Origin of the sequence: Synechococcus sp. CS-205, from assembly GCF_025128255.1 — a bacterium.
Taxonomy (GTDB): domain Bacteria; phylum Cyanobacteriota; class Cyanobacteriia; order PCC-6307; family Cyanobiaceae; genus Regnicoccus_A.
Window position 1 is genome coordinate 1 of sequence record NZ_JAHLZB010000022.1, and the last position, 55279, is coordinate 55279.

The window sequence follows — 55279 nt, forward strand, 5'->3', positions numbered from 1 at the left end:
CCCCCCCCCCCCCCCCCCCCCCCCCCCCCCCCCCCTCGAGCGGGCCGCCCAGGTGGCCGCCGCCGATGTGGTGCTCAGCCATGAGCCGGTCACCACCGAGCTTGCCCTGCTCTGCGGCACGCCTCTGGTGGCCCTGGGTCGCAGCAGCGACAGCCTGCCATCAAGGGCTGGGGTACAAGGGCTGGGTCAGGCAACCACGCTTCACGAGCTCGATGTTCCTGAGGTGTTGCAGGCCCTCGGCATGGGCTGAGCGTCCTTTCTCGAACCACGGCGCCATCGATGCCTCCACCCACCAGGCGTCGACGCCCCAGACCTCCCACAACCCGGATCCGGCAACCCTGGCGATCCCCTCTGATCGCCCTGGTTGCCCTGGTGAATCTCTCGGCGGCGGGCTACCGCTTCACCGAGGGCTGGGACTGGGGCGACTGCTACTGGATGGTGCTGGTGATCCTCACCACCCTGGGCTGGAGCGACGGCACCTCCGAACCACTCTCGGGTGCCGGTCGGGTGGTCACCACACTCTCGATCGCCGGGGGGTTGGTGGTGGTCCAGATGACCATTCAGGGCCTGCTTGGGCTCACCGAATCCGGCTACTTCCGCCGGATGCGCGAACTCCGATTCCGCCGCTGGCTTCTGACCATGCATGACCATGTGATTCTCTGCGGCTATGGCCGCATCGGCCGCGAGATCGCCGATCAGATCACCGCCGAGGGCGTGCCGCTGCTGGTGGTGGAGATGGATCAGGGCCGCAAGGGGGCCGCGGAGGAACGGGGCCTTCCCGTGCTTCAGGCCGATGCCACCCTTGATGAAACCCTGATGGAAGCCGGCATTCACAACTGCCGCAGCCTGGTGGCCGCCCTGCCCAGCAACGCCGCCAATCTCTATGTGGTGCTCAGTGCCCGGGGCATCGCCCCCCGTTGCCGGCTGATTGCCAGATCCGACAGCGATGAGGCCGCCCGCAAACTGCGACTGGCCGGTGCCGATCAGGTGGTGAGCCCCTATGTGGCCGGAGGCCGCAGCATGGCCGCCACCGCTCTGCGCCCGCTGGCCGTGCAGTTCATGGACCTGCTGGCGGGATCGGATTGCGAGGTGGAGGAGTTTCAGATCAGCAGCAACGGCCAGCTGCTTGGGGATCTCAATGGGCGCACCCTGGCCGAGCTGGAACTGCGCCGCCGCACCGGTGCCCTGGTGCTGGCCGTGCGCATGCCCGTCCCGAAGGCGACCAACCCCTCGGTCTACCGCGGGATCACCAGCGCTCCCCTACCCCCGAAACTGATCACCAACCCCAATGGCGATGTGAGGCTGCTGCCAGGCCAGTTGCTGGTGGTGATGGGCAGCAAGGAGGAACTGCAACGCTTCGCGGCGCTGCTGGGCGCTGCCGTGGAGGGGATGGAGCTGATGACCAACTGAGGGCGGGTGGGAGCCGCATACGATCGCCCTCTCCCTGCTTCTGCGCCAATGACCGGATCCGCTGTTGCCCCACTCACGGGCCAGGTGGCTCTGGTCACTGGAGCCAGCCGGGGCATCGGCCGGGCCATCGCCCTGGAGCTCGCCTCCAGCGGAGCCGAGGTGGTTGTGAACTACGCCGCTTCCGCCGAGGCCGCCGAGGCGGTGGTGGCAGCCATCACTGCGGGCGGTGGCCGGGCCTGGAGTCACCGGGCCGACGTCTCCCGGGAGGAGGAGGTGGAGGGGATGGTGAAGCAGGTGCTCGAGCGCAGTGGTCGCCTGGACGTGCTGGTCAACAACGCCGGCATCACCCGCGACGGGCTGCTGATGCGCATGAAGACCGCCGACTGGCAGAGCGTGATCGACCTCAACCTCACCGGGGTCTTCCTCTGCAGCCGTGCCGTCTGTCGCTCGATGCTGAAGGCCCGCAGCGGACGGATCATCAACATCACCTCCGTGGTGGGGCTGATGGGCAACCCTGGCCAGGCCAACTACAGCGCCGCCAAGGCCGGTGTGATCGGCCTCACCCGCAGCACCGCGGCCGAGCTCGCCAGCCGCGGGGTCACCGTCAACGCCGTGGCCCCGGGCTTCATCGCCTCCGACATGACCAAGGATCTGGAGGTGGAGCGCATCCAGGCGGCCATTCCCCTCGGCCGTCTCGGTCAGCCCGAGGACGTGGCCGGGGTGGTGCGTTTTCTGGCCGCCGATCCTGCCGCCGCCTACATGACCGGCCAGGTGCTGCAGGTGGATGGTGGCCTTGTGATGCGCTGAGGCCCGATCAGGACTGGATCGGTTGCCCCAGCTCCTCGCGCAGGCGCCGGATCCGTTGCAGCAGCCTCAACCGCCGGCTGCGGGCCGTGATCGTGAGGAAGAGCCTCAGGGGCACGTAGATCAGCGCCATGGCCAGCCCGAGTCCGGCAATGACCAGAAACACCATCAGGCTGGCACCCGAGACCGTGTCGATCGCCGGATCGGTGAGCGCATCGGCCACCGACGCCGAGAGGCTGGCGCGCAGGTTGTCCTCCATCCCCGGACCTTATCGGCAGATGGCCCCAGGCGCAGGTGCCCTGGGGGGGACCGATTCGGCTTTCCCCACCGTCCTGGCCATGACTGCGCCCCAGCCGCTGTGGGACGCTGAAAACCATCGGGTGCAGCGACCCGTGCCCACCCACGTCCCACACCTTCTCCACACCCTCGACAACCGATGGCCAAACTGATCAGTTTTTCCGACGCCTCCCGGGGCTCGCTTGAGCGGGGGGTGAATGCCCTGGCGGATGCCGTGCGGGTCACGATCGGGCCGAAGGGCCGCAATGTCGTGCTGGAGAAGTCCTTTGGGGCTCCCGACATCGTCAATGACGGGGTAACGATCGCCAAGGAGATCTCCCTGGAGGATCCATTCGAGAACGTGGGCGCCAGGCTGATCCAGCAGGTGGCCTCCAAGACCAAGGACCAGGCCGGAGACGGCACCACCACGGCCACCGTGCTGGCCCAGGCTTTGGTGCACGAGGGACTGCGCAACGTGGCAGCCGGCGCCAATCCGGTGGGACTGCGCCGGGGCATGGAGCGGGCAGCGGCCCGGGTGGTTGAGGGGATAGCCGCGCGCGCCCAGAGCGTGGCCGGGGATGCCATCCGTCAGGTGGCCACCGTGAGCTCCGGGGGTGATGAGGAAGTGGGCCGGATGGTGGCTGAAGCGATGGCCACGGTGAGCACCGACGGGGTGATCACCGTTGAGGAATCCCGCTCCCTCTCCACCGAGCTCGAAGTCACCGAAGGCATGGCCTTCGACCGGGGATACTCCTCCCCCTATTTCGTCACCGATGGCGACCGCCAGGTGTGTGAGTACGACAACGCCCTGCTGCTCGTCACCGACCGCAAGATCAGCAGCATCAATGATCTGGTGCCTGTGCTGGAGGCCGTGTCGCGGGCTGGTTCTCCCCTGGTGATTCTCGCCGAGGAAGTTGACGGCGAAGCCCTGGCGACCCTCGTGGTGAACAAGAACCGGGGGGTGCTGCAGGTGGCGGCCGTGCGCGCCCCTGGCTTCGGCGACCGCCGCAAAGCCATGCTGCAGGACATCGCCATCCTCACCGGCGCCACAGTGATCAGTGAAGACCGGGCCATGACCCTGGAGAAGGTGAGCCTGAGCGATCTCGGTCGCATGCGCAAGATCACAATCAGCAAGGATTCCACCACGATTGTGGGAACTGAAGACCACAGCGACGCCGTGGCCGACCGGGTGGCGTCGATCCGGCGCGAACTGGAGTCCACCGAGTCTGAATACGACCGCGAAAAGCTGAATGAGCGGCTGGCCAAGCTGGCCGGCGGTGTGGCCGTGATCAAGGTGGGAGCCCCCACCGAAACCGAACTGCGCAACCGCAAGCTGCGCATCGAGGATGCCCTCAATGCCACCCGGGCCGCCGTGGAAGAGGGAATCGTTGCCGGAGGTGGTTCCACGCTGTTGCAGCTGGCCGCTGAACTCGACACGCTGATCGCGGTTCTCACCCAGGATGAGCGCACCGGCGCCGAGATCGTGCAGCGGGCCCTGGCAGCTCCAGCCCGTCAGATCGCCGAGAATGCCGGAGCCAACGGCTCGGTTGTGGTGGCCGAAGCCCAGCGCCAGGGCAAGGGGTTCAACGCCATCACCGGCACCTACGACGACATGGTGGCCGTCGGGATCCTGGACGCTGCCAAGGTGGTGCGCCTGGCCCTCCAGGACGCGGTGTCGATCGCCGCGATGCTGATCACCACTGAAGTGGTGATCACCGACAAACCTGAACCGCCCGCACCCGCTGGACCCGGTGGCGGCATGGACGGAATGGGTGGCATGGGAGGTATGGGCGGCATGGGCGGCATGGGCATGCCCGGAATGATGTGAGAAAGGCCCGCGGGCCGCTCCATCAGCAGCCCGCGGCCATCCGGTCCACATAAGAGGCCACCTGCAGATCCACCCCCGTGATCGCGGTACCGACAACCACCGCGTCGGCTCCCGCCGCCAGAGCTCGGGCCGCCTGATCCGCTGAAGCGATGCCTCCCTCACAGATCAGGGAGGTTTCTTCCGGCAGCCGCTGGCGAAGCTGCGGCAGGAGATCCCAGGCCGGAGGCCGTAGCTCAGCGGTGGCTTCGGTGTAACCGAACAGGGTGGTGCCGACCCACCGGCAGCCGAGATAGGCTGCTTGTAGACCATTGTCGACACTGTCGACATCAGCCATCAGCGGGGCACCGAGATCCAGCTGGGCACGGCCGATGAGTCCGGCGAGATCTTCGCCGCCGGGGCGGACCCTGGAGGTGGCATCCATGGCCACGATGTCAGCACCTGCGGCCCACACCGCTCTGATCTCTTCCCATCCGGGGGTGATGTAGACAGAACTGTCGGAGTGAACCCGCTTCCAGAGGCCCACGATCAGGGCCTCTGGGCAGCGCCGCCGCACCGCACCGATGTGCTCAGGACTCTCCAGCCGAACCCCGATGGCACCATTGGCCAGGCTGGCCTCCGCCATGGCGGCGATCACGGAAGGATCACGCAGCGGGGATCCCTGGGGCGCCTGGACCGACACGATCAGGTGACCCTCCAGGGCCATACGGTCGAGGCGTGGATTGGAACGCACCGGTTCAGGACGCCTGGCGATGGTCGTCGCGCTCGAGGCTGTCGGGCAGCCAGGAGCGCAGGGAGTCGAGGGCTGGATGGCTGGGAGCCGGCGCTGGGGGGCCTCCAGCCGCTCGCCGGTTCGCCGCCGGACTGCCCTGACCATCAGGGCTGCCCGTTTCGCCCCGCCGACGTCGCTGCTGGGCCGCTCGGGCGGGCTGCAGAGGTTGCTGCAGCGCAAATGGCGGCGGAGCGATCGAGCTTGAGCTGCCAGAGGCAGGCGACTGGACCGGGAAAGGAGCCACCTGAGGCGGAGACTGCAGGACCGGGGTGGACACCGGATCCTGGGCCTGGCCGAGGGGAGAGTCCGCTGCTGGAGGCACTGCCGGCTCCGGAGATTCGAAGCTGTCCTCCTCGTGTTCGTCGTAGCTGAAGCTGCTGGCCACCTCCTCGACGCAATCCTTGACCAGACTGCGCAGACGGGAGAAGGGATTGCGCTTGGATCCGATGGCTTTGACGGGAGCCTCCTCAGCAGGAGCGACCGCTTCAGGCAGGGCCGCGGTCTGCTCTCCAGATCCCTCGACCGGGGAGAAAGCCTCCAGTTCAAGCTGCTTCGGAGGGGACATCACCGGCGGAACAACCGGCGGTGCCAGGGGCGTTTCGGCCAACTCCGACTGCATCGCAAAGATGGCCTGAACATTAAAACTGGGCAGGGGCTCCAGGTCTGAAATGGGCCCAAAGGCCTCTGCCAGGGGCGGAAGTGACTCGGTGGCCTCAGGCAGAGACTCCGTCACAGGGGTGATGGGCTCTTGGGGCGCTGAGGACACCTCTGCTTCAACGGCGGGCTGAGAGGCGGCGATGAGTTCAGCCTTCTCCTGCTGCTGGAGATCGCCAGGAACCAGCCACTCGGCGGGGAGAGGAACGGCATCCTGCTGGGTCGGCAACTCGAGCACGGGCTCGGGCGCCGGGAGTGGATCGGAGGCTGGAACAGCGGCCGTGGGGGGCGGCGGGGGTGCCGAGCTGACCACAGACGAGCTGACCACCGCCGAGCTGACCACCGGAAAGGAGAAGGAGCGCTGCAATTGCTCTCGCCACCAGAGGCGTGCGGTTTCATCAAGAGCCGGGTCCCCGATCTGCCTCTCCAGAGCTTCCACCCCATGGCGGTGGGCCCAGCGCAGGGATTGGGTCACCAACAGGGGCCCGTCCCTGCTCTCCAGGGCCTGGTGCAGGTCCTGGAGCGACAACCGGGGACTGCCTACGGGCATGGCATCGACGAAAGCAGGGAGTGGTTGGGTGGTGGACACGGGGTGACTCAACTGAGTTTGCGATCCAAAACAGGCCGGATCAGGAGAAAGAGGCCGAGGGCGAGGGCGGCGAGCACCCCCAGACAGGTCAGAGCGGTGAGATCTCCGTAGGGAGCTTCCAGCACGACGGCCTGAAGGGAAAAGCTGCCGGCGTAGGCGGCGCGGATGGGTTCTATGGCGAAGGTAAGAGGATTCAGGGCCGCAAGCCAGCCCAGCCAGGCGGGCATGAAGGAAATCGGTGCCAGGGCGGTGCTGGCAAACAGCAGGGGCAGGTTGGCCACGAAGATCACCGCGATCAGCTCGATGTGCCCAGGCAGGGCGAAGGCCAGCCCCAGGCTGAGGGCGGTCACGGCGAACACCAGCAGCAGCAGGGTCACCAGCACCAGCAGCAGTCCTGCGCCTCCAGGCCAGCCGTAACCCAGCAGGGCCGCGGTGGCCATGATCGCCAGGCTCTGGATCAGGCTGAGGCTGGTGATGTAGAGCACCGAAGCCAGCACGATGGAGCTGCGGGAGCGCAAGGGGGCCACCAGCAGCCGGTTGAGGAAGCCGAATTCACGGTCGAACATCACCGGCAGGCCAGCATTGAGAGCAGCGCTGAACGCGGTGAACACGATCACCCCCGCCCCCAGGAAGCGTCCGTAGCTCATGCCATCGGGCAGCAGGCCCTCCGGGGCCTTGGCGAAGAGTGCCCCGAACAGCACCAGCCAGATCAGTGGCTGCAGCACGCCCGCCACCAGGGTGGACGGACGACGGGCCAACTGGAGGAACAGGCGGCGGGTGAGCGCCAGGGTCTCCTGGCTGAGGTCGGCGAAAGCAGAACGCTGGGCTGGCCCCTGGTCGGGCGTTGCAGCAGAGAGTGTCAGGGGTGAGGCGCTGGTCATGGCCGGGGACAGGAGGAGCGGAAGAGCAGGAGATCGATCGGAGAGGAGCGACAGGAGGCTCAACGCATGGCCTGCTTGCGCTCGGCCTTGGGATCACGGATGCCCGCCACCTCCAGTTCGGCATCCCTCAACGTACGGCCGGTGGCCTGGAGATAGACGTCATCAAGGCTGGGGCGGCTCTGGGAGAGGGAGAACACCGGCAGCTGGGCTTCACTGAGCTGACGGCGCAACTGCTCGATCACCGCCTCTCCATCGACCACCAGGTTGAGGGAATGGCCCTGGGCACGGTTCACCACCACCTGGCGCACCCCCGGGCAGGCCTGCAAGACCTGCTGGACCCGCTCCGACTCAGGCGCATCACTGAATTCGCGCACCCGCAGGGTGACGCGGTCACCGCCGAGGGCGCGCTTGAGATCCTCAGGGTTGCCCTCGGCGATCACCCGGCCCCCATCGATGATGGCCAGCCGGTCGGCGAGGGCATCGATCTCCTCGAGGTAATGGCTGCTGAGCAGCACCGTGGTGCCGGAATCGCGCAGTTGCCGCAGCACCTGCCAGATCACCGCCCGGCTTTCGATGTCAAGCCCCACGGTGGGTTCATCCAGCACCAGGACCGAAGGCTGATGCAGCAGGCCACTGGCCAGATCAAGACGACGGCGCATGCCACCGGAGTAGGTGCCGCAACGGCGGTCGATCCAGTCGTCCATCCCCAGGAGCTGGATCAGGTCGTCGATCCGCTGGCGCAGGTGGGGGGCACCCAGGTGGTACAGGGCTCCCTGCAGACGCAACATCTCCCGGCCGGTGAGGATCTTGTCGATGGCCACCTCCTGGGCCACATAGCCCAGGTGCTCCCGCACCTGACGGGGGTGCTGGAGGGCATCGAGGCCAGCCACCCGGACGGACCCGGCATCCGGGGCCAGCAGGGTGCAGAGAATGCGCAGGGCAGTGGTCTTGCCGGCCCCGTTTGGTCCCAGCAGGCCATAGAGACTGCCAGCCGGGACATGCAGGCTGAAGCCATCAAGGGCCGTGACCGGCCCGAACGACTTGCTGAGCTGATCCAGCTGGATCATCCCTTCTGGCAGCGCTTCTGACACTTCGGCCCGGCCGATGGAAGCTTGCAATCTAGAAAGCTGACGAAGGGAGCCTGAGCGTCGCCAGCAATTCGCTGGCCTGAAAGCTGAAGGTCTCGGCCCCGGGCAGGCGGGCCATCAGCAGCAGCAGACAGATGCCGAAGAGATAGAGGATGGACCAACGGAACAGACCCCTGGCCGGGGCCGCCTCATCGGGATTCAGGCCGAGGGTGTGGGCCATCTGCAGCAACCGGCCATTAAAGGGAATCACCAGCAGTCCATAGAGCCATCCACCGCTGGGGAGCGCCAGCACGCCCAGCAGGCTCACCAGCACGGTGGCACGCGCGTAGTGGCCGATTGCCGCGGCGGTCACTTCGGTGCCTTTGACCACCGGCAGCATCGGAATGCCGACGGAACGGTAATCCTCCTTGAGCAGCAGGGCGAGGGCCCAGAAGTGGGCGGGGGTCCAGAGCATCACCAGACCGAACAGCCACCAGCCACCAAGGCCCACATGCCCGGTGGCCGCGGCGGCACCCACCAGGGGTGGAATCGCACCGGCCACTCCACCGATGACGATGTTCTGCGTGGTGCGGGGCTTGAGCAGGGCGGTGTACAGCAGCACGTAGCTGCAAAGGCCCAGCAGGGAGAGCCCCGCAGCGAGGCAGTTCACCCCGCTCACCAGCAGCAGGGCGGCGGCACAGGTGAGCGATACGGCGACGGTGAAGGCTGTCCCCGCCGAAAGACGGCCGGAGGGGAGTGCACGGCCACTGGTGCGCACCATGCGCCCATCGAGCTCCTGCTCCCAGAGGCAGTTGAGCACCCCGGCAGCCGCTGAGGCCAGGGCACCGCCGCCGAGGGTGCAGGCCAGGCGAGGTGCTGTCATCGGCCAGCCTTCGGAGAGGGCCATGCCCCCCAGGGTGGTGGCCAGGAGCAGGGGAATCAGTCGGGGCTTGGCGATCTCGAGCCAGGGGGGGAGCCGCACCTTGGAGCGCGAAGGAACCACCTGGTCGCGACTGCTGAGCTGAGGGCTGAGGCTGGTGGCACTAACCATGGCAGGACTCGAGGCAGGAGGGCTGGGGCTTGACGGTGTCGATCGGAGCGGGGGCAGGACGAGGTCGATTGCGCATGGCCAGGGCGCTGAGCACAGCCACCAGCAGAGCCGCGGTGAGCTGGTGAGACACGGTGACGAGAGGAACCTCCAGAGCGAGGCGCAGGGTGAGCACCCCGAGAACGATCTGCAGGATCACCAACAGAAGAGCGGCGAGGGCGTAAGAGCCCTGCATCACTCGTCGCTCACGCACCAGCAGATGGGCGGCCGCCACAGCAAGAACGGTGATCGCCACCGGGGTGGCCATCTGACGGTGAAGAGCCAGCCAGCCGCAGGCCACCCCTGCCGTCAGGCAGCTGCCTGAAGCCCACTGGGTGGCCATCAGGGCGCCACTGACCGCCTGGACGAAGACCCCCAAACCAGCGGCGGCGGAGGCCAGCCACCAGCCCTGCTGTCGCAGCCAGGCCAAACTGGAAACAGGAGGTTCAGCCAGGGTCGGTGAGCGGAGGGTCCGTGACTGCAGGTCCTCAGGGGCCAGTCCCTGGTGGATGGCGCTCACCAGGGCCACCAGCAGCAGAGCGGTGGACAGGTGGGCGGTGACCACATCGAAGCGGAGCAGCTGGGTGACGGTGAGGGCACCCAGACCGCCCTGCACAGCCACCAGACCAAGGGCTGCAGCGCTGGCCGCGATCAGCCAGGGGGGACGCAGGGCGGCAGGCCGCCTGAGAACCACCACCTGCAGGGCCACCAGAGCCAGGCCGACGAGAAAGGCATCCAGCCGGTGAAACCACTCCAGAAACACCTGAAGATTCATCTGGCGGCCAGGCAGCAGGGTGCCGTAGCAGAGGGGCCAGTCGGGACAGGCCAGTCCTGCTTCCATGACCCGGGTGGCGCCACCGATGCCCACAAGGGCGATGAGAGCGACCACCAGATGGGACGTCAGCAGTGAGGTGAGGCGTCCGGATTGCATGGGCGACAAATTAGCGATCACAGTTGGTGTCGCCGCCAGGTTGTGGGGAAGCACGCACGTGTGCGAGCGGGAGAACGGCGAAATGAGCCCCCTCCATGTCCTGAGTTCCGCACAGGATTTCGGAACACCCGTAAGGCCCGGCGCGGCCGCGAGCACTCAGCCGGTGATCCCCATAAGGTGGAGAGAGCTTTGACTCAGTCGTGCCGATCCCATCTGCCGTCCTCACCCTCGTCGTGGGGATGGCCCTTGTGCTCAGCGGGCTATGGATTGGCCAGAACGTCAATCTTCTGCCAGCCGCAGCCAGCTTGAATGCCCCGATCTACGACCAACTCTTCAAGGTTCTCTTCAGCATCGGCACGATCCTCTTCATCGGGATTTTCGGCCTGCTGCTGTTCAGTCTGATCCGATTTCGCCGGCGCGATGGCGAGACCGGCGACGGAGTGGCAGTGGAGGGCAATCTTCAGCTGGAAATCTTCTGGACCGCCATACCGGCCGTGGTGGTGCTGTTCGTTGGCATCTACAGCTACGACATCTATGACCGCATGGGTGGGATGGTTCCCCTCAGCGATCCCCACGCCATGCACGGTGGAATGGTTGCAAGCTCAGAAAGCGGCACCGCTGACAGCGACAGCGCCGTGATCCAGGCTTCCGTGCTTGGAACGCCCTCTCCAACATCCGAGCGGATCTGGGGTGGAATCGGTTCTCCCATGGCCGGTGGGGCGACGGCCTTACCTGTGGAGGTCACCGCTCTTCAGTTTGCCTTCCTGTTCCACTACCCACAGGGCGACATCACCAGTGGCGAACTGCACGTGCAGAAAGGACAACCTGTGGAGTTGCGCATGGAAGCACGAGATGTGATCCATGCCTTCTGGGTTCCAGAGTTTCGCCTCAAGCAGGACGTGATTCCCGGACAACCCACCGTGCTGACCTTCACACCGATCAAAGCAGGAAGCTATCCAATCATCTGCGCCGAGCTCTGCGGTCCTTACCACGGGGGCATGCGCTCCACAGTCGTGGTGCACGAACCCGATGAATTTTCTGCCTGGTTCGAGAAGAACACCACCACCACCGTCGCCAGCGCCCTGAGCAGCTCCTCCACCGGTTGAGCAAGCGCCCCTCGCCTCGTCTTGTCCCCCGGTTCATCGTCCCTCCTCCATGACCATCGCCCTGACGCCCCAGACCAGCTCGTCCCCACCCGGGCTCCAGCCAGAAGGTTGGCTGCGCTATCTCAGCTTCAGCCTCGATCACAAGGTGATTGGCCTGCAATACATGGTGGCCGGTTTCTTCTTCTATCTGGTCGGGGGAGCACTCGCCGGGATGATCCGCGCCGAACTTGTTAGCCCGATCTCTGATTTCATCAGCCGGGAAACCTACAATGAGGTGCTCACCCTCCACGGCACGGTGATGATTTTCCTTTGGATCGTGCCGGTTGTGAACGGTGCCTTCGGGAACTACCTGATTCCTTTCTATGTCGGCGCTCGCGACATGGCTTTCCCGCGGCTGAATGCCGTGGCCTTCTGGCTGATACCTCCAGCAGGATTCCTGCTGATCGCCAGTTACTTCATCGCAGGGGCGGCCCAATCAGGCTGGACCGCCTATCCGCCCCTCAGCCTGACCACGCCGGCGGCCGGACAGGTGGTCTGGATTCTGAGCGTGCTGCTGCTGGGGGGCAGCTCCATCTTCGGGGGCATCAACTTCATCGCCACGATTCTGAAGATGCGGCGGCCTGGCCTGAAGATGATGCAGTTGCCGATGTACTGCTGGGCGATGCTCGGCACCAGCATCCTGGTGGTGCTCTCCACCCCGGTGCTGGCCGGCACCCTGGTGCTGCTCAGCTTCGACATCATTGCGCACACCGGATTCTTCAACCCTTCCCTGGGGGGCAATGCGGTGGTGTATCAGCACCTGTTCTGGTTCTACTCCCACCCAGCGGTCTACATCATGGTGCTGCCGGCTTTCGGGCTGGTGAGTGAGATCCTGCCGGTGCATGCTCGCAAGCCCCTGTTCGGTTACACCACAATGGTGTATTCGATTCTGGGCATTGTGTTCCTGGGTCTGATCGTGTGGGCGCACCACATGTTCACCAGCGCCACACCCCCTTGGATGCGCCTGTTCTTCACGATCGCCACGGCCTTCATCGCCGTGCCAACAGGCATCAAGTTCTTCAACTGGTTGGCCACCCTCTGGGGCGGGAAAATCGCCCTCAACAGCGCCATGCTCTTTTCCTGTGCCTTCATCGTGCACTTCGTGTTCGGTGGAATCACAGGGGTGGCGCTGGCCCAGGTTCCCTTCGACATCCATGTTCACGACACTTATTTCGTTGTGGGGCACTTTCACTACGTTGTCTATGGGGGCACGGTGTTTGTGATCTTCGGCTCGATCTATCACTGGTTCCCGAAATTCACAGGCAGAATGCTCAATGAGGACCTCGGGCGTTTCCACTTCCTGATCACCTTCATCGGCTTCAATCTCTGCTTTGCTCCCCAGCACTGGCTGGGCCTTAATGGCATGCCCCGCCGGGTCGCCGAATACGATCCCCAGTTCACCCTGGTGAACCAGATCAGCAGCGTTGGAGCCCTGCTCATGGCGCTGAGCACCCTTCCATTCCTGATCAATGTGTTCTGGAGTGCTTTCTCCGGACGCGTGGCCGGCGACAACCCCTGGAAGGCCCTCACACCGGAATGGCTCACCAGTTCACCCCCGCCGGTGGAGAACTGGAAGGGGGAGCCCCCCCTGGTGCAGCACCCCTACGGCTACGGGATTCCTCCGGGTCAGATCGACCTCGGGGCGGCCACCGGTCGCGAGCTCTGGTCCAGCGGTCAATGACCAGGCCAACGGCAGCTTGGCCCGATGACACAACGCTCAGCCTGGTCCACCAACTGGTCCGCCACCTGCTCCACCACCGTCTCTGATTTCCTCCGCCATCGCCAGGAGTCGCCATGACAGCCTTCTACCCCAGCTCGGATCCATCACCACCCTCCGACGTCCTTGCCCCCCCGCTGCCCCAGGGATCAGAGCCCCTGGTCCACGATGCGGTCCAGGAGGGCCATCCCGACCACCGCATGTTCGGCCTGGCCACTTTTCTTGTGGCCGATGGCATGACGTTTGCGGGCTTCTTCGCCGCCTACCTCACCTTCCGGGCGGTGAACCCCCTGCCGGCCGATGCGATCTATGAGCTGGAACTGATCCTGCCCACGATCAACACGGTGCTGCTGGTGCTGAGCAGCTTCACCTTTCATCGCGCCGCCAAGGAGCTTCGCCACGACCAGCTCGGCCCATGTCGGCTCTGGTTGCTGATCACCGCAGGGCTTGGCCTGGCTTTCCTCGCCGGCCAGATGGTTGAGTATTTCTCTCTGCCCTTCGGTCTCACCGACAACCTCTACGCCAGCACCTTCTACGCTCTGACCGGATTCCATGGGCTGCACGTTTCTCTGGGCGCCCTGATGATCCTGATCGTCTGGTGGCAGGCACGCACACCAGGGCGCTTCACGGCCGACCACCACTTCGGGGTGGAAGCCGCTGAGCTCTACTGGCACTTCGTCGATGGAATCTGGTTGGTTCTCTACGGCATTCTCTACCTGCTCTGAGAGACCCTTGCCGAAACTGCATCGTCCTGGCCACAATCGGGGACAGGAGACCGATGCGTGGTCAACCCTTCCGTCGATCACATCCGCAACCATGTCGAATGCCGCGCCGTCAGTCGGCAGAACCATGCTCCAGGGCAAGGAGTTGCTGGACAAGGCCCGTTCCCTGAGCAACTGCTCGGAAGATGACATTGCCCGGGGATGCGGCTACGTGAGCCCCGGAGGGCGGCTGCTCAAGAAAAGCTTCTACAAGGCCCTGGTGGAAGCCAAGGGGTACCGGCTGGGGGGAGCCGCGGCCAGCTCCGGTGCCGGTAAAGGCCGACAGGCGGAGTTCCGCACTCGCGTGCATGGCAACGGCAACCTGCTGGTCGGTCATGCCTACACCCGTCGCATGGGGCTGGAGCCCGGCCAGGAGTTCCACATTCAGATCCACCACGAAACGGGCTCAATCTGGCTTCTGCCCGTCGAGGGCGATCAGGACAGCGACCCCGCTGGCACTGGCGGCAGCATCGGCAGTCCTGACGAGGCCTGCCCAGAGCTGGCGTCTGAGGGCCGAAACCCAGCAGACTGAACGGGCCCGGGACTCAGTTCTCCTCGGCGTGGAAGCCGGCACCGAAGGCCAGCAGGTCGACCCCGCTGAACAGGAAACTCACCCCCACAAGAATCCCCAGCACAGAGAGCTGACCACCCAGTTTCATCGACAGGATCAGGGCTCCCAGCACCAGCGTGACCAGGCCGTTGAGCAGGCCCCAGACCCAGCCCGGCGCACCCCGGTGGCTGATCGCCACCAGCATCGCCACCAGCCCTTCCACCAGAAAAACAACCCCCACGGCGAGCGAGAGGGCTGCCACCTGGTCGGCCGCCTGCAGCGGCCCACCCCGGAACTGGGCGATCATCCAGCCGCCGGTCACCAGAAACAGTGTCGAGACCACCAGGCGCCAGAAGGTGTGGCGGCGGCTGAGCTGACGGGAGCGGATCAGGTTGTCGATCCAGCCCACCAGCCCCCCCACGAGGAACGCGAGGGCCACCACCGCGGTGATCCAGAAGGAGGCCACCACAGGGAACACCAGCGCGAGCACCCCCAGCACCAGCATCAACACCCCCTCGGCGATGGTGAAGGTGCGCAGGGCGGCCACCTGCTGACGCTCAAGCGGACGCAGGGGCGGGAACGGTGAGGTCATGGCGGCCCTGTCAGCGGAGACAACAGTCAGGCTAGGGCGCGTCTTCAGGCTGACCAGTTCCGGAAATCGCCAGAGCCGAGCCCGTTCCTGGCTCGACCCCTCAGCCCCAGCCATGCTCGGCCATCCAGGCCTGATCCAGCGGCTGCTCAGAAGCCCGGGGGGGCGCGTCCTGGCGCAGCAACCGCTCGGTGTATTTCGCCAGCAGATCAGCTTCCAGGTTGACCCGGTCGCCCACCCGTCGCTCGAGCAAGGTGGTGCTCTGCCAGGTGTGGGGGATCACGGCGATCCAGAAGTGCTCCCCGGCCGCGCTGCTGCCCGCCACCGTGAGGCTGATGCCGTCGACCGCCACGCTGGCCTTGTCGCACACATAGCGGCCATAGGCGGCGTCCTGCCAGGCCAGCTCCAGCCGCCAGGATCCGGCTTCCCGCGTCACCGCCAGCACCTCACCGAGCCCATCCACATGGCCGCTGACCAGGTGGCCCCCCAGGCGGTCCGAGAGCCGCAGGGCCGGCTCCAGATTCACGGCCGCACCGGCCTCCGCCTTGGCGGCCAGGGTGCTGCGTCGCAACGTCTCCTCGCTGACATCGGCGCGAAAGGCATCCGTCATCAGCCCACTGACCGTGAGACAGACCCCATCCACCGCCACGCTGTCGCCGAGGGCCAGGGGATCCAGGCCGCTCAGCCCGCTGATCGTCACGCCATGGGCATGGCGCCGCAGGCGACCCACCGCCTGAACCAGACCGGTAAACATGGGGGAGGGCGGCGTTGCTGGCCATAATCGGACAAAGGGCCAGCGCTGCAGGACCATGGTGGAGATGCGCGTCGCCGGGATCGCCCTGGATGCGGCCAACCGCAGCCCGATCGTGCTGCTGAGGGATCCCTCCGGCCGCCGACAGGTGCCGATCTGGATCGACCAGGCCCAGGCCCAGAACATCCTGGCGGGCCTGGGGGGAACAACACCCCCGCGGCCACTCAGCCACGACCTGATGGCCGGGCTGATGGCCGTGGGCGGCGTCAGCCTGGAGCGGGTGATCATTCACACGATCGAGGACGCCACGTTCCGGGCCGTGCTCAAGCTGAGTGATTCCGAGGGCGAGACCAGTGAGCTCGACTGCCGCCCCAGCGATGCGATCGCCCTGGCCCTGCGCACCGGCAGCGGGATCTGGATGCTGGAGGAGGTGGTGGCCGACGCCTCGATCCCGGTGGATTCCGAGGCCGATGCCGAGGAGAAGGCCGATTTCCGGCGCTTCATCGACCAGGTGAGCCCCGCCGAGCTGATCCGCAACCTGAGCCGTGCCCAGCGCCAGGACAATCCTGAGGGCGGTGAAGACGACTCCGGCCCCGGTCCGGCCGATTCCGGTCCCGCCACGGGGCCGATGGATGAACCGCCGGCCCCGTCCTCCAGCAACTCCTGAAAGCGGCGTGAGATCATCCCGGCGCCCATTCGGCACCGGCCCGGCCGTCTCCCTGTTCACCCTCGGCACGATGCGGGCCCTCGGCAGCCCCGACCAGATGATGGAGGTGCTGGAAGCCGCGATCGACGCCGGCATCAACCACCTCGAGACAGCCCCGTCCTACGGGCCGGCCGAGGCCTACCTGGGCCAGGCCCTGAGCCGGATCAGCGGGAGTCGCCGAGGGGCACGCGCCGATCTGGTGCTCACCAGCAAGATCCTGCCTGGTGGATCCCTGCAGAGCGGCCAGGAGCAGCTGCGCGCCAGCCTGGGGCGACTGGGGGTATCCCGCCTCGACAACCTGGCCGTGCATGGTCTCAACCGTCATGAGCACCTGGAGTGGGCCCTTCGCGGCGAAGGTGCCCGCCTGCTGGAGTGGGCCCTGGCAACGGGGCTGGTGGGTCAGCTGGGCTTCAGCAGCCACGGTTCAAGGCCCCTGATCGCGCAGGCCCTGGCCAGCGGGCGGTTCAGCTTCTGCAGCCTGCATCTGCATCTGTTCGATCCGGAGCGGCTGCCGCTGGCGCATCAGGCTCTCGCCGGGGGCCTGGGCGTTCTGGCCATCTCCCCAGCCGACAAGGGCGGGCGCCTCTACGACCCATCCCCCGAGCTGATCGCCGACTGCGCGCCCCTGGAGCCCCTGCGCCTGGCCTACCGCTTCCTGCTGGCCCAGGGCATCAGCAGCCTGACCCTCGGGGCCGAGCGCAGGAAAGATCTGGAGCTGGCCAAGGAGCTCAGGGCCAGCGACAGCCCCCTGGATGCGCAGGAACTGAGTGCCCTCAGCCACCTGGAGGCCAACGGCCGAGCTCGCCTCGGCGCTGAGCGCTGCGGCCAATGCCGGGCCTGCCTGCCCTGCCCGAGCGGGGTGCCGATCCCGGAGCTGCTGCGCCTGCGCAATCTGGCCCTGGGCCACGGCATGGAGGTCTTTGCCGCCGAGCGCTACAACCTGATCGGCCGGGCCGGGCACTGGTGGGAAGCCCTTGATGCCAGCGCCTGCCGCGGCTGCGGTGCCTGCCTGCCCCGCTGTCCCCACGGGTTGGAGATCCCTGCCCTGCTGGACGACACCCACCGGCGCCTGGCGGCCGCGCCCCGCCGCCGGCTCTGGGGTTAGGACCCGCTGCGGTCCCAGAGTGACTGAAGCCAATCACGCTGCTCTGGCTGGAGTGGCGGCAGGGAGGTGCAGCGTGCAAGAACCGCCGGCTCTGGATACAGCAGGGAGGCCACAGCGGACGGCCAGCGGGCCAGCGCAGCGGCCAGGAGCTCCCGGCGCAGCGGCGGCACCCAGCCCGCCGCCAGCAGACGATTGAGCAGGGGGGCTTCCCTGGCCTGCAGCAGCCAACGGAGCGGCGGCACCTCCCGGGTCCGGGCCGGACGCAACAGCAGGTTCCACCAGAGGGCAGAGCCGCTGGCAGGGAGCAGGGCCGTCAGGCGGGTGTCACTGCGCAACAGCGGCAGGACCCGCTGGCTGGGCAAAACGGCGGCCTCCACTGTGCCGGAGAGCAGGAGATTCAGGCCATCACGATCATCGAGGGCAGCCGCCTGAGCGCGCAGCCCCACGAGCTGATCGCCCAGGCGGGGATCCCTGAGGCTGGCGGGATCACCGGGGGGAAGCCCCAGCTGACGCAGGGCCAGATCGATCACCAGCCGTGGGGAAGCGGGCAGCACCAGCTGGCCGCGCAGGCTGGGGTCCATCAGCAGCATCCAGCCCTCTGCCGAGCGGGACACCAGATCGCGGCGGTTGCGCAACACCAGCATCCAGGTGCCGAAGGCCCAGGGGTAGGCCAGGGGCGGGGCCGGTTCAGGCCGAAACAGGCGGGTGAGCAGCTGGGCCTCGGGCGCCAGCCCCTCCCAGAGTTCAGAGGCGGCAGGGGTTCCAGGCGGAACGAACGACTGCCAGTCCATGGCCTCCGCTGACCCCAGCCAACCATCCCCCAGCTGCATCAGGGCCGCACCCCGCGCCGAGAGCACCGCCTCTGGGCCCTCCAAGGGCTGGGCCCGCCAGGGATCGGGCAGGCGCTTCGCCCAGGCGGAGGGGAACTCGCCGCGGCCATAGACCAGCTGCACGGTGGAGCCGCGGCCACAGGCCCCCAGTAGCCCCATCCCCCCCAGGGCGGAGAGCTGCAGCAGCCTGCGGCGGCTCAGGGAGAGGCTGAGCTGGTGGGGATCGGCCTGCATCGCTGGACCCTAGGAGGTGATCAGGTGCCGTCCTGCAGCCGCTCCATGGCGCGATCACAGGCGGTAGCCAGGGTGTCGCAGGAGCGGCCGGCCAACTCCCAGAGCAGGGCCAGACCACCGGCCCCCACGCCTTCCTTGACATAGCCCCGCTCGTAGTCCTGCAGGGCGGGGTTGCGGCAGTCGCCGAAGCGCAGGGAGCTGGCGAAGGCGATCGGGCTGATCCCCCAGCGCTCTCCAAGGCGCTCGAGCAACAGTGCGAGGTTGCTGCCGGGCTCCTGGGCCACCCAGGCGGTGGTGCCGAGAGCTGCCTGCTCCGCAAGGCAGGGGCGCTGGTGGGGCGGGGCCAGGGCCAGGGCCAGGGCCAGCACCGCCGCCATCTGGCTGCCACCGGCCAGCAGCACCGGCACCCGCCGGCCAGCGGTCCCCAGCAGCACCCCCGCCGCCAGGGCCTGCATGGGATCGCCCACGGCGGCCAGCACCGCCATGGGATCGACAACCCCCGCCAGCCCCAGTCCCGCCTGAGCCAGCCCACGGCCGGTGAGCTCGCTCTTGAGAGCATGGGCAGGCTGGCGCAGGCTGCCGCTCACCAGTCCCGCCACCTCCACCCCCAGGCCGGTGAGCACCGCCTGGGCTGTGCTGGTGCCTCCGGGCACGCATTCGGCGATCAGCACCGGGGCCGGCTCGCCCGTGGTGGTGTGATGCCGGGCCGCCCCCCAGCGCTCTCCCCAGCGCAGGCCGAGACGCACCAACCGCTCCACCCGTTGCCGCGGCATGGCGGCCCCGCTGCTGAGGCAACGGGCTGGGGCGCTTCCCAGGCGCAGATGGGGCACCGCGGGGGCCACGGGACAACCCAGGTCCGTCACCAGCGGCACCAGGGCCAGCTCCCGGCAGACCACATGGGAGATCAGGGCCGGGCTGACCCCGGCAGGGAGGGGCGGCAGAGCATGGGGTCGTGTCCCCCCAGGACCGAGCAGCAGCAGTTCAGCGTCGGCGGCCGCCGTACGCCGACGCACCTCAGGGGTGGCTCCGGCTGCGGAGATGCCCGGCACCGCGGCGGTGTCGGTGCCGGCGAGCAGCAGCAGAACCTGAGTGGCTGACCAGTCACGGGCCAGGCGCTCGCACCAGCGGCGGGCCTGACCTGGGTCACCGCAGAGGGTGATCAATGGAGATCAGAGGGGATCAAGCGCCACCAGGGAGCGCAACTGGGGGGGCGGCTCACTGATCGGAGCCTGCAGCCGCGGAAAGATCCAGTAAGCCACCGCATGCAGGGCCAGCACGTAGACCAGGTTCTGGACCAGCACAAGGCCCAGGGCCATCAGCTGGACCTGGAGCAGGTCAGGCCCGACCCCCAGGTTGAGCAGGGAACTGAGGCGCTCGAGCACGCCGGCGGCAGCAGCGGTGATCAGCACCCAGAGGTTCTCCCCCACCAGCAAGGAGAGCACCGCCACCCGCACCAGAAAGCCACCACTGCCGATCAGCAGGCCCACGCCCCAGGTGAGCCACCAGCTGCGGCGCGCCGCCCATCCCCAGCCCAGCCACAGAGCCAGCAGTCCATAGGGGAACAGCACCAGGGGACCTCGGATCGGTCCCATCAACGCCACCAGCAGCAGAGAGGCCACCACCGCCCCCTCCCAACCGGGCCGCCAACCCTGCCGCACCTGCAGCAGGGCCAGGGGCAGAGGCAGGGCCAGGCGAAACAGAGCTCCCCCCACGGGCAGGTAATAGAGCCCCGCCCAGAGGAGGGCCGTGGCGGAGGCCAGGTAGGCGGTTTCCACCAGCTGGCGGGCCTGACGGCGGCTGAGGCTGGTGGGAGGAGACGACGGAGGCATCGCAGCGGGGCTCAGCGGGGGGCCGGGGCAGGGCTGGAAGCCGGAGCGGCGGGTGTACCGGAAGCAGCAGCGGCAGAGGGAGTGCTTCCGGATGGCGTGCGCTCAATCGTCTCCACTTCGAAACTCACTCCGGCGGCCCGCAGGGCTTCGGTGACCACCTCAGCCGGAGCGGAGGGATCAGCGGTGGGCAGTTTGATGGTGATCCGGTAGGAGGCAGAACCGGCAGGTGCCTTGGCGGGCTTGACGGGTTTGGCAGGGTTGGCGGCTGTGCTGGCCTCAGTCTTGGCTGGTGGGACAGAGGGCGAAGCGGAAGAGGAGGCGGAGGGAGAGGTCGCCACGGGCTTCGCTGCCGGAGTCCCGGAGGATGCTGCTTCTGGAGCAGCCGTGGACGGGGTGCCTGCAGCGGAAGCACCTGGGGTGGTGGTGGTGGTCGGCGTGGCCGGTGCACTGAAGCTGCCGGAGAGGCGCTCACCCAGGGGTGTGCCGCTGCAGGCGGCCAGGGAAACGGCCAGAGAGGTGGCCAAACCCGCCAGGCTCAGGCCACGGGGCAGGGGGCGGATCATCAGCCCTGGCCAGCCTGGATGATCCTGACCGCGCTGGCCCTGGGACGTCCGGTCTTGGTGGTGGAGGGGATCTTGGGCTTGCCGGCGCCCTCGACCTTGGGCTTGGCTTTGGGCTTGGCCTTTGCCTTGGCCTTGGTCGTGGTCGCGCTGGCCTTGGTGGTGCCTGTCTTGGCTGTCTTGCCCTTGCCCTTGCCGCTGGCGGCCTTGGCGGCCAGCAACTCCTGAGCCTGCTCCAGGGTGATGGCCTCCGCGCCGGTCCCTTCGGGAAGGGAGGCGTTGACCTTGCCCTGCTTCACATAAAGGCCGTAGGGACCATCGAACACCCCGATGGACTCGCTTTCCCCCTCCGGGATGCCCAGATCCCGAAGCGCCGTGCGCCCTCCCCGCCCACGCTTGGGCATGGCCAGCAGCTCAAGGGCCCGGGTGAGGCCCACCAGCAGCACGTCGTCCTCGGCCTTGAGTGAACGGTAATCCTTCTCACCCTTGCCCTTGTCGTGCACCACATAGGGGCCGAAGCGGCCAAGACCGGCCTGCACCTTGCCGCCATCGGGATGCTCACCCAGCAGCCTCGGCAGCCGCAGCAGCCCCAGAGCGTCCTCGAGGCTGAGCTCATCCGGCTTGACGCCTTTGGGCAGGGATGCCCGCTTCGGTTTGGGAGTCTCATCGCTCACCTGTCCCCGCTGCAGGTAAGGCCCGTACTGGCCGAACAGCAGATAGATGGCATCGCCGGTTTCGGGGTCGACGCCGATGGATTCAGGGCCTTCGCTCTTCTGGCGCAGGATCAGCTCGGCCTGTTCGCCGTCGAGCTCGGCGGGGGTGATCTCCTGGGGCAGGGTGGCCTTGATCAACTCCTCGTTGCCGTCGTCCCCCACCCGCTTGGCCTCCAGGTAGGCCCCGAAGCGACCAATCCGGACCACGCAGGGGAGGCCCTCCAGCTCGATCGTGCGCGAGGCAGTGGGGTCGATGTCGTCCTCCCGCTGCTGCACCTGGGTTTCCAGGCCCTTCTCCCCCTTGTAGAACTGGGTGAGGTAGGGAAGCCACTGCAGCTTGCCGGTGGAGATCTCATCCAGGCTCGACTCCATCCGAGCGGTGAAGCTCGTGTCCACCAGGTCGGGGAAATGGCCCTCCAGCAGGGCAGTCACGGCGAAGGCCGTGAAGCTGGGGGTGAGGGCGTTGCCGGCGAGGGTGGCGTAACCCCTGTCGACGATCGTGCCGATGATGCTGGCGTAGGTGGACGGGCGGCCGATCCCTTCCTTCTCCAGCATCTTCACCAGGGCGGCCTCGCTATAGCGCGCGGGTGGCTGGGTCTGGTGGCCGAGGGCTTCCACTCCGGCGCAGCTGGGCCGGTCATCGACCGCCAGAGAGGGCAGGAGCACCTCCTGTCCTTCGAGGGCGGCATCGGGATCATCGCTGCCCTCGACATAGGCCCGGAAGAACCCGGGGAAATCGATTCGCTTGCCGCTGGCACGGAAGGTGGCCTGCGCCACCTGCAGCTCCACGCTCAGCATCGTCAGCCGTGCATCGGCCATCTGCGAGGCCACGGTGCGCTTCCAGATCAGCTCGTAGAGAGCCAGATCCTTGCCATCAAGGCCGGTGTCCTTCGGGGTGCGAAAGGCCTCGCCTGAGGGGCGAATCGCTTCGTGGGCTTCCTGGGCGTTGCGCGATTTGGTGCTGAATTGCCGCGGTGCGGGGCTGAGATAGTCGGGTCCGTATTTCTCCTTGACGCAGGAGCGGGCGGCGTTGATGGCCTGATCGGAGAGATGCACCGAGTCGGTGCGCATGTAGGTGATGAAGCCGCGCTCGTAGAGGCCCTGCGCGGTGCGCATGGTGTCGCGGGCTGACAGGCGCAGCTTGCGATTGGCCTCCTGCTGCAGGGTGCTGGTGGTGAAGGGCGGAACCGGCCGGCGGGTGGTGGGCTTGGCCTCCACCTCGGCCACCCGCCAGGGTTGGCTGAGCACCGTTTCGCGCAGGCTGCGAGCTTCGGATTCCTCCAGCAGGCGCACCTTGCTTCCGGCCTTGAGCGCCCCGGTGGTCTCGTCAAAATCAGAGCCGCCCGCGATCTTCTCGCCACCGACATGGGTGAGCCTGGCCTCAAAGCCACTGCTGTCGTGCTCCAGACGGGCCTTGAGATCCCAGTAGGAGCCACTGCGGAAGGCCCGGCGGGCCCGCTCCCGCTGCACCAGCAGCCGCACCGCCACCGATTGAACCCGGCCGGCGGAAAGTCCCCAGGCCACCTTCTTCCAGAGCAGGGGCGAAAGGGTGTACCCCACCAGCCGATCCAGGATGCGGCGGGTTTCCTGGGCATGGACCAGCTCCATGTCCAGATCACGGGTCTGATCGAGGGCTCGGCCGATGGCGTCCTTGGTGATCTCGTGGAACACCATCCGCTTGACGGGCACCTTGGGGTTGAGCAGCTGCTGCAGGTGCCAGCTGATGCTCTCCCCCTCCCGGTCCTCATCGGTGGCCAGCAGCAGCTGATCGGCACCCTTGAGGGCCTCCTTCAGCTCCTTGACCACCTTTTTCTTGTCTTTGGGAACCACATAAAGCGGTTCAAACTGCTCGGCGGTGTTGACGCCGAGATTGGCCCACTTCTCCCCTTTGTGGGCGGCCGGAATCTCGCTGGCGTTGTTGGGCAGGTCACGCACATGGCCCATCGACGCCTCGACACGGAAATCCTTCGGCAGGTAGCCGCGGATGGTGCGGGCCTTTGTGGGGCTCTCGACGATGACCAGCGTGTGCGCCACAGGCAGGCGTAAAACCGGTTCCCTCTTTATCGCATCGAGGGGCCAGGCTGCCAAACATGTCCTGCCAACGCGGCTACAGTCCGCAGCATCACGCCCTGCCGTAGACCAGTGATGACGGTGTTTTGCGCCCTTGCCGGTGGAGGAGCGCCGGCGATCACGGCCCTGCAGCTCAACGCCGGCGCCATCGCCCCTGAAAGCGCCGTGCTGGTGGCTCTACTGGCCTGCCTGCTGGTGGATCTGGCCGGGGAGGAGGCGGCCAGCCGCTGGGTGCCACCGATCTGTTACGGCGGCCTGGGCACCGCCCTGGTACTGCTGGCTCTGCAGTGGGACGCCCCTCTGGAGCCCTCCTTCCTCGGCTCCTTCCTGGCCGATAACCTGGCCATCGCCTTCCGCGGCGTCGTGGCCGCCTCCACCCTGCTCTCGCTGCTGATCAGCTGGCGCTATGTGGAGCGCAGCGGTACGCCCGTGGGCGAATACGCCGCCATCCTGCTGGCGGCAACCCTCGGAGCGATGTTCCTCTGTGGTGCCACCGATCTGGTGAGCATCTTCATCTCCCTGGAAACCCTCTCCGTCTCCAGCTACCTGCTTTCCGGCTACATGAAGCGGGATGCCCGCTCCGGTGAGGCGGCGCTCAAATACCTGCTGGTGGGTTCGGCGGCGGCGGCGGTGTTCCTCTACGGCGCCTCCCTCCTCTACGGCCTCACCGGCGGTGAAACCAGCCTCGAGGCAGTGGGTGTGGCCCTGCAGACCAGCGCCACCCCCGTCACGGCCCTGGCCCTGGTGTTCGTGCTGGCCACGGTGGCCTTCAAGATCGCGGCGGTGCCTTTCCACCAGTGGACGCCGGATGTCTACGAGGGCTCCCCGACGCCGGTGGTGGCTTTCCTCTCGGTGGGTTCCAAGGCGGCGGGTTTCGCCCTGGCCCTGCGCCTGCTGGTGGGTTGTTTCGAGAGTTTCGATGCCCAGTGGAAAGTGCTCTTCACCGTGCTGGCGGTGCTGAGCATGACCCTGGGCAACGTGGTGGCCCTGGCCCAGACCTCAATGAAGCGGATGCTGGCCTACAGCTCCATCGGCCAGGCGGGCTTCGTGATGATCGGTCTGGTCTGCGGCACCGAGGACGGCTACGCGGCGATGGTGCTCTACATGGCCGCCTACCTGTTCATGAACCTGGGCGCCTTCGCCTGCATCATTCTCTTCTCGCTGCGCACAGGAAGCGACCGGATCTCCGACTACGCCGGTCTGTACCAGAAAGATCCCCTGATCACCCTTGGCCTCAGCCTCTGCCTGCTCTCCCTGGGTGGTATCCCCCCCATGCTGGGATTCTTCGGCAAGATCTACCTCTTCTTCGCCGGCTGGGCCGATCAGCAATACCTGCTGGTGGTTGTCGGTCTGATCACCTCGGTGGTCTCCATCTATTACTACATCTCAGTGATCAAGATGATGGTGGTCAAAGAACCTCAGGAGGCCTCCGACGTGGTCAAGGCCTACCCCGAGATCAGCTGGAGCCTGACGGGAATGCAACCCCTGCGGGCCGCCCTCGTGGGTTGCGTGCTGGTCACCGCCATCGGAGGCATTCTCTCGAATCCGCTGTTCACCTGGGCCAATTCCGCCGTGGCCGGCACGCCGATGCTTCAGCACGCCATCGCAGCCAGTGAGTCCGCCGTGGCCGCCCTGGGATGAGCAGCCTGAGCCTGCTCCAGGAGACGTCCAACCGTCCGCCAGAGGCCTACCCAGGTCCGGTGGCCCGTCTCGATCACATCAGCAAGATCTACGGCGCCGGTGACACGGAGGTGCGCGCCCTCGACGACCTCTGCCTCACCGTGCAGCCGGGTGACTACCTGGCGGTGATGGGCACCTCGGGCTCCGGCAAGAGCACGGCGATGAACATTCTCGGCTGCCTGGATCGTCCCACCTCCGGCAGCTACCTGCTCCGAGGAATCCCCGTCGAACACCTCGATGACGATGCCCTGGCGGACCTGCGCAACCGCAGCCTCGGCTTCGTGTTCCAGCAGTTCCACCTGCTGCCGCACCTGAGCGCCCTCGACAATGTGATCCTGCCGATGGTCTACGCGGGGGTACCAGCGAAGGAACGCCGGGAGCGGGCCGCCGCCGCCCTGGGGCGGGTCGGCCTGGCCCAGCGCCTGCGCAACAAACCCAACGAACTCTCAGGAGGCCAGCAACAACGGGTGGCTGTGGCCAGGGCGATCATCAACCAGCCAGCACTGCTGCTGGCCGATGAGCCCACCGGAGCCCTCGATTCCCATACCACCCAGGAGGTGCTGGAGATCTTCGACGACCTCCATCGTCAGGGGATGACGGTGGTGCTGGTGACCCACGAAGACGACGTGGCCGCACGGGCCGAGAGGGTCGTTCACTTCCGCGACGGCCACATCGCCGACTGAGGCAGCCCACAGGATTCAGCCGGCAGCCGGGACCGCGGGCCGCTCCAGGCTCTGCAACAGCTGGCCCATCAGCAGGGCAATGGCATCAGGGCCACCCAGCGCCGTTCCGCCGGGATCGAGCATGCCGGGATCGATCGCCACCCAGCCGCCGCTATCGGGCAGGCGCAGCTCGAAATGGAGGTGCGGGCCAGTGCTCAGACCCGTGCTGCCCACGCGTCCGACCACGGTCCCCTGCTTCACCAATTCACCCTCTTTGACATAGAGCTCCGAAAGATGGCCGTAGAGGGTGCGACGCAGGGGATTCGTGTGCTCGATCTCCACCGCCAGCCCATAGCCCCCCGCCACGCCGCTGCTCACCACCCGCCCGGAAAGCGCTGCCACCACGGGGGTGCCCTCCGGAGCGGCCAGGTCCTTGCCGGCATGCATCAGCCAACTGCCCAGAACAGGATGGAGCCGCCAACCGAAGCTGCTGGTGGTGACGGCAGAGCCGATCAGGGGAAAAAGCAGGCGGCGGTTGCCATTGCCGGCCAGGGGCGCCGGCCTGGGGGTCACTCTGAAGACATCACTGAGACGGAAGCTGCCGCCGGCGCCGGAGAGCAGGGCCGACACGGGCACGGTGATCGGAGGAAGGGGCAGGCCATTGCTGCCGAGGCGGCCCATACCCGCCATCAGTGCTCCGGAGGGCTGGCCGTTGACGAGACGCTCCGCAGCCAGAGGATTGCGGCCGCGCCAGCGCACGGACACACCGGTGCGGCACTCCTGCTCAGAGAGGGCTCCACTGCTGCAGGCCTGCCGGTGGGCAGGCAGTTCGCCGGGTTGCAGGGCCCCTGCGGATTCAACCCGGTTGCGCTCCGCGGGGGTGACGACCCCCTGACGCACCAGATCATCGAGGGACTGGTCGAAGCGACGGGGACGGGCCTGGGGCACCTGATCGAAGCTTGGCTTCAGTGGCGCGGGGGTGTCATTCGCCAGGCGGGGTGACGCCAGGGCGCGCGGAGGCGGCGACTGGGGTGGTGCGGCCGGCACAGGCGGTTCAGCAGGGACCCCCAGCTCGGACGGGGGCTGCAGCTGGGCCAGGCCCAGGGGCGTTGATGCCATCACCAGGGAGCCCAGCAACAGGCGGGTGTGCCAGGAGTAGCGACGCAAACCGAGAACCGTGCGAAACAGAAGGAGCTTAGAAAAGTCTGGCGGTGGGCAGCCACGGAACTGTCTCGCGCTCCAGCGGCCGATCAGAAGCTGCGCCAGAGCAGGGTCCGCTCTCCCGGTCGGCTCAGCAGCAGACCGCCGTCCACGCTCAAGCCCTCCACCTGCCAGCGCGCCTGGCGGTGCACCACCCCGTCGGGGGGCACCAGCAAACGGTGCTCCGCCAGGGCCCGCACCAATTCGGGACTGGGGCTCCGGAACACGGCCCACTCCAGCGCGGCCAGCACCCGGGCCGTCAGGGCAGGCACTCCGCTGGCCAGGGTGCGCCGCCCCAGGGCCTCGCGCAGGCTGATGGCCCCGACCGGCACCCGGTTGCGGCCATTGAGACCGATACCCACCCTGGCCAGGCGAATCGTGGTTCCGCGCAGGCTGAGTCGCGGCAGCAGGCCCGCCAGCTTGCGACCGTCCACCAGCAGATCGTTGGGCCACTTGAGCTGAACGCTCACTCCGAGCGCTTCGAGCTGCAGGGCCAGACCCACCGCCACCGCCAGTCCCAGCGCAGCAGCGGTGGCGGACTCCGGCGGCCAGGGCAGGGCCGCGCTGATCCAGACGCCACCCGGCGGAGAGACCCAGGGCCTGCCCCTCTGGCCATGACCGAAGCGCTGGCGACCGGCCAGCACCGCCAGCGGTGGCCGCTCGCCCACTGCCAACCGCTGCTCGAGCTGTTGTTCGGTGCTGCCGCAACAGGGCAGCCAGATCAACCGCCAGGGCAGCGCCGGTGGCCGTGAGGTCTGGGGAGATTCCGGGGAGCTCAGCTGCAGCCGGGCCGCCTGAATCCTGCCGATCATGACCCCTTCAAAGTTGAGTGCTCAGTCAGCATCGAGGGAGCGCAGCCAGGTGCCGATCCTGCCGGCGCCCGCCTCCAGCTGCTCCACCGGGTGCACCAGCGCCAACCGCATCCAGCCCTCCCCGCTGGGGCCGAAGCCGTTGCCGGGGGTCAGAGCCACGCCGGTGCCCTCGAGCAGGGCTGCGCAGAACGACTCTGAATCCAGCCCCCGGGCCCGGGCTGGCTCAGGCAGGCTCAGCCAGAGGTAGAGCGCCATCGAGGGCCGCTGCACCGGCCACCCCTGGGCCTCGAGGGCCGCGGCCATCCGGTCGCGGCGGAGCCGGTACACCTCCCGCAGCTGCGCCGGCCACTGGGGGGCCTGCTCCAGGGAAGCGATCGCCCCGGCCTGCAGCGCCAGCGACTGGTTGAAATCCACCACCCCCTTGAGCTGACGCAGGGCGGTGATCAGGGGCTCGGCGCCGATGGCGAAAGCCAGGCGAAAGCCACCGAGGCACCAGCTCTTCGAGAAGGAGAAGAACTCGATGCCGCAGCTGCGCCAGTGGGGATTGCGCAGCAACGCAGGGGCCTCACCTTCGAGGGCAAGGTCCACGTAGGGGTTGTCGTGCGCCAGGACGAAGCCATGGCGCTGGGCCCGCTCGACGGCCTGATCCAACCACCCCTGCTCCCCCACCGTGGCGGTGGGGTTGTGGGGAAAGCCCAGCACCATCAGTCGCAGCTGATCCCAGGTGGCCAGGGGGATCGTCTCGAAGCGGGGCCGCCAGCCCTGATCGGCGTGCAGGGGCAGCAACGTGGTCTGGGCCGAGGCCAGGTGAAGCCCACCCCGGTGCGAGGGGTAGTAGGGATCCAGCAGCAGTGCCGACTCGCCGGGGTTGAGGACCGCCAGGGGCAGGTGGGCCGTGCCCTCCTGGGAGCCCACCAGCAGCAGCACCTCACGTTTGGGATCAACGGCCACGCCGAAGCGACGCTGCGCCCAGGCCGCCACCGCCTCGCGGAACGGCAGGGTGGCGCCATGGAGGCAGTACGAGGCACTGCTGGGTCGGCTCAGGGCCGCAACCATGGCCTCGAGCGCCACGGGCGGTGGAGCCAGATCGGTGGAGCCGAGAGAAAGATCGAGCAGCGGCGCCAGCCCCCGGGCCAGTTCCGGGTTCAGCAGACCCTGGGCGTAGGCGATCTTGCGGCGGTCGTTGCGAGCGAAGACCCCCTGCCCCAGCCGGGTGACCCGCTCAGAGATGGGCATCCAGGAAGGCCTTGAGCTGGGGTTTGGCCATGGCGCCTTCATGGCGAGCCAGTTCCTTGCCGTCCCGGAAGAGGATCAGGGTGGGAAGACCCTGGATCTTCTGGCTGTCGCGGACGACGGGATTGGGATCGGCCTCGAGCTTGCCCACCGCCAGTCGGCCGCTGTACTCGGCAGCGGCCCAGTCCATCAGGGGAGCCATCAGACGGCAGGGGCCGCACCAGGAGGCCCACACGTCCACAAGAACGGTGCCGGAGGCAGAAAGCACGTCGGCCTCGAAGTTGGCATCAGTGAAAACGGCAACGGCCACGGACCCGGATCAGCTGCAGGGATTGTATGGAGGTGAGCAGCGAGCACCGGGGGAGAATCCGCTCCCAGGGCTCAGAGCTTGTCGATCGAGCGCTTGAGCTCCTCGAGTTCCGCGTCCACCTGGGCCGCCTGGACAGGCTCCAGCTTGGGCGTTTCCGCGTTTACGGGAAGCAGCGGTTCGGAGGCGGCTCCCCCCTCGAGGCGGTTGCGCAGCGCGGCGAGTTCATCATCCACATCGCTGCCTCCCTCAAGAGCAGCGAACTGGCTCTCGAGATCGGCGCCAGCCAGTTCCGCTGCAGCCTGACTGCGGGCCTCGAGAGCCTGCACCTTCTCCTCCATCTGCTCGAAGGCCGCCATCGAGGAGTTGGTGCCGAGGTTGCCGACGGCGCTCTGGAGCTGCTCCTGGGCCTGGGCCGCCTGGGCGCGGGCCTTGAGCATGTCTTTTTTGGTCTTGGCTTCGGCGATCTTGCCCTCGAGCGCCGTGAGGCTGCGCTTGAGGGTGTCGACCTGGCCAACCTGACTGCTGAGCTGGTTGTTGAGAGCGGTGGCCGTCTCCTGGTAGGTCTTGCGGCGGCTGAGGGCCTCGCGGGCGAGATCTTCCTCACCTTTCTTCAGGGCCAGCTCGGCCCGCTCATACCAGGTCCGGCTCTGGGATTCGGCCTGCTCGGCCTGGTTCTGGATCCGCTTCTGGCTGGCGATGGCGGTGGCCACGGCCTGGCGGAGCTTCACCAGGTCGGACTGCATGTCCGCCACGGACTGATCGAGAATCTTGGCGGGATCCTCGGCCTTGCTGACCAGATCGTTGAGATTGGCCCGCAGCAGGCGGCTGAGCCGGTCGAAGAAGCCCATGGGTCGAGGCGGGAGCAATTCGGAGGGTAGCCGCTGTGGACCGTGAGACCACGGACGGTTGCCCGCACCCTTGCTGCCTAACCTCGGTTGATGGGCAGGGCTCCACGGGATCAGGTGCGCCTGATCGGCAACGTTCAGGTACTGAGGCCAGCGCCGCCGGCGCCGATCGTCCCCGTGGCGTCGTGCCTGGAGGAGTTACAGCATGAGTGGCGGCGGGCGGGCAGCCTGGCGGCCCTCTGGCAGGCCTGGCCTCGGATTGCCGGAAACCAGCTTGCCCCCCACTGCCGCCCTCTCAGCCTCCATGGCGGCGTGCTCACCGTGGGCGCCCAGCACCCCCAGTGGTTACAGGCCCTGCGATACAACCGCCACCAACTGCTCGGAGCCCTGAGGGGATCCGGGTTTCCGGTCCGTGATCTGCGCTTCCGCCAGCATCAGGCCAGCACAACCGGTCTGCCGGGCAGTGAAGACACCGCCAGGGTCTGGGCCAGCCATCCCAGTCGCGTGGACGTGCATGGGCTGGGGGTCTGTCCGGCCTGCCACAGCCCCGCCCCAGCTGGCGAACTGGCCCGCTGGGGACACTGCGGCCTCTGTCGCCGCAACCCCGGTGACGCTGGAATTCAGTAGCGCTCAGGCACCGGACGCTGCCAGATCGGCGCCAGTCCCCGGGCCCGCAGCTCAGCCGCCCGCCGCTCCAGCCTGGTCCGATCGAGCCGCCAGAGCCGGTAGAGCCCGGAGCGGCCCAGCTCGATGGGGGCCAGGCCCTGCCAATGGGCCCGCCGGGCCGTGCCCTCGTCGATCACCACGAGCACCGTGGGCTGATCCTGTGCAGAGCTGGGGCTGAATCCCTGGCGGTGTTCCCGCTTCAGTCGATCGGCCAGGTTCACCAGGGCCGTTGGGGAAATGCCCTCGTAGAGCACCACCTGGCGCGTGTAGTAATGCAGGGAGGGCTTGAGGATGCCCACCATCGCCAGGGGTTCGGAGCCCCGGCGCTGGAGCCGCACCTGCTCGGCCACCGTCCGGACAGGCAGGCCCCGAACCCCGTCACCGAGGCTCCACATCGGCAGGACCGCCACCAGCTGGAACAGCACGATGGCCAGCTGAGCGGGGACCAGCCCCCAGGGCCGGGGCTTCCAGCAGAGCCAGAAGCCGGCCAGGGTGGCCAGGCCGAAACAGAGCGCCGCCCGCAGCACCAGGCCGCTGGCCAGCAACTCCGCCGGCAGGGTCGGCATCTCCGGATCGTTGATCAGAGGAATCCATCGGGGAGAGAGCGCCAGCACCAAGGTGAGCAGCCCCATCAGTGCCACCGAGGCCCCCAGCGCCCAGCGGCTGGCCCGCCCCCCCTCGGCGGCGGCCAGGGCGATCAACAGACCTGCAGCCGGCGTAGCGGGCAACCAGTAACTGGGCAGTTTCGTGGCGGCCAGCGTGAAAAAGATCAGCACCGCCAGCAGCCAGCAGGCGGCATAGCTGGCCAGGGAGCCCGCCCCAGGGAGCCGGGAGGCCCCTGGCGCGTCGGGCTCGCTCCAGGATCGGCGCCACCGACCCGGGGTCCTCAGCAATCCCAGCAGCAACAGGGGGGTGAACGGAAGGCTGGCCACCAGCAGCACCGGCACGAAGTACCACCAGGGCTGCAGGTGCTGGTTCACCACCGAAGTGAAGCGCTGCAGGTTGTGGTAGCCGAAGAAACTGTTCCAGAACGCCTCCCCCTCCACCGCCAGCGCCGCCACGTACCAGGGCAGAGCCACCAGGGCGGTGAGCGCAAGCCCCGGGAGCGGCCGCAGGCGCCGCCAGAGCGCCCCGAGGCGACGCTGGCTCAGGCCGAACAGCAGCAGGGTCAGACCCGCCAGAGCCAGGGCCACCGGTCCCTTGGCCAGGACCCCCAGACCGAGCACGATCCAACCCGCCCAGACCGGGCGGCGGGGTTCCGCCCAGCACTGCCAGAACAGCAGCAGGGCCACAGCCAGGCAGCCTGTGAGCAGGGCATCGCTCACCGCGATCCGTCCCCAGAGCAGGATCAGAGGTGAGAGGGCAAAGGCCAGGGCCGCCCCCAGGGCGGTGCAGGCCGAGCGCAGCCCGTTGCCGGACTGGGGCCAGCGCAGCAGGGTGTGCCCAAGGCTGAGCATCACTGCGATCATCGCCAGGGCCGACGGCAGACGGGCGGCCCAGGTCCCCAGCGGATTCCACTGATCCTGGAGCGGAATCCCATAGCCCAGCCCCATCAGCCAGTAGATCAGCGGCGGCTTGTCGTAGCGGGGAAGCCCGTTGACATGGGGGATCAGCCACTGACCGCTTTCGGCCATGGCCCGGGCGGAGGCGGCGAAGAGCGGAGGCGTTTCATCCACCAGCCCTGTGGCGCCGAGCTGCCAGAGGAACAGGGCGATGCCCAGCACCAGGATCAGACCCAGCACGAACCAGTGGCCAGGAGCAGGTCGGCCCCCATCCGGGGAACGGGAAGGGGACACGGATGGCGCGTGAGTGGCTGCGAACTTAGGCCGGGCGCAGACCTCCCTGGACCCAGTCCTCGATCCGGCGGGCGAAGGCCTCCCGGGAGGCGTGGCGCTCCACCCAGCGGCGGCAGGCGGAGCGGTCCAGCCCGGCGGCGCCCCGGGCCGCCAATGTCAGCGCGGCCACGTCGTCGGGGGGGACCAGCAGCCCGGTGACCCCCGGCACGATCAGCTCGCCGGGGCCACCCCGGGCGTAGGCGACCACCGGCACACCGCAGGCCATGGCCTCGACCACCACATTGCCGTAGGCCTCGTTCCACTTGGGCGTGTTCAGCAACAGCCGACAGCCGCCGAGCTCCCGCTGCAGCTCGGCCGTGGGCAGGAAGCCACGCCAATCGAGCGTTCCAGGGGGTACCGAGGCCTCAACGGCGGCGGCATAGGCCGGGTCCTCACGCACTCCCCAGACCAGCAACCGTTCTCCCAGGTTGGCGGCCACCGCAGCCGCATCCTCCAGCCCCTTCTCCGGCGCAATCCGGCCCGCCCAGCCCAGCAGGGGCTGGGGATCGGAGCGCTCGCGGAAGCTGTAGGCCTCCAGGTCGAAGCCATTGCCCACCACCAGCGGCGGGGTGGGCAGATCGAAATCGCAGGCCTGGGCCCTGGTGTGGAAAGCCAGCCGACGTTGATCCTCTCGGGCGACCGCCTCGATCACCTCATCCATCACCGTGGCGACCGACCCCATGCTCACCAGGTGAAAGAGCGGGGTACCCAGCAGGGGGGTGAGCCAGAACGGCAGCCAGTCGTAGGCCAGGTTCAGCACCGCATCGAACTCCCCCTGATGGGCCTGGACCTGGCGCCAGAAGGCGGGCAACAGCCCGGCAGCCGGAATCTGGACGGGGGCATCACGCCGCTGGTGCTGCCAGCTGGGTTGATCGACTCCCGCAACTGTCCAGAGCCGGGCAGCCCGGCAGGCGCTGGAGAGCCGCGATCCTTCGGCCGCGAGCACCGTGAGCTGGTGTCCACGGCCGATCAGGCCGGCCACCAGGCTCTCGAGGGTGCGCTCGACGCCGCCACCGCCGCCTGAGCCGAGCGCCCCCACTGGTGTGCTCACCACCAGCAGGCGCCAGGGGGCCGTCATGGCTGCAACCCCGGATCGGGCACGACCCGGCGCCAGAACCGCTGGCGCTGGTTGATCAGCAGCACCGAGCCCAGCGCCAGCACCGAGCCGAACCACTGCAGTGGCCGCAGGCGCTCATCCAGCAGAAGCAGGCCGCAGAGCAGAGCGAACACGGGCGTGAGGAAGGTGAGTGCCGTGAACCCGGTCAGATCGCCGCGGCTGGCGAACCAGAAGAACAGTCCGTAGGCCAGGGCACTCCCCAGCAGACTGGCGTAGGCCATCAACCCCCACTGGAGGGCACTCCAGGTGGGCCAGAAGGGAGTCGCGGCGGCATCGAGGCTTGTGATCCCAAGGGAACCCAGAAGCAGGGGCACCCCGCCGATCAGCATGTGCCAGCCGGTGACGGCCACCGGATCGCTGCCGCGGCTGGCGTAGCGGCAGAGCACGGTGCCGAAGGCCATGGCCACCGCCGCCCCCAGCATCCAGGTTTCGCCATGGCTCCAGGGATGCAGCCCAAGAGCCTCCGGTCCATCCAGCCACCAGTGGCGCAGCAGTGGCGCCGGCAGCCCCAGACAGGCGATGCCGGCCAGGCCCAGCAGCAGGCCCGACCAGCCCACCGGATTGATGGCTTCGCCGAAGAGGCTGCGGGCCAGCAGGGCCACCAGCAGGGGCTGGGAATCAATCAGGACCGAGCCCAGCCCGGCCCCGGTGCTCTCCAGACCACGGGCCAGAAGGCCCTGGAACAGGGTGCCGTCCACCAGGGCGAAGGCCAGCAACCAGGGTCGGTCGGAGACGGCCACCCCCAGGGAACGCTTCTGCAGTCGCGCCACAGCCAGAACCGCCAGGCCAGCGGGCAGCAACCTCATCCAGGCGATCGTGAGCGGACCGGCGCTCTCGAGCAGGGGCTTCATCGCCGCCATCGCCGTGCCCCAGAGGGCAAAGGGCAACAGCATCAACAGCCAGCGCAGCGGGGGTGTCATCGAAGCGGCCGACGGTGACCTTTTTAAGATCCAGCCATTCCGATCTGCATCGCATGCCCTGGCCCTGGCGCCGCAAGTCCCGCAAGAGCATGGCGAGGATCGTGATCGAGGGGGCGATCGCTGGCCCGACCCGGGAGCGGGTGGTCAAGGCCCTCCGGCAAGTGGAGGAGAGGGAATTCCCGGCTTTGCTGCTGCGTATCGACAGCCCCGGCGGCACCGTCGGCGACAGCCAGGAGATCCATGCGGCCATCGGCCGCCTGCGCAGCAAAGGGTGCCGCGTGGTGGCCAGCTTCGGCAACATCTCCGCGTCCGGAGGGGTGTACGTGGGGGTGGCCGCGGAGAAGATCGTGGCCAACCCGGGCACGATCACCGGCTCGATCGGCGTGATCCTGCGCGGCAACAACATCTCGAAGCTGCTGGAGCGCATCGGCATCAGCTTCGAGACCGTCAAGAGCGGCCTCTACAAGGACATCCTCTCGCCGGACCGGGCCCTCACGGCCGATGAGCGGCTGCTGCTGCAGGGGTTGATCGACTCCAGCTACGGGCAGTTCGTCGCAGCGGTGGCCAGTGGCCGTGGGCTGAGCGAAAGCGAGGTGCGTGGCTTCGCCGACGGGCGGGTGTTCAGCGGCGCCCAGGCCATGGAGCTGGGTCTGATCGACGAACTCGGTGATGAGGAACATGCCCGCCGACTGGTGGCGCAGCTCGCCGGCCTGGATGAGGAGAAAACTCAGCCCGTGCTGTTCGGCAAGCCCCAGAGACGTCTGGCGGGCCTGATTCCTGGCCGCAACCTGCTGGGGGGGCTGCAGCAGGCCCTCAGCCTGGAGCTGGCCTGGTGCGGCCAACCGCTCTGGCTCTGGCGGCCATGACGGAGGCCCTGGAGTTACGGGCGCTGCGGGGCGCCACCACCGCAATTGCCAACACCACCGCAGCCATCGAGGAGGCGGTGAGCGAACTGCTGGCCAGTCTGATCGCCGGCAATGGCCTGAGCGGGAGCCAGATGCTGTCCGTGACCTTTTCGGTGACCGCCGATCTCGATGCCGGCTTTCCAGCCGCGGTCGCCCGCCGGCAGCCGGGCTGGGACGGGGTCGCCCTGCTCGACTGTCAGCAGATGGCCGTGGCCGGCGATCTGCCCCGCTGCATCCGACTGCTGGCCCACGCCTGGATGGAGCCCGGACGTCCCCCGCTGCACCCCTACCTGAGGGAGGCGGCGCGGCTGCGGCCAGACAGATCCGGTCACAACTGACAGCTGCGCCGCTGCACCCCCGAGGGACATGCCCCGATGGCGCGGGCCGACAATCCAGAGAACACCGGGCCCGCTTCGCGCTTCCCGCCCCTTGCCTTTCCTTCATGACCCGACAGAACCTGCAACAACGGCTGCGCCGACTGAGGAGCACCTGGCCGAGCCGCGCCGGCCTGCTGATGGCTGCCGCGGGCATGGGTCTGGGAGCGGCGCTGGCCGGCGCGGGAGCCTGGATCGCTCCCACCTCTGTCCTGGCTCAGGGCACCCCCAGTCTGCTGGAGTTCCGCTGGGACAACAACAAGGACTATCGCCGGCTCTACTACTTCGTCACCGACACCTCCCGCCTGAAGCGGTCGGAGTATTACCTGATCCTGAGGCCAAAGGATCGCAAGACGGCCATGCTCAAACTCACCGTTTCCGTCCCCGATAACTTCGACTCAAAAATCGACCCCGATAAAGTCAAGCTCTGTGTGATGCAGGAAGGTGGGATGCTCTCGCGCACCCGTTGCAAGGAAACGATTCCTGCCGTCATCGAAGTGAATGGCAACGGCAAATCGATCGAGATCTTCCCCGAACGTCCGGTCCCAGTTGATGGCACCATCGGCGTCTACATGTCGCTGTTCAATCCCTTCAACATCGGCATGTACCAGTTCAACGCCCTCGCCCAGGCCCCTGGTGATGTGCCCTTCGGTGGCTACCTGGGCAGCTGGCTGATCCAGATCGACCCGGGGATCGACTGACCCTGGCTGTTAAGTTGATTGATCGACAACAGGCCAGCCGCCGAGACGCACCATGACCAAGCGCACCCTGGAAGGAACAAGCCGTAAGCGCAAGCGGGTGTCGGGTTTCCGCGTCCGGATGCGGTCCCACACCGGCCGCCGCGTGATCCGCACCCGCCGCCGCCGCGGTCGGGCTCGCCTGGCCGTCTGAGGCTGAAGCGACGGGGATCGCCCCATGGCCCTGCCCAGGGAACAGCGCCTGCGGGGCGAGAAGGCTTTCGATCACCTCTACCGAAAAGGCCGCCGCGTTCACGGCACCTACCTGGTCCTGCGCTCCGTGGTCGGCGAGCCTTCCCTGCTGCGTCCTCCACTGGGGAAAGCTCCCCTGCAGGGTTGCCGCTGTGCCGTGGTGGTGAGCACCAAGGTGAGCAAACGGGCGGTGCGGCGCAACCGGCTGAGGCGCTTGATGCACGGCTGGCTGAGCCAGCGCTGCGCCCACTGGCCCTGCAGCCCCAAGGGCCTCTGGCTGCTGATCAGCCTCAAGCCCGGCTGCCTCGACGTCAGTCCCGAGGCCTTGCTGGGAGAATGTTCGGAGCTGTTCCACAAGGCAGGACTGAGTCCATGACCGTTGAGGTGACTGAGACCACGTTCTACGAAGGCGGCCCGGCCCGCGGAGATCTGCTCCTCAACCTGCTGTTCGGCCTCACCCTGATCGGCATCCCCTTCGCTGTCGGCGCCATCGTGCGGGCCCTGTGGCTGCGCTTCCGCATCACCAGTCGGCGGATCTCCGTCAGCGGTGGCTGGCTGGGACGGGATCGGACCCAGGTGGTCTACAGCCAGGTGCGTGAAGTGCGCTCGGTGCCACGGGGCTTCGGCGCCTGGGGCGACATGGTCCTGGTGCTCAACGACGGCTCCAAGCTTGAGATGCGCTCACTCCCTCGCTTCCGCGAAACCGAGGCCTACATCCTTGAGCGGATGGCCGTCAGGGGCGGTGGCAAAGCAGCCGCTGACAACAGGGGATTCGCTGACCCGCAGGCGGCCAGTGCCTGACCCCCGCCTCCAGATCGCCCGCCCAGCGCCTTCCGAGCGGATTCCACCGCATGTCGGACGCGCCAACCAGTTGCTCGGGCACACTGTGCCAACCCCTCACCCTTCCGCCGCCTCCCCGCTGTGATCGGTTACATCTCCGACAACCTGCTGCTTCCAATCCTCGACTTTTTCTATGGGCTGGTGCCGAGTTACGGGCTGGCGATCATCGCCCTCACCGTGGTGATCCGGCTGGCCCTGTTCCCCCTGAGCGCGGGTTCCATCCGCAGCGCCCGTCGCATGCGCATCGCCCAGCCCGTGATGCAGAAGCGCCAGGCGGAAATCAAGAGCCGCTACGCCAGCAACCCCCAGAAGCAACAGGAGGAGCTGGGCAAGCTGATGAAGGAATTCGGCAGCCCCCTCTCCGGTTGTCTCCCTCTGCTGGTGCAGATGCCGATCCTCTTCGCCCTGTTCGCCACCCTGCGCGGCTCACCCTTCGCCGATGTGCCCTACACCCTCAATCTGAAGGTGTTGCCAGCCGACCAGATCGCCGCGGTGGAGATCAAACCCTTCAACAGCGCCAGCCATTCGATCTTCATCACCGAGACCAGCCACGTGCCGGTGATCGCCAGCCTCGAGGCCGGCACCAAACTGGGGATCGGAGACAAGGTCCAGGTCAACCTGCACACCAAGGACGGGCAGCCCTTCGCCAACGCGCTCGAGGGTGTCGAGGACGGAGCCAAGTTTGTTCCGGCCTGGAGTGTGAGCAAGGGTGAAGGGGTGGTGCGCGTCAGCGAGTCAGGGCTGATCGAGGCCCTCGCCCCTGGTGACGCCACCGTGGAGGCCACCGTGCCTGGCCTGGCCGCCCGCAGCGGGTTCCTGTTCATCAAGGCTCTGGGCCAGGTGGGCTTCTACACCGATGGGGCCGTCAACTGGGACATCGCCATCCTGGTGGGAGCCTTCGGCGCCAGCCTGTTCATCTCCCAGATTCTCTCGGGAGCTGGCATGCCGCCGAACCCGCAGCAGTCGACGGCCAACAAGATCACCCCGGTGATGATCACCGGCATGTTCCTGTTCTTCCCCCTGCCTGCAGGTGTGCTGCTCTACATGGTGGTGGCCAACATCTTCCAGGCCCTGCAGACATTTCTTCTCAGCCGGGAAGCTCTGCCTGAAAACCTCCAGGACATCCTTGATCAGCAGCTCACCCAGCAGACCGTGGCAGTGGCCGCAAGCAGCGGTGGCGGGGAGCGACTCCCCTTCGAGCCCAAGGCCAAGAAGTGATGAGGCGGCGTCCCTCGCCGTTGCCTGAACCATCCCGGCTGCGGCCTGTGCCGCTTCAGGAACTCCGCGTGCAGCAGGCCCCCCGGCTGTGGAGCGTCGATCAGCGGCTCGAGGATCTCGAGAGCCTCACTCCGGTGCGGGGCTGGCTGAGCGCCCACCATGCCGACCCCGTGCTGGAGGTGGAGGGGGAGGCCGAAACCGTTGTCACCCTCTGCTGCGACCGCTGCCTGAGCAACTACAACCACGCTCTCCGCTTCAGCGGGGAGGAGCGGCTCTGGCTGGGCGAGGCCGATCAGCTGGGGGATGACGCCGCCAATGACGAACTGATCGAGAGCCTGGACCCCCTCGGCACTTTCGATCCGGCCCGCTGGCTGTTCGAGCAACTCAGCCTGCGGTTGCCCCTGCAGAACCGCTGTGGCCCCGATTGCCCCGGTCCGGCCATGCCGCCAGATCCCAGCGAGCCTGCGGGCTCAGCCTCCAGCGGGCCCAGCGCGGCGGAGGCCATCGATCCGCGCTGGTCGGCCCTGCGCCAGTGGCGATGAGCGAGTCGTGGGCTGACCAGCTTGATCTGCTGATCCGGGCCCGGGCGCCGATCCTCTGGATCCGCAGCCCCGAAGAGGAGCGCATCGCCGCCCTGCTGCAACGCGCCGCCCAGCGCCTTGGCCAGCGCACACTCCTGCGCTGGGATTTCGTCGAGGGGCTCCAGGGTCTGCCGAACCGCGAGGGCGAGGCCAGCCGCAATCCGATGGGAGCACTGGAGGCGATCGAGAGCCTGCCCCCGGATCAGGCGGCGATCCTGCTGCTGCTCGATTTCCACCGCTACTGCGACGACCCCGGCATCGGCCGCCGTCTGCGCAACCTGGCCGCCAGCCTGCGCCAGAAACCACGCACGCTGGTGATCACCGCGCCGGAATGGCAGGTGCCGCGGGAACTGGAGGAGTGCCTGACCATCCTCGACCTTCCCCTCCCCAATGCCGGTGAGATCCGCTCCCTGCTCGAGAGCATCGGCCAGGCCTGCGGCCACCCCCTCAGCTCCGATGTGCTCGAGCAGCTCACCCACTGCTGCAGTGGCCTCAGCGAACAGCGCATCCGCCAGGTGGCAGCGCGCGCCCTGGCCAGGCGCGGCCAGCTGGGGGAACCGGACCTGGCGGAGGTGCTGGAGGAGAAACGCCAGGCCATCGCCCGCAGTGAACTGCTGGAGTACTGCCCCACCGAAGCCAGCCCCGCTGACATCGGTGGCCTGGAAGCGCTCAAGCAGTGGCTGGAGCAGCGGCGGCAGGCCTTCAGCGACGAAGCCGCCGCCTATGGCCTGCCCTTGCCCCGGGGGGTGCTGCTGGTGGGCCCCCAGGGCACAGGAAAATCACTGACGGCCAAGGCCATCGCCCACAGCTGGGCCATGCCCCTCCTGCGCCTGGATGTGGGGCGGCTGTTCGCGGGGCTGGTGGGCGCCAGCGAAGCCCGCACCCGCGACATGATCCGCAGAGCTGAGGCCATGGCCCCCTGCGTGCTCTGGATCGACGAGATCGACAAGGGCTTCGGTGGCGACAGCCGCAGCGACGGAGGCACCAGCCAGCGGGTGCTCGCCAGCCTGCTCACCTGGATGGCGGAGAAGCGCTCGGCCGTGTTCGTGGTGGCCACCGCCAACGGAGTGGAGAGCCTGCCGCCTGAGCTGGTGCGCAAGGGGCGCTTCGATGAGATCTTTCTGCTCGATCTGCCCGACGCCTCCGAACGACGCACCATTCTCGATCTGCAGTTGCGCCGCCGCCGCCCCGATCACAGGATTCCCCTGGATGTGCTGGTGGATCGCACCGCGGGCTTCTCCGGCGCAGAACTGGAGCAGACCGTGGTGGAGGCCATGCACCTGGCCTTTGCGGGGCATCGCGAGTTCGGCGAAGCTGACCTGATAGCGGCCGCCAGTGACCTCGTCCCCCTCTCGCGCACGGCCCGCGAGCAGCTGGAGGCCCTGAAGCAGTGGGCCAGCAGCGGACGGGCCCGTCCCGCCTCTCGCCTGCTGCGCTGAGGGGCGCTCAGAGGTTCGCCTCGCCTGCAGCCTTGTGGGCCGCAAGGCAGCGGCGGGCAATCAGCCCTTCCTCATCCGCCGGCACCCGCACCAGCTCGAAGGTCCCGAGCCAGCCCAGGGAGGCCTCCAGATCCAGGCGCAGCGCCTCGTCGTGCTCGCCGATGCCGCCGGTCAGGGCGATCACATCCACACCCCCGAGATTCGCCGCCATCGCTCCGATGCCCTCCAGCAGGCTGTGGCGGAACACAGCGATGGCCAGGCGCGCGCCGTCATGGCCGGCCGCTGCCGCCTGGCGCAGCTGGCGCATGTCGGCACTGAGGCCTGAGAGCCCCAGCAGACCGCTCTCCCCCTGCAGCCCTGCCTCCACTTGCTCGGGCGTCAGACCCTCCCGCAGCAGATGCAGGAGCAGCCCCGGATCGATCGAGCCGCTGCGCGTAGCCATCACCAGGCCCTCCAGTGGCGTGTAGCCCATGGTGGTGGCCACACTGCGGCCGCCTTTGATCGCACAGAGGGAGCAGCCGGCACCGAGATGGCAGCTGATCAGGCGCAACGGTCCGGTCGGCTTGCCCGAGGCAGCCGCCCAGCGACGGCTGATGGTTTCACTCACATGCTCATGGTTGAGACCATGGAAACCGAAGCGGCGCAGTCCCCTGGCCCTCCAGGCCAGGGGCAGGGCATAGGTGCTGGCCTCCGGCGGCAGGGTGCGGTGAAACCCGGTGTCGAAACAGGCCCACTGAGGCAGCTGGGGCCGCCAGTGACTCAGCCAGCGCATCAGAGTCAGGGCCGGACCGTTGTGCAGCGGCGCCAGGCTGATCAGCTCCTCGAGGGTGTCGAGCACCGCGGGAGTCAAGGGCGTGGGAGTGGTGAAGTGTTCGCCGCCATGGACAACCCGGTGGGCCGCCAGCAGCGGATCCCCATCCCACGCGCGCAGGGCGGCGGGCAACCAGGCGTCGAGCACCGGCTCCATGGCTCCGGAGGACGGTTGCCAGCTGCGCTGTTCCCTCCACAGGCAGTGGCCATCAGCGGCAAACAGCCCCGCCTTGAGGGTGGAACTGCCCGCGTTCAGCACCAGCACCGACCCCGCAGTGGACACGGGGGAAGCCAGATCATCCATTTCTAGAGCGGGCTGGGCAACGACCAGCGCCAGTCGGTCACATCAGGGGAATCCATCCCGTGGGTGTGGGCGTAGTTGCGGTGGCCGAGGATCGCCTCCTTCATTCGCTCCTTGACGTGGGCGGAGCGGGAGCCGAGGCCTGGCACCCGGTCGATCACATCGATCACCAGGTTGAAGCGATCGATCTGGTTGTTCATCGCCAGCTCCAGCGGGGTGTTGATGTTGCCTTTCTCCTTGTAGCCGCGCACGTGGATGTTGTGGTGGTTGGTGCGGCGGTAGGTGAGCCGGTGAATCAGCCACGGGTAACCGTGAAAGTTGAAGATCACAGGCTTTTCAGTGGTGAACAGGCTGTCGAAATCCCGATCCGAGAGACCATGGGGATGCTCCCTCGGCTGGGTGAGGGCAAACAGCTTGACCACATTGATCACCCGGATGCGCAGCTTGGGAACCTCGCGGTGGAGGATCTCCACCGCCGCCAGCACTTCCTTGGTGGGGATATCACCGGCACAGGCCATCACTACGTCGGGTTCATCGGGTTCATCGCCACGGTGATCGCTGCTGGCCCAGCTCCAGAGGCCGATGCCCTTGGCCACGTGGCTGCGGGCCTCCTCCAGAGTGAGATATTGGAGATGTTTCTGCTTGTCGGAAACGATGATGTTGCACACATTCGTTTCCACCAGGGCCTCCTCAGCCACCGCCAGCAGGCAGTTGGCATCGGCCGGCAGGTAGACCCGAACCACATCGCCGCTCTTGTTGCCGGCCAGGTCGATGAAGCCGGGGTCCTGGTGGGTGAAGCCGTTGTGATCCTGCCGCCAGACGGTGGAGGAGATCAGGCAGTTCCAGGGCGCGATCGGCGCTCGCCAGGTGGCATGCAGGTTGCAGGATTCCAACCACTTGGCGTGCTGGTTGAACATCGAGGCGATCACGTGGGCGAAGGCCTCGTAGGTGTGGAAGAAGCCGTAGCGACCGGTGAGCAGATAACCCTCCATCATTCCCACCAGGGTGTGCTCGGAGAGCATCTCCACCACCCGGCCTTCGCGGGCCAGTTCGCTGCCATTGAGGTCTTCGGGGAGGAACTCCTCCATCCAGACCTTCTTGCTCACCTCATAGATGGCCTGCAGCCGGTTGGAGGCCGTTTCATCGGGGCCGAACACCCGCAGGGAGTCGGGATTGCGCAGGATTGTGTCGCGCAGCAGCGCTCCGAGGGGTGCGGTGTTCTCATGCTCACTCTGGCCTGGCCGCTCGACATGAACGGCATGGGCCTCGATCGGCGCCAGCCGGAGGCTTCGACGCAGCCTGCCGCCATTGGCATGGGGGCTGGAGCCCATCCGTCGCGAGCCGGTGGGTGAGAGGGCCTGCAACTCGGGCCTGAGGGTACCCCCGGCGTCGAAGAGCTCCTCCGGGCGGTAGCTGCGCAGCCAGGCCTCGAGCATGATCAGTTGCTCGGGATCCTTGTTCGGCGCCGGCAGCGGCACCTGGTGGGAGCGCCAGAAGTTCTCCAGTTTCTTGCCGTTCAGCTCCTTGGGGCCGGTCCAGCCCTTGGGGGAGCGCAGCACGATCATCGGCCAGGCAGGCCGCACGGCCTCACCGCTCTCTCTGCACTCCCGGCGCACCCGCTGGATGGCACTGACCGCCTGGTCCATGGCCTCGGACATGGCGCGGTGCATCGCCATCGGCTCACTCCCCTCCACCAGGATCGGATCCCAGCCATAGCCACGCATCAGGCTCACCAGCTCCTCGGAGGGGATGCGGGCCAGCAGGGTGGGGTTGGCGATCTTGTAGCCGTTGAGATGCAGCACCGGCAGCACCGCACCGTCGCTGATCGGATTGAGGAACTTGTTGATGTGCCAGGAGGTGGCCAGGGGGCCGGTTTCGGCCTCGCCATCGCCCACGCAGGCCAGGGCGATCAGGTCGGGATTGTCGAACACCGCGCCGCAGGCATGGGAGAGCACGTAGCCGAGCTCGCCGCCCTCATGGATCGAGCCCGGGGTTTCCGGGGTGCAGTGGGAGCCGATGTGGCCGGGAAAGGAAAACTGCTTGAAAAAGCGCTGCATCCCCTCGGCGTCCTGCGACTTGTCGGGATACACCTCGCTGTAGCTGCCATCGAGGTAGGTGGGCCCGAGCACCCCCGGAGCCCCGTGGCCCGGACCCGAGAGATAGATCATCTCCAGATCGTGCTGTCGGATCACCCGGTTGGCATGGGCCCAGATGAAGGCCTGTCCAGGACTGGATCCCCAGTGCCCCAGCAGACGGGCCTTGATGTGTTCAGGACGGAGCGGCTCCGCCAGCAGGGGATTCTCCCGCAGGTAGATCATCCCCACCGCCAGGTAGTTGGCAGCTCGCCACCACGCGTCAAGGAGATGGAGATCCTGCTCTCGGTCACCAGCCATGGGTCCTGGTCCTTGCCGTTCCCCTAGACGGTCTCACGCTGGTGGAGCTCTGCCAACGGCGCGTGTAGCCCTCCTGACAGCGCCGTCGTTGCCGCACGATCGCAACGCTTTTCTCTGGAAACCCTGCGCGGAAACCAAGCCAGCCTCCAAGGCTCAGTCGCGCCTCGCCTCGCAAAAGGTCGTCACTCCCAGCCGGAGCGCAGCAGGCGCCCAGCGGACATCAGGACGTGGGCTCTCTGACTGCTTGATCACGACGGGCCCACCGCTGGACCCGGGAGGGTGTCGCCCTGTAACGAACCCCAACCCCCCGTAACGAAACCCCGGAGACCTTCAGATCCCCGCAAAAAGGCTCCCTACGGTGCGCCTCAGTCGTCCCCTCCCCTGTGGATCGCCCCTCCGCCGCCACCCAGATCGTCGTCGCCTGCCTCGGAGCCGGCGTTGTCACCAGCTTTGCCGTGGCCCAGGGACAGAACCCCCTCACCGCCCTCGGCATCACCCTCTTCTCGGCCATCGCCGCGGTGATGGTGGGCCAGGTGCTCTGAAGGCTCCTGGCGTTTCATTTCCAGAGCCTTGACCATGGCGAGGGTCTACCTGTCCCTTTAATGAAAGGGCACTCATGCGATGGGGACACGCTCGTGATCTCCTGATTTTAGACTTTTTGGTATTAATATTAAATCGTATTCTTAGGCATTAAGCATGATCCTTCTTCCGGATTTGATTGTGGCCTGATCGTCTCGCCAGCGCTGAGCGGAGCCGCTGCCATGCTTCAAGGCCCTGTTAATTGTTTTCCTTGACGAGAAAGGCTCGCCCCTGCATCAACGCTGAAGCCCTGCGGGAGCTGATGCCCGCCCTGGCCAACAAGACCTACTTCAACTACGGCGGCCAGGGGCCGCTCCCCGCACCATCCCTTGAGGCGATCACCGCCAGCTGGCGTCGCATCCAGGAGCTGGGTCCCTTCACCGGCGACATCTGGCCCTGGCTGGAGCGGGAGCTGGGCAGCCTGCGCGGAACCCTGGCCGCGCTCTGCGGCGTGCCCCCCCAGCGGCTGGCCCTCACTGAGAACGTCACCAGCGGCTGCGTGCTGCCGCTCTGGGGCCTGCCCTGGCAGGCGGGCGATCAACTGCTGATCAGCGACGCCGAGCACCCGGGGGTGGTGGCCGCCTGCCGGGAGCTGGCGCGCCGCGAAGGGCTCACGATCGCCGCCCTGAAGGTGAAGGATCTTCGCCACGGCCCTGAAGCCACCGAAACGGCCGTGCTCCAGTCGCTGGAGGCCGCCCTCACCCCCCGCACCCGCCTGGTGGTGCTCTCGCACCTGCTTTGGAACAGCGGCCAGCTGATGCCGATCGAGGCCGTGGCCCAGCGGCTGGGCGAGCACCCACGCCATCCGTGGTTGCTGGTGGATGCGGCCCAGTCGGTGGGAAGCCTGGCGCTGGCGGAAGCCGGAGCGGGGGGTGCGGCCGCGCTGGCCGACATCTATGCCTTCACCGGTCACAAGTGGTGCTGCGGACCGGAGGGGCTGGGGGGCGTGGCCCTCTCCGAACGGATGCTGACCGACTCCCAACCCACCATGGGCGGCTGGAGAAGCCTGGCCAGCGAAACCGACGGGGCCAGTGCCTGGCATGGCGATGCCCGCCGCTTCGAGGTGGCCACCTCCTGCGCCCCCCTGCTGGCGGGGCTGCGCACCTCCCTCGAGCTGCTGGAAGCCGTGGCTCCGGCGCCGCAGCGGCTGGCGCTGATTCAGCAACGCAGCCACAGCCTCTGGCGGGGCCTCCGCGGCCTGCCGGGCATCCGCCCCCTGCTGGAGGAGCCCCCGCCGGCGGGGCTGGTGAGCTTCGTGGTGGACGGGATGGAACCGGGGGATCTGGTTCGCCGGCTGGGGCAGCAGGGGATCTGGCTGCGCACCCTCGACGACCCCGATTGCCTGCGGGCCTGCACCCACATCACCACCAGTGAGCAGGACCTGGAGAGGTTGCTGGAGGTCCTTGCCGAGCTCACCGCGCCCTGCCGGGACAGCTGATCACTCAGTCGCTGGGACCTTCCAGCAGGTGACGCTGAACCCAGCCGGCCAGCAGGGCACCGGCGATCGGAGCCAGCCAGAACAGCCAGAGCTGACCGACAGCATCGCCACCCACCCAGAAGGCCACGCCGGTGCTGCGCGCCGGATTCACCGAGGTGTTGGTGACCGGAATGCTGATCAGGTGGATCAGCGCCAGGCTCAGACCGATCGGCACGCCGGCCAGGTCCTTGATCGCATCTTTGTGGGTCGCGCCAAGGATCACCAGGAGGAAGATGAAGGTGAGCACCACCTCGATGATCAGCGCCGGCAGCAGGCCATACCCCCCGGGGGAGTGGGCACCGAAGCCATTGGTGGCCAGGGGGTTGCTGCCGGTGAGTTCGAAGCCGGGCCGGCCGCTGGCGATGCCGAGCAGCAGACCACCGGCGATCAGACCGCCCAGCACCTGGGCACCGATGTAAGGGAGCAGCTGCGAGCCTGGATGGCGGCCGCCGGCCCAGAGGCCGAAGGTGACGGCCGGATTGATATGGCAACCGGAGATGTGGCCGATGGCGTAGGCCATGGTCAGCACGGTGAGGCCGAAGGCCAGCGAGACCCCGAGGAAACCGAGACCGAGGGGATTGGCTCCGGCCTGGTCATAGGGGAAGGCGGCGGCGAGAACGGCACTGCCGCAGCCACCGAACACCAGCCAGAACGTACCGATCAACTCGGCGAGGAATTTCCTCGACATGGGCACGGGTGAAGACATGGAACGGTGGGTTGAAGAACCGGACGGGGCAAACGTACTGGCCCGGGGGCGTTCCGGCAGCGTGTTCCCTCAGACATCAACGTCCCTGTCACTGCAGCCCGGCTCAGCCCACCCTTGAGCGAAGGGCCTTTTCCGCCTCCTCACGGTCATCGAAGTGGATCTTGGTGGTGCCGAGGATCTGGTAATCCTCGTGGCCCTTGCCGGCGATCAGCAGGAGATCACTGGGGTTGGCCGCCGCAACGGCCGCGGCGATCGCCTTGGCCCGGTCCCCCTCCACCATCAGGTCGGTGCCGGCCGGAATGCCGGCCACCACGTCGTCGAGGATGCGCTGGGGATCTTCGGTGCGGGGGTTGTCGGAGGTCACCACCACCCGGTCCGCCAGCCGCGCCGCGATCGCGGCCATCTGGGGACGCTTGCCCCGGTCGCGGTCACCGCCGCAGCCGAACACGCAGACCAGCTGGCCCTCGGCAAAGGGACGGCAGGCCGCCAGGGCATTTTCAAGACCATCGGGGGTGTGGGCATAGTCGACCAAGACCGCCGGGAGGTCAGCCGCCTGGGGCAGCACCACCCGCTCCATCCGGCCGGGCACACCCCGGAAACTGGGGATCGCCTCCAGCAACTTCTCGAGGGGCAGGCCCTGCTGCTGCAGCACCCCCACCGCCTGAAGCAGGTTCATCAGGTTGAAGCGGCCCACCAGGGGGGAGCGGAACGCTCCGCGCCCCAGGGGTGTGATCAGCGTGCCGCTCACCCCATCGGGGGCGAAGACCAGATCCTCCAGCCGCAGCTCGGCCGGGGCTGAGGCCTCCGATCCGGAATCCACCGCGGCCAGGGAACTGCGCCAGAGCCTCTCCCCCAGCGGCTCCGCGAGGCGCTCGGCCAGCCGCGCCCCCCAGGGGTCGTCCACGTTCACCACGGCCGTGCCATCGAGCCGCGCAGGGGAGAACAGCCCGGCCTTGGCCTCGAAGTAGGCCTCCATCGAGGGGTGGTAGTCGAGGTGGTCCTGGGTGAGGTTGGTGAACACCGCCCCGGCGAAGTGGCAGCCAGCCACCCGTCGCTGATCGAGGGCGTGGGAGCTCACCTCCATCGCCGCCAGCCGGGCACCGGCCGCCACCGCCCTGGCCAGCTGCTCCTGCAGCACATCGGCAAAGGCGGTGGTGTGCGACGCCGTGACGCTGTGCCCCGGCCAGCGGTTGGTCAGCGTGCCGAACAGCGCCGTGGGCTGGCCACAGCCGGCGCTCAGATGCTCGATCAGGAAGGTGGTGGTGGTCTTGCCGTTGGTGCCCGTGACTCCGATCAGCCCCAGGGAACGGCTGGGCTCCTGCCAGAACGAGGCCGCCAGGCGACCGGCCCATTCCGCAAGTGGTTCCTCCAGCACCAGCACCGGATCAGACTGCCCAGGGGGACACTGGGCCGCAGCCGCGGGCCCGATCACCGCCGCCGCGGCTCCCCGCTCCAGGGCCATGGGCCAGAAGGTCCCCCCATCCACCTGCCCGCCGGGCAGCCCGATGAACAGGGTGCCGGCGGCAATGTGGCGGGAATCACAGCTCAGGCCGGTGACAACGGCATCGGGCAGCTGGGCGGGAACCGCCACAGCGCAGTCCTGCAGAAGGGAATGGAGCAGCTGGGACATGGAGGAGGTCAGCTCCAGGAACGGGAGCCGGCGCTATGGAGTTGGGCAGTTTTAAGTGCTCTGAGGCGGGGCGGGCAGCTCCGCCAGACACTTCCGCAGCCAGCGCTGCAGACGATCACCCGCCAGCCGCGGCGCGACCCGGGGCAACAGCCGAGGTTGTCCATCCCGCAGCACCGCCAGCAGAGGCACCTCCAGCCCGTAGCGGGCCTGGAGCTCCGGATCGTGATCCACATTCACCACATCCAGTGGCGGAGGGGGCACCAGCGCCCGCAGACGCTCCTCGAGCCCCTCGCAGAGGCAGCAGCCATCGCGGCTGTAGAGCAGCAGAGCCGGCAGGGGGGGCACAGAACTGTTCACTCGGGCACCGGATCACAACCGCAGGGGGTGAAGGGGTGGCAGCGCAGCAGGCGCCTGAGGGTGAGCCAGCCACCTCGCCAGGGGCCATGGCGCTGGATCGCCTCAAGGCCATAGGCGCTGCAGCTGGGAATGAAGCGGCAGCGGGGACCCAGCAGCGGCGAGAGCCAGCGGCGGTAGGCGGCGATCAGAGCGAGCAGGGCCAGCTGGATGGCGCGGCTGAGGCTGGAGAAGCCAACGGATAAGATCGACAACTGGCGTTGCACGACCGGATGCCTGGAGGATGCCTCCAGCATGCTCCCCGGAAGGACCGGCCCACGGCCGCCCTGAGCTTCGTTCCACCCCCGTCCTTTGTTGTTGTCTGCATGTCTCGCTACCGCGGTCCTCGCCTGAGGGTGACGCGGCGCTTGGGAGACCTCCCCGGTCTCACCCGTAAGTCCGCCAAGCGGTCTTATCCACCCGGTCAGCACGGCCAAGCCCGTCGCAAGCGCTCCGAATACGCCATCCGCCTCGAAGAAAAGCAGAAGCTTCGCTTCAATTACGGCATCTCCGAGCGCCAGCTCGTCCGCTACGTGAAGAAAGCGCGCGCCCAGGAGGGTTCCACCGGAACCAACCTGCTCAAGCTGCTGGAGAACCGCCTCGACAACATCTGCTTCCGCCTCGGTTTTGGCCCCACGGTGCCCGGCGCCCGCCAGCTGGTGAACCACGGCCACATCACCGTCAATGGCCGCGTGGTCGATGTGCCCAGTTACCAGTGCCGCCCCGGCGATGTGATTGTCGTGCGGGAACGCAAAGCCAGCCGTCAGCTGGCTGAAGGAAACCTGGAGTTTCCAGGTCTGGCCAACATCCCCCCCAACCTCGAACTCGACAAGAACAAGCTCACCGCCAAGGTGACGGGACGGATCGAGCGCGAGTGGGTGGCCCTCGAGATCAACGAACTGCTTGTGGTGGAGTTCTACAGCCGCAAGGTCTGAGTTCACGCCTTCACCAGGCGATGGGCCAGGCCCGGCCTCAAGCCTCCCCCGAATCGCTTACCTCCGCATCGAGCCTCCACCCAGCGTGCAGGCCCCATGCGGGGGTTTTTTGTGGCCGGTGTGACCGGATCCCCCGTTCAACGGCACCGGGCCTCGCCGAAGGAGGTGGCCCCATCTGGGCTCAGGCTCCGATCAGAGCGTCCAGGGCTGCCGTCACGTCGGCCTGGCGCATCAGTGCCTCACCCACCAGCACCGCATCGGCGCCTGCACCCATCACCCGGTCGAGATCATCCCGGCTGGTCAGCCCCGATTCGCTCACCAGCAGCGCTCCCCGCTCCCGCAGACGCTGGCCGTAGCGGGCCATCAGCACCTCGGTGGTGGCCAGATCGGTGTGGAAGCTGGTCAGATCGCGGTTGTTGATCCCGATCAGAGCCACACCCGCCAGCGCCAGAGCCCGCTCCATCTCGGGGGCGTCATGCACCTCCAGCAACACCGCCAGCCCCAGGGCGTGGGCCACCTTGAGCAGGTAGATGAGGTCCTGGTCGGAGAGGATCGCGGCGATCAGCAGGGCGGCATCAGCCCCGGCGGCACGGGCCTGGTAGAGCTGGTAAGGGGTGAGGATGAAGTCCTTGCAGAGCAGGGGAATGTCCACGGCCTGCCGCACCTCCACCAGCACCTCGAAGCCCCCCTGAAAGAAGGCCTTGTCGGTCAGCACCGACAGGCAGCTCGCCCCTCCGGCCTGGTAGCCGCGGGCGATGGCCACGGGGTCGAAGTCTTCTCGGATCACGCCCTTGCTCGGGCTGGCCTTCTTCACCTCGGCGATCACAGCCGGTTTGCGGCAGCTGGCACGCAGGGCGGCCACGAAGTCTCGGCAGGGGGGAAGATCGGCCACCTGCCGCTTGAGCTTCTCGAGGGGCACACGCTCGCGCGAGGCTGTCACCTCCCGGTCCTTCTCCCAGACGATCTCCTCGAGGATGTGGCGCGGGGCCGCCTCCTCATGGGGAATGCCGTATTGCAGGTGGGCCACCCGCACGGGGGGATTTGGCGGGCGACGACGGATCTCCAAGGACTGGCGAAAGCGGAAGCGGGACTCCGATCGTAGGAGCGCTGAGCCCGCCCCTTCCGACGGTGACGTGCTCTCCTCAGGCCAGGGCCCCGGCCGCCTGCTTGTAGGCCACTTCCACCACTTCACTCAGGGTGGGGTGGGTGTGCACCTCGTTGGCCAGCTCACGCACGCTCTGGCGGCGGGCCACGGCATTGGCGATCTCCTGGATCAGGTCGGCGGCATGCAGACCGTAGATGTGGGCGCCCAGCACCTCACCGCTGGAGCGGTTGAACAAGAGTTTCATCAGACCGTCGCTTTCCAGTTCCGCCAGCGCCTTGGAGTTGGCTTTGAAGTAGCTGCGCACGAGACCCAGCTCAAAGCCCTCGGCGGCAGCCTGCTCCCTGGCCTCGGCTTCGCTCAGCCCCACCGAGCTGATCTCGGGATGGGTGAAGGTGGCCGCCGGGATCGAGCGGTAATCGATCAGGCGCTGATGACCCAGGATGTTGTCCACCGCCACGCCCCCCTGGGCGGCGGCAGTGTGAGCCAGCATCATCTTGCCGGTCACATCGCCCACAGCCCAGAGGTGCGGCACGGGGTTGCCATCCACCATCACGCGCATGGCCTCATCCACTGGAATGAAGCCCCGGTTGGTGGTCACGCCGACGCTCTCGAGATTGAGATCCTTGCTCACGGGCACCCGGCCGGTGGCGACCAGCACCGCATCCACCTCCAGGGTCTCCACAGGCTCGCGGCTGGCCATCTCCACCAGCTCGATCCGCACCGGTGATCCCGGGGTCACCGTCTTGGCCAGCACCCCGGAGCGGGCGTCGATGTCGCGGCCGTCAATCAGCCTGCGGGCTGCGATCTTGGCGATGTCGGGATCGAAGGTGGGCATCACCCGATCGAGCGCTTCGATCATCGTGACCTCACAGCCGAGGGCCGTGTAGACGTCGGCGAATTCCAGGCCGATGTACCCACTGCCGATGATCGCGATCCAACGGGGCAGCCACTCGAGGCTGATGGCCTCGTCGCTGGTGAAGACCGTGCGGCCGTCGGTTTCGATCCCGGGGGGCACGAAGGGATCGGAGCCTGTGGCGAGGATCACATCGCGGGCGGAATACACCCGCTCGATGCCGCTGGCTTCCCGCACCGCCACCCGCTGGGATCCCTCCAGCCGGCCCTTGCCCCGCAGGATCGTGGCGCCCGCTCGCTCCAGCGTCTTGGTGAGGTTGGTGCGGATCGTGGTCACCAGCTGGTTGGCGTGGTCGGCGATCTTCTGGCGCTCGAAGCGCACCGGAGCCGCATGGATGCCGAAGCCGCGCAGGTGCTCGGCATCGGCCAGCTCCCGCACCCGGCCGCTGGCGGCCAGCAGGGCCTTGGAGGGCACGCAGCCACGGTTGACGCAGGTGCCGCCCATGTCGCGCGATTCCACGATCGCCGTACGCAGGCCATGGTCGGCAGCATGCTTGGCGGCGTCGAAGCCGCCATAACCGGCACCGATCACGATCAGATCGAAATCAAAGTTGGCTGCACTGGCGTCGCTCACCTGGGCTGCTGCGGTTGTTGTCCGGCATTCTCCCCCGTCAGCTGACGCCAGCGCTCCAGCAGCAGCGGCGCCGCGGCCACCGCCACATTCAGGGATTCCACCGCCCCGCTGTGGGGGATGGTGACCTGATGGCTGCTGGCCGCCAGCAACTCCGGGGCCAGCCCGGAGCCCTCGTTGCCTAGCAGCAGCACCGTGGGGCGGGTCCAGTCGAACTGCCAGTAGGGCATCCCGCCGGCCACCACCGAGGCCACCACCTGGGCACCCACCGAGCGGGCGGCTTCCAGGTGAGGCAGCAACTGCTCGAGCCGGCGGCAGGGCAGCGCCAGGGCCGCGCCGGCGGAGGCACGCAGCACCTTGGGCTGCCAGGGATCAGCCCCCTCCGCCAGCCAGAGCTCCTCCACGCCCGCCGCCAGGGCAGTGCGCATCAAGGTGCCGAGGTTGCCGGGATCCTGGAGGCGATCGAGCGCGAGCACGAAATCGCAGCGAGGGCGAGGCGTCGGCTCCGGCCACGGCAACGTGAGCACCACCCCATCGGGGTGGGCGGTGGTGGCCACCGCCTCCAGCACCGGCCCTGAGACGGGCTGCAGCACCGCCAGAGCCCCCGGATGGGCCACCAGCAGTGGCCGGTGGCGCTCGATCCAGCTGGGACTGGCCAGCAGTTGCCGGGGCTGCAAGCCCAGACGCAGGGCTTCTTCGAGCAGATGGGTTCCCTCCAGCAGCAGCAGCCCCTGGTCCCGTCGGCCACGGGGCTGGTGCAGGGCACGAAAGCGTGCCACCAGAGGATTTCGGCGGCTGGTGATCAGCCCTGGAGCCGGCGAGAGCGGGGCCTCAACGGACGCTCCGCTGGGCTCAGAACGTCTGTCGGCGGCGCACATGCATCGGATCCTTGATCAGAACACCGGACTCCTCCAGATCGATGCCGCGTATCGAGGCCACCTCTCCCTCGATGCCCTCACTGCTGAGGTTCTCCACCAGACGACCCATCACGATGTCTTCGATGGTGGATTCATCCATGCCATCAGGGGTAAGACTCTCCAGAAACTTGCCAATTTTCTTGGCGACGACCTCAGACGAGTTCGTGATCTTGATGACAATCATTGGTGAGGCGCCACCACGGTTGAAAGCACTGCCCCGGCAAGGGGCGTGAAGGGAGGGCGTGGGCTGAGGGAAAATGCGGATGGGGAGACTTGAACTCCCACGACATTGCTGCCACTAGTACCTGAAACTAGCGCGTCTACCAATTCCGCCACATCCGCTGGCGTGCCGCCGAAGCGACCGTGGAACCTTAAATCACGGAGGGGCGCACCGACCAGCGAAAGACCCCTGCAGAGGCAACGGTCAGGCAGACTTGCGACCAACCATGACAGTTCCTCGTGCGGACGCCTAGACGGTCGCCGGCTTGGTTGCCAAGATTCCGTGACCAAAAGTCGGACCGAACGCCATGACCCTGACCGTCGCTCCGACACCCACCGCCGTGCTCGCTCCTCAGCTGGAGATCAGTGGTGGCCGTCGGTTGTCCGGCGAAGTTCGGGTCAGTGGGGCCAAGAATTCCGCCCTGGTGCTGATGGCGGCCTGCCTGCTCAGCCGCGACACCCTTCGTCTGAGCAACGTCCCCCCCCTCACCGACATCGCCGCGATGGGCGAGATCCTCGCCGCCCTCGGTGTGCAGGTCCGCCGAGGGCTCGACTGGGTGGAGCTCGACGCCAGCCACCTGAGCCTGTCGACTCCTCCCTACGAGCTGGTCAACAGCCTCAGGGCCAGCTTCTTCTGCATCGGCCCCCTGTTGGCACGCATGGGCATCGTCAAGGTGCCTCTGCCCGGTGGCTGCCAGATCGGCTCACGGCCTGTCAGTGAGCATGTCAAGGGCCTCAAGACCCTCGGAGCCCAGGTCAGCATTGAGCATGGAGTGGTTTCGGCGGCGGTGCCGGGCCGCAGTCAGCGTCTCAGCGGCGGTCGCATTCACCTGGAATGCCCGAGTGTCGGCGCGACCGAAACCCTGATGATGGCCGCTGCCCTGGCCGAGGGTGAAACGGTGATCGAGA

The 55279-nt window shown here is 67.5% G+C and carries 57 protein-coding genes, 1 tRNA gene and 1 pseudogene (1 of these 59 cut by a window edge); 26 read left to right on the forward strand and 33 right to left on the reverse strand.

Features of this window, described 5'->3' with window-relative positions:
- The 3 genes and pseudogenes from KQ297_RS04415 to fabG form a co-directional block, all read left to right on the forward strand.
- Positions 1-250: pseudogene (locus tag KQ297_RS04415) on the forward strand (lipopolysaccharide heptosyltransferase family protein); the annotation flags it as partial.
- Positions 251-279: 29 nt separating this feature from the next.
- Complete coding sequence (locus tag KQ297_RS04420) at positions 280-1410, forward strand: TrkA family potassium uptake protein (protein ID WP_259738351.1); 1131 nt, start codon at positions 280-282, stop codon at positions 1408-1410.
- Between the two features lie 48 nt (positions 1411-1458).
- Positions 1459-2217, forward strand: a complete 759-nt coding sequence (fabG, locus tag KQ297_RS04425; protein ID WP_259738352.1) for a 3-oxoacyl-[acyl-carrier-protein] reductase — start codon at positions 1459-1461, stop codon at positions 2215-2217.
- Positions 2218-2224: 7 nt separating this feature from the next.
- Here the strand turns inward: fabG and KQ297_RS04430 are convergent, their stop codons facing one another.
- Positions 2225-2473, reverse strand: a complete 249-nt coding sequence (locus tag KQ297_RS04430; RefSeq protein WP_185466115.1) for a hypothetical protein — start codon at positions 2471-2473, stop codon at positions 2225-2227.
- A 177-nt stretch (positions 2474-2650) separates the two neighbouring features.
- Here KQ297_RS04430 and groL point away from each other — a divergent pair, with 177 nt between their 5' ends.
- The gene (gene groL, locus KQ297_RS04435) at positions 2651-4318 is read left to right on the forward strand and encodes a chaperonin GroEL (RefSeq protein ID WP_259738353.1); all 1668 of its coding nucleotides are present in this window, start codon (positions 2651-2653) and stop codon (positions 4316-4318) included.
- A 22-nt stretch (positions 4319-4340) separates the two neighbouring features.
- On the opposite strand, the gene KQ297_RS04440 is transcribed toward groL, so the two are convergent.
- From KQ297_RS04440 to KQ297_RS04465, 6 genes are read right to left on the reverse strand one after another with little or no spacing between them, the layout of a single operon-like run.
- Positions 4341-5021, reverse strand: coding sequence for an N-acetylmannosamine-6-phosphate 2-epimerase (locus KQ297_RS04440; protein WP_259738468.1), 681 nt, complete (start codon positions 5019-5021; stop codon positions 4341-4343).
- Positions 5022-5052: 31 nt separating this feature from the next.
- Positions 5053-6330: a hypothetical protein gene (locus tag KQ297_RS04445; protein WP_259738354.1), complete on the reverse strand. Its 1278-nt coding sequence runs from the start codon at positions 6328-6330 to the stop codon at positions 5053-5055.
- 8 nt (positions 6331-6338) lie between these two features.
- Positions 6339-7211 (reverse strand): ABC transporter permease, encoded by an 873-nt coding sequence (locus KQ297_RS04450; RefSeq protein ID WP_259738355.1) that lies wholly within the window; start codon positions 7209-7211, stop codon positions 6339-6341.
- A gap of 59 nt (positions 7212-7270) precedes the next feature.
- The gene (locus KQ297_RS04455; protein WP_259738356.1) at positions 7271-8278 is read right to left on the reverse strand and encodes an ABC transporter ATP-binding protein; all 1008 of its coding nucleotides are present in this window, start codon (positions 8276-8278) and stop codon (positions 7271-7273) included.
- Positions 8279-8330: 52 nt separating this feature from the next.
- Positions 8331-9329 carry a heme o synthase gene (locus KQ297_RS04460; protein ID WP_259738357.1) on the reverse strand — a complete coding sequence of 333 codons (999 nt, stop codon included), beginning with the start codon at positions 9327-9329 and terminating at the stop codon, positions 8331-8333.
- Positions 9322-10296, reverse strand: coding sequence for a COX15/CtaA family protein (locus KQ297_RS04465; RefSeq protein ID WP_259738358.1), 975 nt, complete (start codon positions 10294-10296; stop codon positions 9322-9324). The genes KQ297_RS04460 and KQ297_RS04465 overlap by 8 nt, the downstream gene beginning before the upstream one ends.
- A 200-nt stretch (positions 10297-10496) precedes the next feature.
- On the opposite strand from KQ297_RS04465, the gene KQ297_RS04470 reads away from it, so the two are divergent.
- The 4 genes from KQ297_RS04470 to KQ297_RS04485 all read left to right on the forward strand — a co-directional run bounded on the left by KQ297_RS04470 (position 10497) and on the right by KQ297_RS04485 (position 14451).
- On the forward strand, positions 10497-11402 hold the full coding sequence (locus KQ297_RS04470; RefSeq protein WP_259738359.1) for a cytochrome c oxidase subunit II: 906 nt from the start codon (positions 10497-10499) through the stop codon (positions 11400-11402).
- A 49-nt stretch (positions 11403-11451) separates the two neighbouring features.
- On the forward strand, positions 11452-13122 hold the full coding sequence (ctaD, locus tag KQ297_RS04475; RefSeq protein ID WP_259738360.1) for a cytochrome c oxidase subunit I: 1671 nt from the start codon (positions 11452-11454) through the stop codon (positions 13120-13122).
- 236 nt (positions 13123-13358) lie between these two features.
- Positions 13359-13883 carry a cytochrome c oxidase subunit 3 gene (locus tag KQ297_RS04480; RefSeq protein WP_255441518.1) on the forward strand — a complete coding sequence of 175 codons (525 nt, stop codon included), beginning with the start codon at positions 13359-13361 and terminating at the stop codon, positions 13881-13883.
- A 124-nt stretch (positions 13884-14007) separates the two neighbouring features.
- The gene (locus tag KQ297_RS04485) at positions 14008-14451 is read left to right on the forward strand and encodes an AbrB family transcriptional regulator (protein WP_259738361.1); all 444 of its coding nucleotides are present in this window, start codon (positions 14008-14010) and stop codon (positions 14449-14451) included.
- Positions 14452-14464: 13 nt separating this feature from the next.
- Here KQ297_RS04485 and KQ297_RS04490 read toward each other — a convergent pair whose 3' ends face one another.
- Together KQ297_RS04490 and KQ297_RS04495 are read right to left on the reverse strand one after the other, a co-directional pair.
- Positions 14465-15061, reverse strand: coding sequence for an HdeD family acid-resistance protein (locus KQ297_RS04490; protein WP_259738362.1), 597 nt, complete (start codon positions 15059-15061; stop codon positions 14465-14467).
- Positions 15062-15161: 100 nt separating this feature from the next.
- Positions 15162-15812: a riboflavin synthase gene (locus KQ297_RS04495; protein WP_259738363.1), complete on the reverse strand. Its 651-nt coding sequence runs from the start codon at positions 15810-15812 to the stop codon at positions 15162-15164.
- Positions 15813-15867: 55 nt separating this feature from the next.
- Between KQ297_RS04495 and KQ297_RS04500 the strand changes: the two genes are divergently transcribed.
- A complete protein-coding gene (locus KQ297_RS04500) occupies positions 15868-16476 on the forward strand; it encodes a bifunctional nuclease family protein (RefSeq protein WP_259738364.1) in 609 nt (202 codons plus the stop codon).
- 7 nt (positions 16477-16483) lie between these two features.
- Positions 16484-17620, forward strand: a complete 1137-nt coding sequence (locus KQ297_RS04505; protein WP_259738365.1) for an aldo/keto reductase — start codon at positions 16484-16486, stop codon at positions 17618-17620.
- Here the strand turns inward: KQ297_RS04505 and KQ297_RS04510 are convergent.
- The 5 genes from KQ297_RS04510 to topA are packed head-to-tail and all read right to left on the reverse strand — an operon-like array spanning position 17617 to position 23820.
- The gene (locus KQ297_RS04510; protein WP_259738366.1) at positions 17617-18684 is read right to left on the reverse strand and encodes a hypothetical protein; all 1068 of its coding nucleotides are present in this window, start codon (positions 18682-18684) and stop codon (positions 17617-17619) included. The genes KQ297_RS04505 and KQ297_RS04510 overlap by 4 nt on opposite strands.
- Before the next feature lie 20 nt (positions 18685-18704).
- Positions 18705-19847, reverse strand: a complete 1143-nt coding sequence (locus KQ297_RS04515; protein ID WP_259738367.1) for a nicotinate-nucleotide--dimethylbenzimidazole phosphoribosyltransferase — start codon at positions 19845-19847, stop codon at positions 18705-18707.
- A 6-nt stretch (positions 19848-19853) separates the two neighbouring features.
- Positions 19854-20513, reverse strand: coding sequence for a DUF2232 domain-containing protein (locus tag KQ297_RS04520; RefSeq protein ID WP_259738368.1), 660 nt, complete (start codon positions 20511-20513; stop codon positions 19854-19856).
- 11 nt (positions 20514-20524) lie between these two features.
- Entirely contained in the window at positions 20525-21076 is a 552-nt protein-coding gene (locus tag KQ297_RS04525) for a hypothetical protein (RefSeq protein ID WP_259738369.1), read from the reverse strand.
- The gene (gene topA / locus KQ297_RS04530; RefSeq protein ID WP_259738370.1) at positions 21076-23820 is read right to left on the reverse strand and encodes a type I DNA topoisomerase; all 2745 of its coding nucleotides are present in this window, start codon (positions 23818-23820) and stop codon (positions 21076-21078) included. The genes KQ297_RS04525 and topA overlap by 1 nt, the downstream gene beginning before the upstream one ends.
- 111 nt (positions 23821-23931) lie before the next feature.
- Between topA and KQ297_RS04535 the strand changes: the two genes are divergently transcribed.
- Positions 23932-25497 carry an NAD(P)H-quinone oxidoreductase subunit N gene (locus tag KQ297_RS04535; protein WP_259738371.1) on the forward strand — a complete coding sequence of 522 codons (1566 nt, stop codon included), beginning with the start codon at positions 23932-23934 and terminating at the stop codon, positions 25495-25497.
- Complete coding sequence (locus tag KQ297_RS04540; protein WP_259738372.1) at positions 25494-26219, forward strand: ABC transporter ATP-binding protein; 726 nt, start codon at positions 25494-25496, stop codon at positions 26217-26219. The genes KQ297_RS04535 and KQ297_RS04540 overlap by 4 nt, the downstream gene beginning before the upstream one ends.
- 15 nt (positions 26220-26234) lie before the next feature.
- Here the strand turns inward: KQ297_RS04540 and KQ297_RS04545 are convergent, their stop codons facing one another.
- The 5 genes from KQ297_RS04545 to KQ297_RS04565 all read right to left on the reverse strand — a co-directional run bounded on the left by KQ297_RS04545 (position 26235) and on the right by KQ297_RS04565 (position 30601).
- Positions 26235-27317 (reverse strand): M23 family metallopeptidase, encoded by a 1083-nt coding sequence (locus tag KQ297_RS04545; RefSeq protein WP_399251226.1) that lies wholly within the window; start codon positions 27315-27317, stop codon positions 26235-26237.
- 131 nt (positions 27318-27448) lie between these two features.
- Positions 27449-28210, reverse strand: a complete 762-nt coding sequence (locus KQ297_RS04550) for a biotin--[acetyl-CoA-carboxylase] ligase (RefSeq protein WP_259738374.1) — start codon at positions 28208-28210, stop codon at positions 27449-27451.
- 21 nt (positions 28211-28231) lie between these two features.
- Positions 28232-29446 (reverse strand): aminotransferase class I/II-fold pyridoxal phosphate-dependent enzyme, encoded by a 1215-nt coding sequence (locus KQ297_RS04555; protein WP_259738375.1) that lies wholly within the window; start codon positions 29444-29446, stop codon positions 28232-28234.
- Positions 29433-29753, reverse strand: a complete 321-nt coding sequence (locus KQ297_RS04560; RefSeq protein WP_259738376.1) for a co-chaperone YbbN — start codon at positions 29751-29753, stop codon at positions 29433-29435. The genes KQ297_RS04555 and KQ297_RS04560 overlap by 14 nt, the downstream gene beginning before the upstream one ends.
- A 71-nt stretch (positions 29754-29824) precedes the next feature.
- Positions 29825-30601, reverse strand: a complete 777-nt coding sequence (locus KQ297_RS04565) for a PspA/IM30 family protein (RefSeq protein WP_259738377.1) — start codon at positions 30599-30601, stop codon at positions 29825-29827.
- A gap of 90 nt (positions 30602-30691) precedes the next feature.
- Between KQ297_RS04565 and KQ297_RS04570 the strand changes: the two genes are divergently transcribed.
- Positions 30692-31225: a DUF721 domain-containing protein gene (locus tag KQ297_RS04570; RefSeq protein ID WP_259738378.1), complete on the forward strand. Its 534-nt coding sequence runs from the start codon at positions 30692-30694 to the stop codon at positions 31223-31225.
- Here the strand turns inward: KQ297_RS04570 and KQ297_RS04575 are convergent.
- The 3 genes from KQ297_RS04575 to KQ297_RS04585 all read right to left on the reverse strand — a co-directional run bounded on the left by KQ297_RS04575 (position 31219) and on the right by KQ297_RS04585 (position 35136).
- Positions 31219-33006: an ArnT family glycosyltransferase gene (locus tag KQ297_RS04575; protein WP_399251228.1), complete on the reverse strand. Its 1788-nt coding sequence runs from the start codon at positions 33004-33006 to the stop codon at positions 31219-31221. The two genes, KQ297_RS04570 and KQ297_RS04575, sit on opposite strands and share 7 nt — an antisense overlap.
- A 79-nt stretch (positions 33007-33085) precedes the next feature.
- Positions 33086-34177 (reverse strand): glycosyltransferase family 4 protein, encoded by a 1092-nt coding sequence (locus KQ297_RS04580; protein ID WP_259738380.1) that lies wholly within the window; start codon positions 34175-34177, stop codon positions 33086-33088.
- On the reverse strand, positions 34174-35136 hold the full coding sequence (locus KQ297_RS04585; RefSeq protein ID WP_259738381.1) for a DMT family transporter: 963 nt from the start codon (positions 35134-35136) through the stop codon (positions 34174-34176). The genes KQ297_RS04580 and KQ297_RS04585 overlap by 4 nt, the downstream gene beginning before the upstream one ends.
- A 53-nt stretch (positions 35137-35189) precedes the next feature.
- Here KQ297_RS04585 and sppA point away from each other — a divergent pair, with 53 nt between their 5' ends.
- The 9 genes from sppA to KQ297_RS04630 all read left to right on the forward strand — a co-directional run bounded on the left by sppA (position 35190) and on the right by KQ297_RS04630 (position 41422).
- Positions 35190-36002, forward strand: a complete 813-nt coding sequence (sppA, locus tag KQ297_RS04590) for a signal peptide peptidase SppA (protein WP_185465955.1) — start codon at positions 35190-35192, stop codon at positions 36000-36002.
- A complete protein-coding gene (gene aroH, locus KQ297_RS04595) occupies positions 35999-36379 on the forward strand; it encodes a chorismate mutase (protein WP_259738469.1) in 381 nt (126 codons plus the stop codon). Before sppA ends, aroH begins: the two co-directional genes overlap by 4 nt.
- A 104-nt stretch (positions 36380-36483) precedes the next feature.
- On the forward strand, positions 36484-37116 hold the full coding sequence (locus KQ297_RS04600) for a DUF2808 domain-containing protein (RefSeq protein WP_259738382.1): 633 nt from the start codon (positions 36484-36486) through the stop codon (positions 37114-37116).
- A 52-nt stretch (positions 37117-37168) separates the two neighbouring features.
- Complete coding sequence (rpmH, locus tag KQ297_RS04605) at positions 37169-37306, forward strand: 50S ribosomal protein L34 (RefSeq protein ID WP_006170261.1); 138 nt, start codon at positions 37169-37171, stop codon at positions 37304-37306.
- Between the two features lie 24 nt (positions 37307-37330).
- Positions 37331-37720 (forward strand): ribonuclease P protein component, encoded by a 390-nt coding sequence (rnpA, locus tag KQ297_RS04610; RefSeq protein WP_259738383.1) that lies wholly within the window; start codon positions 37331-37333, stop codon positions 37718-37720.
- Positions 37717-38145 carry a PH domain-containing protein gene (locus KQ297_RS04615; RefSeq protein ID WP_259738384.1) on the forward strand — a complete coding sequence of 143 codons (429 nt, stop codon included), beginning with the start codon at positions 37717-37719 and terminating at the stop codon, positions 38143-38145. Before rnpA ends, KQ297_RS04615 begins: the two co-directional genes overlap by 4 nt.
- 120 nt (positions 38146-38265) lie before the next feature.
- Complete coding sequence (gene yidC / locus KQ297_RS04620) at positions 38266-39402, forward strand: membrane protein insertase YidC (protein WP_185465962.1); 1137 nt, start codon at positions 38266-38268, stop codon at positions 39400-39402.
- Positions 39403-39422: 20 nt separating this feature from the next.
- Entirely contained in the window at positions 39423-39944 is a 522-nt protein-coding gene (locus KQ297_RS04625; protein WP_259738385.1) for a DUF177 domain-containing protein, read from the forward strand.
- Positions 39941-41422, forward strand: coding sequence for an AAA family ATPase (locus tag KQ297_RS04630; RefSeq protein WP_259738386.1), 1482 nt, complete (start codon positions 39941-39943; stop codon positions 41420-41422). Before KQ297_RS04625 ends, KQ297_RS04630 begins: the two co-directional genes overlap by 4 nt.
- Before the next feature lie 7 nt (positions 41423-41429).
- On the opposite strand, the gene KQ297_RS04635 is transcribed toward KQ297_RS04630, so the two are convergent.
- Both KQ297_RS04635 and KQ297_RS04640 read right to left on the reverse strand, forming a co-directional pair.
- Entirely contained in the window at positions 41430-42515 is a 1086-nt protein-coding gene (locus KQ297_RS04635) for an acetate/propionate family kinase (RefSeq protein ID WP_259738387.1), read from the reverse strand.
- A 23-nt stretch (positions 42516-42538) separates the two neighbouring features.
- Entirely contained in the window at positions 42539-44926 is a 2388-nt protein-coding gene (locus KQ297_RS04640; RefSeq protein ID WP_259738388.1) for a phosphoketolase, read from the reverse strand.
- Between the two features lie 383 nt (positions 44927-45309).
- On the opposite strand from KQ297_RS04640, the gene KQ297_RS04645 reads away from it, so the two are divergent.
- A complete protein-coding gene (locus KQ297_RS04645) occupies positions 45310-45468 on the forward strand; it encodes a hypothetical protein (RefSeq protein WP_259738389.1) in 159 nt (52 codons plus the stop codon).
- Between the two features lie 299 nt (positions 45469-45767).
- Positions 45768-46943, forward strand: a complete 1176-nt coding sequence (locus KQ297_RS04650; protein ID WP_259738470.1) for an aminotransferase class V-fold PLP-dependent enzyme — start codon at positions 45768-45770, stop codon at positions 46941-46943.
- Positions 46944-46947: 4 nt separating this feature from the next.
- On the opposite strand, the gene aqpZ is transcribed toward KQ297_RS04650, so the two are convergent.
- From aqpZ to yidD, 4 genes are all read right to left on the reverse strand, one after another.
- Positions 46948-47670 (reverse strand): aquaporin Z, encoded by a 723-nt coding sequence (aqpZ, locus tag KQ297_RS04655; RefSeq protein WP_185465976.1) that lies wholly within the window; start codon positions 47668-47670, stop codon positions 46948-46950.
- A gap of 121 nt (positions 47671-47791) precedes the next feature.
- Entirely contained in the window at positions 47792-49318 is a 1527-nt protein-coding gene (locus KQ297_RS04660) for a UDP-N-acetylmuramoyl-L-alanyl-D-glutamate--2,6-diaminopimelate ligase (RefSeq protein ID WP_259738390.1), read from the reverse strand.
- 51 nt (positions 49319-49369) lie between these two features.
- The gene (locus KQ297_RS04665) at positions 49370-49675 is read right to left on the reverse strand and encodes a glutaredoxin family protein (protein WP_259738391.1); all 306 of its coding nucleotides are present in this window, start codon (positions 49673-49675) and stop codon (positions 49370-49372) included.
- Positions 49672-49968 carry a membrane protein insertion efficiency factor YidD gene (gene yidD / locus KQ297_RS04670; protein ID WP_259738392.1) on the reverse strand — a complete coding sequence of 99 codons (297 nt, stop codon included), beginning with the start codon at positions 49966-49968 and terminating at the stop codon, positions 49672-49674. The genes KQ297_RS04665 and yidD overlap by 4 nt, the downstream gene beginning before the upstream one ends.
- A gap of 69 nt (positions 49969-50037) precedes the next feature.
- Between yidD and rpsD the strand changes: the two genes are divergently transcribed.
- Entirely contained in the window at positions 50038-50646 is a 609-nt protein-coding gene (gene rpsD / locus KQ297_RS04675; RefSeq protein WP_185465982.1) for a 30S ribosomal protein S4, read from the forward strand.
- A gap of 181 nt (positions 50647-50827) precedes the next feature.
- On the opposite strand, the gene trpC is transcribed toward rpsD, so the two are convergent.
- From trpC to KQ297_RS04700, 5 genes are all read right to left on the reverse strand, one after another.
- A complete protein-coding gene (gene trpC / locus KQ297_RS04680; protein ID WP_259738393.1) occupies positions 50828-51712 on the reverse strand; it encodes an indole-3-glycerol phosphate synthase TrpC in 885 nt (294 codons plus the stop codon).
- A 76-nt stretch (positions 51713-51788) separates the two neighbouring features.
- Positions 51789-53237 (reverse strand): dihydrolipoyl dehydrogenase, encoded by a 1449-nt coding sequence (gene lpdA / locus KQ297_RS04685; protein WP_259738394.1) that lies wholly within the window; start codon positions 53235-53237, stop codon positions 51789-51791.
- Complete coding sequence (locus tag KQ297_RS04690) at positions 53234-54112, reverse strand: RNA methyltransferase (protein WP_259738395.1); 879 nt, start codon at positions 54110-54112, stop codon at positions 53234-53236. The genes lpdA and KQ297_RS04690 overlap by 4 nt, the downstream gene beginning before the upstream one ends.
- Positions 54087-54251 (reverse strand): hypothetical protein, encoded by a 165-nt coding sequence (locus tag KQ297_RS04695; protein WP_370593410.1) that lies wholly within the window; start codon positions 54249-54251, stop codon positions 54087-54089. Before KQ297_RS04695 ends, KQ297_RS04690 begins: the two co-directional genes overlap by 26 nt.
- 158 nt (positions 54252-54409) lie before the next feature.
- Positions 54410-54493 (reverse strand) — tRNA-Leu (locus KQ297_RS04700).
- 185 nt (positions 54494-54678) lie between these two features.
- Between KQ297_RS04700 and murA the strand changes: the two genes are divergently transcribed.
- On the forward strand, positions 54679-55279 hold the beginning of the coding sequence (gene murA / locus KQ297_RS04705) for a UDP-N-acetylglucosamine 1-carboxyvinyltransferase (protein ID WP_259738396.1). 701 nt of this gene lie beyond the right edge of the window; only the first 601 of its 1302 coding nucleotides appear in the window; the start codon lies at positions 54679-54681; its stop codon lies beyond the right edge, outside the window.

Excerpts from the sequence above, each read along its gene's own strand:
- KQ297_RS04420 (WP_259738351.1), top strand. The coding sequence starts at position 280 with ATGCCTCCACCCACCAGGCGTCGACGCCCCAGACCTCCCACAACCCGG.
- fabG (WP_259738352.1), top strand. The coding sequence starts at position 1,459 with ATGACCGGATCCGCTGTTGCCCCACTCACGGGCCAGGTGGCTCTGGTC.
- KQ297_RS04430 (WP_185466115.1), bottom strand. The coding sequence starts at position 2,473 with ATGGAGGACAACCTGCGCGCCAGCCTCTCGGCGTCGGTGGCCGATGCG.
- groL (WP_259738353.1), top strand. The coding sequence starts at position 2,651 with ATGGCCAAACTGATCAGTTTTTCCGACGCCTCCCGGGGCTCGCTTGAG.
- KQ297_RS04440 (WP_259738468.1), bottom strand. The coding sequence starts at position 5,021 with ATGGCCCTGGAGGGTCACCTGATCGTGTCGGTCCAGGCGCCCCAGGGA.
- KQ297_RS04450 (WP_259738355.1), bottom strand. The coding sequence starts at position 7,211 with ATGACCAGCGCCTCACCCCTGACACTCTCTGCTGCAACGCCCGACCAG.
- KQ297_RS04455 (WP_259738356.1), bottom strand. The coding sequence starts at position 8,278 with ATGATCCAGCTGGATCAGCTCAGCAAGTCGTTCGGGCCGGTCACGGCC.
- KQ297_RS04460 (WP_259738357.1), bottom strand. The coding sequence starts at position 9,329 with ATGGTTAGTGCCACCAGCCTCAGCCCTCAGCTCAGCAGTCGCGACCAG.
- KQ297_RS04465 (WP_259738358.1), bottom strand. The coding sequence starts at position 10,296 with ATGCAATCCGGACGCCTCACCTCACTGCTGACGTCCCATCTGGTGGTC.
- ctaD (WP_259738360.1), top strand. The coding sequence starts at position 11,452 with ATGACCATCGCCCTGACGCCCCAGACCAGCTCGTCCCCACCCGGGCTC.
- KQ297_RS04480 (WP_255441518.1), top strand. The coding sequence starts at position 13,359 with ATGTTCGGCCTGGCCACTTTTCTTGTGGCCGATGGCATGACGTTTGCG.
- KQ297_RS04485 (WP_259738361.1), top strand. The coding sequence starts at position 14,008 with ATGCTCCAGGGCAAGGAGTTGCTGGACAAGGCCCGTTCCCTGAGCAAC.
- KQ297_RS04490 (WP_259738362.1), bottom strand. The coding sequence starts at position 15,061 with ATGACCTCACCGTTCCCGCCCCTGCGTCCGCTTGAGCGTCAGCAGGTG.
- KQ297_RS04495 (WP_259738363.1), bottom strand. The coding sequence starts at position 15,812 with ATGTTTACCGGTCTGGTTCAGGCGGTGGGTCGCCTGCGGCGCCATGCC.
- KQ297_RS04500 (WP_259738364.1), top strand. The coding sequence starts at position 15,868 with ATGGTGGAGATGCGCGTCGCCGGGATCGCCCTGGATGCGGCCAACCGC.
- KQ297_RS04510 (WP_259738366.1), bottom strand. The coding sequence starts at position 18,684 with ATGCAGGCCGATCCCCACCAGCTCAGCCTCTCCCTGAGCCGCCGCAGG.
- KQ297_RS04520 (WP_259738368.1), bottom strand. The coding sequence starts at position 20,513 with ATGCCTCCGTCGTCTCCTCCCACCAGCCTCAGCCGCCGTCAGGCCCGC.
- KQ297_RS04525 (WP_259738369.1), bottom strand. The coding sequence starts at position 21,076 with ATGATCCGCCCCCTGCCCCGTGGCCTGAGCCTGGCGGGTTTGGCCACC.
- KQ297_RS04535 (WP_259738371.1), top strand. The coding sequence starts at position 23,932 with ATGACGGTGTTTTGCGCCCTTGCCGGTGGAGGAGCGCCGGCGATCACG.
- KQ297_RS04540 (WP_259738372.1), top strand. The coding sequence starts at position 25,494 with ATGAGCAGCCTGAGCCTGCTCCAGGAGACGTCCAACCGTCCGCCAGAG.
- KQ297_RS04545 (WP_399251226.1), bottom strand. The coding sequence starts at position 27,317 with ATGGCATCAACGCCCCTGGGCCTGGCCCAGCTGCAGCCCCCGTCCGAG.
- KQ297_RS04550 (WP_259738374.1), bottom strand. The coding sequence starts at position 28,210 with ATGATCGGCAGGATTCAGGCGGCCCGGCTGCAGCTGAGCTCCCCGGAA.
- KQ297_RS04555 (WP_259738375.1), bottom strand. The coding sequence starts at position 29,446 with ATGCCCATCTCTGAGCGGGTCACCCGGCTGGGGCAGGGGGTCTTCGCT.
- KQ297_RS04565 (WP_259738377.1), bottom strand. The coding sequence starts at position 30,601 with ATGGGCTTCTTCGACCGGCTCAGCCGCCTGCTGCGGGCCAATCTCAAC.
- KQ297_RS04570 (WP_259738378.1), top strand. The coding sequence starts at position 30,692 with ATGGGCAGGGCTCCACGGGATCAGGTGCGCCTGATCGGCAACGTTCAG.
- KQ297_RS04580 (WP_259738380.1), bottom strand. The coding sequence starts at position 34,177 with ATGACGGCCCCCTGGCGCCTGCTGGTGGTGAGCACACCAGTGGGGGCG.
- KQ297_RS04585 (WP_259738381.1), bottom strand. The coding sequence starts at position 35,136 with ATGACACCCCCGCTGCGCTGGCTGTTGATGCTGTTGCCCTTTGCCCTC.
- sppA (WP_185465955.1), top strand. The coding sequence starts at position 35,190 with ATGCCCTGGCCCTGGCGCCGCAAGTCCCGCAAGAGCATGGCGAGGATC.
- aroH (WP_259738469.1), top strand. The coding sequence starts at position 35,999 with ATGACGGAGGCCCTGGAGTTACGGGCGCTGCGGGGCGCCACCACCGCA.
- KQ297_RS04600 (WP_259738382.1), top strand. The coding sequence starts at position 36,484 with ATGACCCGACAGAACCTGCAACAACGGCTGCGCCGACTGAGGAGCACC.
- rpmH (WP_006170261.1), top strand. The coding sequence starts at position 37,169 with ATGACCAAGCGCACCCTGGAAGGAACAAGCCGTAAGCGCAAGCGGGTG.
- rnpA (WP_259738383.1), top strand. The coding sequence starts at position 37,331 with ATGGCCCTGCCCAGGGAACAGCGCCTGCGGGGCGAGAAGGCTTTCGAT.
- KQ297_RS04615 (WP_259738384.1), top strand. The coding sequence starts at position 37,717 with ATGACCGTTGAGGTGACTGAGACCACGTTCTACGAAGGCGGCCCGGCC.
- KQ297_RS04630 (WP_259738386.1), top strand. The coding sequence starts at position 39,941 with ATGAGCGAGTCGTGGGCTGACCAGCTTGATCTGCTGATCCGGGCCCGG.
- KQ297_RS04640 (WP_259738388.1), bottom strand. The coding sequence starts at position 44,926 with ATGGCTGGTGACCGAGAGCAGGATCTCCATCTCCTTGACGCGTGGTGG.
- KQ297_RS04650 (WP_259738470.1), top strand. The coding sequence starts at position 45,768 with ATGCCCGCCCTGGCCAACAAGACCTACTTCAACTACGGCGGCCAGGGG.
- aqpZ (WP_185465976.1), bottom strand. The coding sequence starts at position 47,670 with ATGTCGAGGAAATTCCTCGCCGAGTTGATCGGTACGTTCTGGCTGGTG.
- KQ297_RS04660 (WP_259738390.1), bottom strand. The coding sequence starts at position 49,318 with ATGTCCCAGCTGCTCCATTCCCTTCTGCAGGACTGCGCTGTGGCGGTT.
- yidD (WP_259738392.1), bottom strand. The coding sequence starts at position 49,968 with ATGCTGGAGGCATCCTCCAGGCATCCGGTCGTGCAACGCCAGTTGTCG.
- rpsD (WP_185465982.1), top strand. The coding sequence starts at position 50,038 with ATGTCTCGCTACCGCGGTCCTCGCCTGAGGGTGACGCGGCGCTTGGGA.
- KQ297_RS04690 (WP_259738395.1), bottom strand. The coding sequence starts at position 54,112 with ATGTGCGCCGCCGACAGACGTTCTGAGCCCAGCGGAGCGTCCGTTGAG.
- KQ297_RS04695 (WP_370593410.1), bottom strand. The coding sequence starts at position 54,251 with ATGGATGAATCCACCATCGAAGACATCGTGATGGGTCGTCTGGTGGAG.